Annotated in this window: 49 protein-coding genes, 1 tRNA gene, 1 other RNA gene and 1 pseudogene (1 of these 52 cut by a window edge); 24 read left to right on the top strand and 28 right to left on the bottom strand. The window is 66.4% G+C overall.

The genetic code is table 11. The features are described 5' to 3' along the window. Positions 1-20 precede the first annotated feature (20 nt). From VG561_RS08335 to VG561_RS08325, 3 genes are all read left to right on the top strand, one after another. Positions 21-5,192, top strand: coding sequence for an RHS repeat protein (locus VG561_RS08335; protein WP_423179528.1), 5,172 nt, complete (start codon positions 21-23; stop codon positions 5,190-5,192). 70 nt (positions 5,193-5,262) lie between these two features. Further along, positions 5,263-6,279 carry an RHS repeat-associated core domain-containing protein gene (locus VG561_RS08330; RefSeq protein WP_423179527.1) on the top strand — a complete coding sequence of 339 codons (1,017 nt, stop codon included), beginning with the start codon at positions 5,263-5,265 and terminating at the stop codon, positions 6,277-6,279. Next, entirely contained in the window at positions 6,276-6,782 is a 507-nt protein-coding gene (locus VG561_RS08325) for a hypothetical protein (protein ID WP_041863781.1), read from the top strand. Before VG561_RS08330 ends, VG561_RS08325 begins: the two co-directional genes overlap by 4 nt. Positions 6,783-6,937: 155 nt before the next feature. Here VG561_RS08325 and VG561_RS08320 read toward each other — a convergent pair whose 3' ends face one another. Next, on the bottom strand, positions 6,938-7,621 hold the full coding sequence (locus VG561_RS08320) for a hypothetical protein (protein WP_032956036.1): 684 nt from the start codon (positions 7,619-7,621) through the stop codon (positions 6,938-6,940). A 108-nt stretch (positions 7,622-7,729) separates the two neighbouring features. Between VG561_RS08320 and VG561_RS08315 the strand changes: the two genes are divergently transcribed. The 3 genes and pseudogenes from VG561_RS08315 to VG561_RS08305 all read left to right on the top strand — a co-directional run bounded on the left by VG561_RS08315 (position 7,730) and on the right by VG561_RS08305 (position 10,730). Next, positions 7,730-8,548 carry an SDR family oxidoreductase gene (locus VG561_RS08315; RefSeq protein WP_088375448.1) on the top strand — a complete coding sequence of 273 codons (819 nt, stop codon included), beginning with the start codon at positions 7,730-7,732 and terminating at the stop codon, positions 8,546-8,548. Between the two features lie 93 nt (positions 8,549-8,641). Continuing rightward, complete coding sequence (locus VG561_RS08310; RefSeq protein WP_262093074.1) at positions 8,642-9,634, top strand: YiiG family protein; 993 nt, start codon at positions 8,642-8,644, stop codon at positions 9,632-9,634. 155 nt (positions 9,635-9,789) lie between these two features. After that, positions 9,790-10,730, top strand: a pseudogene (locus VG561_RS08305) (YiiG family protein). Between the two features lie 102 nt (positions 10,731-10,832). Here VG561_RS08305 and VG561_RS08300 read toward each other — a convergent pair. Further along, positions 10,833-11,705 carry an ion transporter gene (locus tag VG561_RS08300; protein ID WP_014648300.1) on the bottom strand — a complete coding sequence of 291 codons (873 nt, stop codon included), beginning with the start codon at positions 11,703-11,705 and terminating at the stop codon, positions 10,833-10,835. Between the two features lie 63 nt (positions 11,706-11,768). Between VG561_RS08300 and VG561_RS08295 the strand changes: the two genes are divergently transcribed. Beyond that, positions 11,769-12,995 carry an acetylornithine transaminase gene (locus tag VG561_RS08295; protein WP_049440495.1) on the top strand — a complete coding sequence of 409 codons (1,227 nt, stop codon included), beginning with the start codon at positions 11,769-11,771 and terminating at the stop codon, positions 12,993-12,995. Between the two features lie 144 nt (positions 12,996-13,139). Here the strand turns inward: VG561_RS08295 and VG561_RS08290 are convergent, their stop codons facing one another. Then, on the bottom strand, positions 13,140-13,742 hold the full coding sequence (locus VG561_RS08290; protein ID WP_014648298.1) for an HAD-IA family hydrolase: 603 nt from the start codon (positions 13,740-13,742) through the stop codon (positions 13,140-13,142). Positions 13,743-13,865: 123 nt separating this feature from the next. Here VG561_RS08290 and azu point away from each other — a divergent pair, with 123 nt between their 5' ends. Continuing rightward, positions 13,866-14,315: an azurin gene (gene azu / locus VG561_RS08285; protein ID WP_032956045.1), complete on the top strand. Its 450-nt coding sequence runs from the start codon at positions 13,866-13,868 to the stop codon at positions 14,313-14,315. A 72-nt stretch (positions 14,316-14,387) separates the two neighbouring features. Here the strand turns inward: azu and hemL are convergent, their stop codons facing one another. Together hemL and thiE are read right to left on the bottom strand one after the other, a co-directional pair. Continuing rightward, positions 14,388-15,677: a glutamate-1-semialdehyde 2,1-aminomutase gene (gene hemL / locus VG561_RS08280; RefSeq protein ID WP_049407023.1), complete on the bottom strand. Its 1,290-nt coding sequence runs from the start codon at positions 15,675-15,677 to the stop codon at positions 14,388-14,390. 16 nt (positions 15,678-15,693) lie between these two features. Beyond that, positions 15,694-16,320, bottom strand: coding sequence for a thiamine phosphate synthase (gene thiE / locus VG561_RS08275; protein WP_346601638.1), 627 nt, complete (start codon positions 16,318-16,320; stop codon positions 15,694-15,696). Positions 16,321-16,354: 34 nt separating this feature from the next. Here thiE and VG561_RS08270 point away from each other — a divergent pair, with 34 nt between their 5' ends. Next, on the top strand, positions 16,355-16,579 hold the full coding sequence (locus tag VG561_RS08270; RefSeq protein WP_346601637.1) for a rubredoxin: 225 nt from the start codon (positions 16,355-16,357) through the stop codon (positions 16,577-16,579). A gap of 40 nt (positions 16,580-16,619) precedes the next feature. On the opposite strand, the gene VG561_RS08265 is transcribed toward VG561_RS08270, so the two are convergent. The 8 genes from VG561_RS08265 to VG561_RS08230 all read right to left on the bottom strand — a co-directional run bounded on the left by VG561_RS08265 (position 16,620) and on the right by VG561_RS08230 (position 20,768). Next, on the bottom strand, positions 16,620-17,465 hold the full coding sequence (locus tag VG561_RS08265) for a SirB1 family protein (protein ID WP_024957828.1): 846 nt from the start codon (positions 17,463-17,465) through the stop codon (positions 16,620-16,622). Positions 17,466-17,623: 158 nt separating this feature from the next. Beyond that, a complete protein-coding gene (locus VG561_RS08260) occupies positions 17,624-18,070 on the bottom strand; it encodes a DUF192 domain-containing protein (RefSeq protein ID WP_014648292.1) in 447 nt (148 codons plus the stop codon). Positions 18,071-18,091: 21 nt separating this feature from the next. Further along, positions 18,092-18,739, bottom strand: coding sequence for a ribose-5-phosphate isomerase RpiA (rpiA, locus tag VG561_RS08255; RefSeq protein WP_014648291.1), 648 nt, complete (start codon positions 18,737-18,739; stop codon positions 18,092-18,094). Positions 18,740-18,761: 22 nt separating this feature from the next. Then, positions 18,762-19,241, bottom strand: coding sequence for an EVE domain-containing protein (locus tag VG561_RS08250; RefSeq protein ID WP_014648290.1), 480 nt, complete (start codon positions 19,239-19,241; stop codon positions 18,762-18,764). Then, positions 19,238-19,831, bottom strand: a complete 594-nt coding sequence (locus VG561_RS08245; protein WP_423179526.1) for a 5-formyltetrahydrofolate cyclo-ligase — start codon at positions 19,829-19,831, stop codon at positions 19,238-19,240. Before VG561_RS08245 ends, VG561_RS08250 begins: the two co-directional genes overlap by 4 nt. A gap of 83 nt (positions 19,832-19,914) precedes the next feature. Beyond that, a non-coding RNA gene (gene ssrS, locus VG561_RS08240) (6S RNA) lies at positions 19,915-20,100 on the bottom strand. 153 nt (positions 20,101-20,253) lie between these two features. After that, positions 20,254-20,550: a cell division protein ZapA gene (locus VG561_RS08235; RefSeq protein ID WP_005410899.1), complete on the bottom strand. Its 297-nt coding sequence runs from the start codon at positions 20,548-20,550 to the stop codon at positions 20,254-20,256. Further along, complete coding sequence (locus VG561_RS08230; RefSeq protein ID WP_005410898.1) at positions 20,547-20,768, bottom strand: TIGR02449 family protein; 222 nt, start codon at positions 20,766-20,768, stop codon at positions 20,547-20,549. Before VG561_RS08230 ends, VG561_RS08235 begins: the two co-directional genes overlap by 4 nt. Positions 20,769-20,922: 154 nt before the next feature. Between VG561_RS08230 and VG561_RS08225 the strand changes: the two genes are divergently transcribed. Together VG561_RS08225 and VG561_RS08220 are read left to right on the top strand one after the other, a co-directional pair. Then, complete coding sequence (locus VG561_RS08225; RefSeq protein ID WP_014648288.1) at positions 20,923-21,471, top strand: YecA family protein; 549 nt, start codon at positions 20,923-20,925, stop codon at positions 21,469-21,471. Positions 21,472-21,476: 5 nt separating this feature from the next. Beyond that, complete coding sequence (locus VG561_RS08220; RefSeq protein WP_087786593.1) at positions 21,477-22,799, top strand: aminopeptidase P N-terminal domain-containing protein; 1,323 nt, start codon at positions 21,477-21,479, stop codon at positions 22,797-22,799. 503 nt (positions 22,800-23,302) lie between these two features. Here the strand turns inward: VG561_RS08220 and pepQ are convergent. From pepQ to rph, 7 genes are all read right to left on the bottom strand, one after another. Beyond that, a complete protein-coding gene (pepQ, locus tag VG561_RS08215) occupies positions 23,303-24,634 on the bottom strand; it encodes a Xaa-Pro dipeptidase (RefSeq protein ID WP_134809242.1) in 1,332 nt (443 codons plus the stop codon). A gap of 75 nt (positions 24,635-24,709) precedes the next feature. Beyond that, on the bottom strand, positions 24,710-25,084 hold the full coding sequence (locus VG561_RS08210) for a PilZ domain-containing protein (protein WP_049440486.1): 375 nt from the start codon (positions 25,082-25,084) through the stop codon (positions 24,710-24,712). Then, entirely contained in the window at positions 25,081-27,360 is a 2,280-nt protein-coding gene (locus VG561_RS08205; RefSeq protein ID WP_423179525.1) for a DUF1631 family protein, read from the bottom strand. The genes VG561_RS08210 and VG561_RS08205 overlap by 4 nt, the downstream gene beginning before the upstream one ends. 201 nt (positions 27,361-27,561) lie before the next feature. Further along, entirely contained in the window at positions 27,562-28,788 is a 1,227-nt protein-coding gene (gene hemW / locus VG561_RS08200; RefSeq protein ID WP_014648283.1) for a radical SAM family heme chaperone HemW, read from the bottom strand. Positions 28,789-28,846: 58 nt separating this feature from the next. Further along, complete coding sequence (gene rdgB, locus VG561_RS08195; protein WP_032956061.1) at positions 28,847-29,443, bottom strand: RdgB/HAM1 family non-canonical purine NTP pyrophosphatase; 597 nt, start codon at positions 29,441-29,443, stop codon at positions 28,847-28,849. Next, positions 29,440-29,829, bottom strand: coding sequence for a VOC family protein (locus VG561_RS08190; RefSeq protein WP_134809244.1), 390 nt, complete (start codon positions 29,827-29,829; stop codon positions 29,440-29,442). The genes rdgB and VG561_RS08190 overlap by 4 nt, the downstream gene beginning before the upstream one ends. Next, complete coding sequence (rph, locus tag VG561_RS08185) at positions 29,826-30,551, bottom strand: ribonuclease PH (protein WP_014648280.1); 726 nt, start codon at positions 30,549-30,551, stop codon at positions 29,826-29,828. The genes VG561_RS08190 and rph overlap by 4 nt, the downstream gene beginning before the upstream one ends. Positions 30,552-30,675: 124 nt before the next feature. On the opposite strand from rph, the gene VG561_RS08180 reads away from it, so the two are divergent. Next, entirely contained in the window at positions 30,676-31,536 is an 861-nt protein-coding gene (locus tag VG561_RS08180) for a YicC/YloC family endoribonuclease (protein WP_005410888.1), read from the top strand. Positions 31,537-31,593: 57 nt separating this feature from the next. Here the strand turns inward: VG561_RS08180 and selD are convergent, their stop codons facing one another. From selD to fdnG, 8 genes are all read right to left on the bottom strand, one after another. Continuing rightward, positions 31,594-32,673 (bottom strand): selenide, water dikinase SelD, encoded by a 1,080-nt coding sequence (gene selD, locus VG561_RS08175; protein WP_197574858.1) that lies wholly within the window; start codon positions 32,671-32,673, stop codon positions 31,594-31,596. Between the two features lie 26 nt (positions 32,674-32,699). Then, a tRNA-Sec gene (locus tag VG561_RS08170) sits at positions 32,700-32,795 on the bottom strand. Positions 32,796-32,819: 24 nt separating this feature from the next. Beyond that, positions 32,820-34,751, bottom strand: coding sequence for a selenocysteine-specific translation elongation factor (gene selB, locus VG561_RS08165; protein ID WP_423179524.1), 1,932 nt, complete (start codon positions 34,749-34,751; stop codon positions 32,820-32,822). Next, the gene (gene selA, locus VG561_RS08160) at positions 34,748-36,172 is read right to left on the bottom strand and encodes an L-seryl-tRNA(Sec) selenium transferase (protein WP_075076008.1); all 1,425 of its coding nucleotides are present in this window, start codon (positions 36,170-36,172) and stop codon (positions 34,748-34,750) included. Before selA ends, selB begins: the two co-directional genes overlap by 4 nt. A 4-nt stretch (positions 36,173-36,176) precedes the next feature. Beyond that, positions 36,177-37,160 (bottom strand): formate dehydrogenase accessory protein FdhE, encoded by a 984-nt coding sequence (gene fdhE, locus VG561_RS08155; protein ID WP_032956068.1) that lies wholly within the window; start codon positions 37,158-37,160, stop codon positions 36,177-36,179. A 227-nt stretch (positions 37,161-37,387) separates the two neighbouring features. Further along, the gene (locus tag VG561_RS08150) at positions 37,388-38,035 is read right to left on the bottom strand and encodes a formate dehydrogenase subunit gamma (protein WP_241887078.1); all 648 of its coding nucleotides are present in this window, start codon (positions 38,033-38,035) and stop codon (positions 37,388-37,390) included. Continuing rightward, positions 38,032-38,949 (bottom strand): formate dehydrogenase subunit beta, encoded by a 918-nt coding sequence (fdxH, locus tag VG561_RS08145; RefSeq protein ID WP_014648273.1) that lies wholly within the window; start codon positions 38,947-38,949, stop codon positions 38,032-38,034. Before fdxH ends, VG561_RS08150 begins: the two co-directional genes overlap by 4 nt. Before the next feature lie 10 nt (positions 38,950-38,959). Beyond that, a complete protein-coding gene (fdnG, locus tag VG561_RS08140) occupies positions 38,960-42,028 on the bottom strand; it encodes a formate dehydrogenase-N subunit alpha (protein WP_152906956.1) in 3,069 nt (1,022 codons plus the stop codon). A gap of 290 nt (positions 42,029-42,318) precedes the next feature. On the opposite strand from fdnG, the gene gmk reads away from it, so the two are divergent. The 12 genes from gmk to VG561_RS08080 all read left to right on the top strand — a co-directional run. Beyond that, positions 42,319-42,984, top strand: a complete 666-nt coding sequence (gene gmk / locus VG561_RS08135; protein ID WP_014648271.1) for a guanylate kinase — start codon at positions 42,319-42,321, stop codon at positions 42,982-42,984. A 110-nt stretch (positions 42,985-43,094) separates the two neighbouring features. After that, complete coding sequence (gene rpoZ, locus VG561_RS08130; protein ID WP_005410877.1) at positions 43,095-43,394, top strand: DNA-directed RNA polymerase subunit omega; 300 nt, start codon at positions 43,095-43,097, stop codon at positions 43,392-43,394. A 106-nt stretch (positions 43,395-43,500) separates the two neighbouring features. Continuing rightward, positions 43,501-45,663 (top strand): RelA/SpoT family protein, encoded by a 2,163-nt coding sequence (locus VG561_RS08125; RefSeq protein ID WP_005418955.1) that lies wholly within the window; start codon positions 43,501-43,503, stop codon positions 45,661-45,663. A gap of 150 nt (positions 45,664-45,813) precedes the next feature. Continuing rightward, complete coding sequence (locus VG561_RS08120) at positions 45,814-46,200, top strand: RidA family protein (protein ID WP_005418954.1); 387 nt, start codon at positions 45,814-45,816, stop codon at positions 46,198-46,200. Between the two features lie 7 nt (positions 46,201-46,207). After that, positions 46,208-48,319 (top strand): ATP-dependent DNA helicase RecG, encoded by a 2,112-nt coding sequence (gene recG / locus VG561_RS08115; RefSeq protein ID WP_046432316.1) that lies wholly within the window; start codon positions 46,208-46,210, stop codon positions 48,317-48,319. A 321-nt stretch (positions 48,320-48,640) separates the two neighbouring features. Continuing rightward, positions 48,641-49,579, top strand: a complete 939-nt coding sequence (locus tag VG561_RS08110; protein WP_134809236.1) for a nucleoside hydrolase — start codon at positions 48,641-48,643, stop codon at positions 49,577-49,579. Positions 49,580-49,667: 88 nt separating this feature from the next. Further along, on the top strand, positions 49,668-49,910 hold the full coding sequence (locus VG561_RS08105) for a type B 50S ribosomal protein L31 (protein ID WP_010484049.1): 243 nt from the start codon (positions 49,668-49,670) through the stop codon (positions 49,908-49,910). Positions 49,911-50,206: 296 nt separating this feature from the next. Further along, positions 50,207-51,484, top strand: coding sequence for a citrate synthase (locus tag VG561_RS08100; RefSeq protein WP_014648268.1), 1,278 nt, complete (start codon positions 50,207-50,209; stop codon positions 51,482-51,484). Positions 51,485-51,900: 416 nt separating this feature from the next. Further along, positions 51,901-52,965: a hypothetical protein gene (locus VG561_RS08095; RefSeq protein WP_164077196.1), complete on the top strand. Its 1,065-nt coding sequence runs from the start codon at positions 51,901-51,903 to the stop codon at positions 52,963-52,965. Positions 52,966-53,414: 449 nt separating this feature from the next. After that, the gene (locus VG561_RS08090) at positions 53,415-53,912 is read left to right on the top strand and encodes a CS1 type fimbrial major subunit (protein ID WP_046432313.1); all 498 of its coding nucleotides are present in this window, start codon (positions 53,415-53,417) and stop codon (positions 53,910-53,912) included. Positions 53,913-53,972: 60 nt separating this feature from the next. Next, positions 53,973-56,702, top strand: a complete 2,730-nt coding sequence (locus VG561_RS08085) for a TcfC E-set like domain-containing protein (protein ID WP_423179523.1) — start codon at positions 53,973-53,975, stop codon at positions 56,700-56,702. Continuing rightward, positions 56,699-57,159 carry the 5' end (the start) of a CfaE/CblD family pilus tip adhesin gene (locus VG561_RS08080; protein WP_423179522.1) on the top strand. Its footprint extends 673 nt past the window's final position, so the window shows 461 of its 1,134 coding nt (coding positions 1-461); its start codon is at positions 56,699-56,701; its stop codon lies beyond the right edge, outside the window. The genes VG561_RS08085 and VG561_RS08080 overlap by 4 nt, the downstream gene beginning before the upstream one ends.

Here is a 57,159-nt window from a genome sequence, read left to right as displayed (position 1 = left end):
GCGGACGCGAGGGGAAAATTGTGAAGCGAGTTGCTGCTTGGCAGTGCCGTGTTGCTACGGCGCTGACGCTGTGCGTGGTCGCAGGTTCGGTCTCGGCAGTCGAGCCCTACCAGGAATACCGCAAGCTCATTGAGTCCGCCCAGAACCTGACGGCGCTGAAGGATGATCTTTTCGGCGAGAGCGTCAGCCTCTACAACGGCAAGACTGAGTTTGCCGTCACCGACGTCAGCCTGCCAGGCAACAACGCCCTGCCGGTGCAGATGCGGCGCCGGTTCAGTGTCGAGATGGACCTGGTCGGGAGTGGCAGCTTCAACGCCAGTCTCGATGGTGTGGGCGGCTGGGAGGTCGACACGCCGTACATCACCGGCATGTTCCCCGGCGCGAGCGCCTGGCTGAACAATCGTTGCAGTGGCGACATGGTGCCTCAGTGGCCCATTTCCTTCCGGCTCAACGAAGTCTGGCAGGGCAACATGATCCATGTCCCGGGTGGTGGTGATCGCACCATGTTGGGGGCCTGGAACAACACGCCGATGCCGACAGACGGCGTTGCACGCAAGTGGAGCACCTCGCATCGCGATGCCATCGACTGTATTCCAATGAAGTCGGGTCTGGCTGGCGAGGGCTATCGGGTCAGGACCACCTCGGGCGAGTCGTACTTCTTCGATACCGCGTTCACGCGCTTTGGCGGCACGCTGGAGCGCTCGGGCGGCGAAGGAGACAGGACCAAGATCGCTCGCACGCGCATCTACCTCATGGCCAGCCGTGTAGAGGACCGGTCGGGCAACTGGGTACAGTACGAGTACAACGGCAACGGTCACCCGACCCGGATCTGGTCCAGCGATGGCCGCGAGATCACGCTGGCCTACAACGGCACGCTTCTGGTGTCGGTGACTGCCGCGGGCCGTACCTGGAACTATGGCTACGGTCAGGTCGAAGGCCAGAACCGCCTCACCGCAGTTACCCAGCCCGATGGAAGCACTTGGTCCTACGCCTACTCCAGCGCGCTGCGCGCCTGGGAGAAGGTGAACTGGGACGGCAACAGCAACGAGACCTGTCAGGAGCAGCCGCCGGAGCGTGACGGTACGCTGGTCATGACCATCAAGCATCCGTCCGGTGCGATGGGTGAGTTCCAGTTTTCGAATGGTCGCCAGTACCGCAGTGGCGTCCATGCCAGCGAGTGCATCCGCCGGATCGCACAGTCGGCGTACTACTACGAAATCGTCACCCCGTTTTTCTACGACGTAGTCTCGCTGAGAGCCAAGAAGATCTGGGGACCGGGCCTGCCGAAGGTGCTGCAGTGGAGCTATGACTATGGCAGCGGCTACGAGCCGCTCTGGGGCGGCGTGGGCGGTGCAGCCATCTACCCCTGCACGACCTGCAAGAAGGAAAAGCAGGTCACGATCTCAAATCCCGACGGAACCCGCACGGCCTACCGCTATGGCTCGCAGTACGCGCTGAATGAAGGGCGGCTGCTGGGTAGCAGCGTCATTGACGCGGCCGGGAATGTGGTCAAGAGCAGCACCTCGGTCTACATGACCGAAGACGAAGTGAAATCACAGCCATTCGCCCCGCTTCACGGGATGATCTACAGTGGCGACGAGCCGAGCACAGCTCAGGTGCGGCCGGTCGTGGCCGAGGCCATCCAGCAGGATGGCGTGACCTACCAGACCAGCATATTGTTGTTCGATGATCTGGCTCGCCCGTTGCGTGTCAATAGCGCCAGTCCTTTGGGCAGCCGCACCGATGCCACTCAGTATGCGGACGACCGAAGTAGATGGATTCTGGGCGCGACTGCGAAGGTCACCAACGAGAATACCGGCGTGGTGGTCGAGCAGACGACGTTCGATGGCCTGATGCGCCCCACGGAAGTGCGTTCGTACGGGTTGTTGAAGCAGGTACTGGGCTACAACCCTGACGGAACCGTGGCCATGGTGGATGACGGTCGTGGCAATCGCACTACGCTTTCCGGCTGGAAGCGCGGCACGCCACAGCAGATCCAGTTTGCCGACGGCGCTGTGCAGTCGGCGGTGGTGGACGACAATGGCTGGGTCAGCAGCGTTACCGATGAGAACGGTGCAACCACCCAGTACGGCTATGACGCAATGGGACGCATGGCCACCATCGACTGGCCGGCGGGCGACAGTGTGGCTTGGGCACGTACGACACAGAGTTTCACCGCCATCAACGGCGACGAGTACGGTATCGGAGCGGGTCATTGGCGGCAGACCGTCGCAACCGGAAACGCGCGGCGCAACGTCTATTTCGATGCCTTCTGGCGTCCGCTGCTGACTGAGGAATATGACGAGTCCTCGCGTGGCGTGACCCAGCGCTACCAGAGGTTTGCCTACGACGAAGCGGGTCGGCAGGTGTTCGCCTCGCACCCTGGCGAGTCTGCTGTGCTGAGTACAGGTACATGGACCGGCTACGACGCGCTGGGGCGACAGACCTCGGTGTCCGTCGACAGCGAGGCCGGTCTGCTGACATCGCTGACCAGTTATCTGGCGGGTGGCGGCTTGAAAGTGGTCGACCCCAAGGGCAATACGACGCTGACCACTTTCCAGGCGTTCGGTGCGCCGTCGACGGAATCCCCGGTGTCGATCATTCACCCGGCGGGCGCGTTCACCGATATCGATCGCGACATCTTCGGCAAGCCGCGCTCGATCGTGCGCCGCAACCAGGACGGCAGCGCCCGGATTGCCCGCAATTATGTGTATGACGGTCATCAGCAGCTCTGCAAGAGTGTGGAGCCGGAGACCGGCGCAACGCTGATGGGTTACGACGCAGCGGGCAATCTTGCCTGGAGCGCAGCTGGCCTGGACCTTTCCAGCACCACGGCATGCGACGCTGATGCTGGACCGGTTGCGGCCCGCAGGATCGTTCGTGGCTACGATGCGCGCAATCGGCTGTCGACACTTGCGTTCCCGGATGGGAATGGCAACCAGGGCTGGACGTATACAAGGGACGGCAAGCCGGCCACGGTGACCACGGCAAACGATGCGGGGACGACGCAGGCGATCAACACCTATACCTACAACAAGCGTGGGTTGTTGACGGCCGAAACCTCCAGTGACAGTACCCTCGGCATCCAGTCGCTGGGATATGCCTACAACGCCAATGGCGCACTTTCAGGCCTGACCTATCCGAGTGGGCGCTTCGTTGACTATGCGCCCAACGCGCTGGGCCAGCCGACCAAGGCGGGAGGCTACGCCTCAGGGGTGACTTACTACGCCAATGGGGGCATGAAGCAATTCACCTATGGCAATGGCATCGTGCACACGATGGCGCAGAACCAGCGCCAGTTGCCTACCCGGGTGGTCGACAGTGCCGGAGCGCTGGACACGACCTATGAGTACGACGCCAATGGCAACGTCGCGCGTATCGTCGACAATCTGGACGGGCAGCGCACGCGCACCATGGCCTACGACGGACTGGATCGTCTGATTCAGGCCACCTCGCCTTCGTTTGGCGGAGATGGCGTGTACCGCTACACCTACGATGCTGTGGACAACCTGCGTTCGGCCGCGCTGACCGGTGTCAAGGATCACGTCTATTGGTACGACACCCATAACCGGCTTACCAACGTACAGAACAGTGGAGGCGCCACCACTCTGGGCTTGAGCTACGACGCACAGGGCAACCTCTCCAGCCGCAACGGCGTCGGCTACAGCTTCGACTTCGGCAATCGCCTGCGCAGTGTGGCCAGCGCGGAGCGATACCGATACGACGCACATGGCCGGCGCATCCTGTCGGCGGGCGCCAATGACGGTGCCACCATTCGATCGCTGTACGGCAACGACGGTGTGCTGCGCCGGCAGGAAAATGCCCGGGAGGGCCGCAATACCGAGTACATCCACCTCAATGGCAGCCTGGTGGCGCAGGCCATCCAGGTCGTCGCGCCGGTTACGCCGGTCCTGACCGCGCCCGCGTTCAGCAACAACGGTGCCTATGCACTGCAGTGGACGGCGGTGTCTTACGCCAGCCGTTATGAACTGCGAGAGCAGGCAGCTGGCGGAGCTTGGGCCACGATCTACAACGGCGCCGAACGTAGCTGGAACACGTCCGCGAAGGCGGAAGGAACGTTTGGCTATGCTGTCCGCGCTTGCCAACAGGACAGCTGCAGTGGCTGGTCGGCGACGGCCAGTGTCGTGGTGCAGCGTCCTCCTGCGGCAAAGGCTGCTGTAAGCGCGCCCGCAACGGCATTCAATGGCAGCTACAGCATTACTTGGACGGAAGCGGCGGGCGCGGCAACCTATCGCCTGCAGGAGCAGGTGGGAGCGGGCGCCTGGCAGACGGTGCAGGAGAGCGCGGCGCGCAGTCTCGCGGTCTCCGGCAAGCCGGCCGGGACGTATGGGTACCGGGTCTTTGGCTGTAACCCAGCGGGCTGTGGTCCTGAATCAGATGTTGCCCGGACCCAGGTGATCTATCCGCCTGCAGCGGCACCTTCGCTCAACGTGCCGGGGCAGAGTCTCGATGGCAACTATACGATTGCGTGGAGCAGCGTCGACGGCGCATTGCGCTATGCACTGGAGGAGAGCTTCAACAATGGTGCATGGGCACAGGTTGCCTCACTGGCCAGCACCAGTCAGGCATTCGGTGGCAAGGGGACCGGCAACTATGCCTACCGCGTCCGGGCCGGCAACGATGCGGGGTGGGGCGTGTACTCGGCGACGAGTGTTGTTTCAGTGATCCGGCCACCGGCACCGCCCAGCCTGAGTGCGCCCGCAGGAACCTCGTCGGGCAGTGTCACGTTGAATTGGACGGGCGTTGCCATGGCGGCCAGCTACCTGCTGGATGAGAGTGTCAATGGCGGAACCTGGACGGCGGTCCAGAACGACGGTTCGACCCAGTCGCAGCGCAATGGTCTGGTGTTCGGCAACTACGCCTATCGCGTAAGGGCATGCAACATCTCTGGCTGCAGTGACTTCTCCAACACGGTGGTCGTCGCTTCCAATCCGCCCCCGGGTACGCCGCAGTTCATTCATTCCATCAAGTCGCAATGGAAGGAAGGGCGCGCCACCAAAATCTCCTGCGAGGTGAAGTGGACCAGCATGCCGGGTGCAACCAACTACGAGATGATGGCCTACGGCGGAAGGCTCGAGTATTCCGGTCCGGAGAGCTCAATCGAAGCTCAGGGCGCGGTCTACTGCGCGGAAGTACAGATTGTGCGCGCCTGCAATGCCAGCGGTTGTTGAGCCTGGTCCAACCCGTATCCGCAGAGCGTTGTGGATTACGGCGACCTGACCAACCCTCTGTGACCTGAAAATGAAGATCAGGAAAATTCTGGTTGGTGTCGCTGTTCTGTTGGGACTGTTGCTGGGCACAGTGAGTGTTTCGGCGCAGGAGATCGTCCAGTATGTGCATACCGACGCGCTGGGTTCCCCGGTTGCCATCTCTGATGCCAACGGCGCGATCGTCGAGCGCACCATTTATGAGCCCTATGGTGCGACCGTAGGTGATGCGAAGGGGGATCGCCCGGGATTCACCGGGCATGTGTCGGACTCGGCGACGGGTCTGACGTACATGCAGCAGCGGTACTACGATCCGTTGGTCGGGATATTCCTATCGACAGATCCGGTCGACGTGGGCTTGGACAACGGAGCCCTATTTAATCGATACATGTATTCGGCACTGAACCCCTATACTTTCGTTGATCCAGATGGCCGCTGCACTGGCTCTAGAATCACGAATAGTGACGGTACTTGTAAGAGTACCGGTGGGAACACGACGGCCACTGGGCCGACATCATCTGACTCCGCGATTCCGAGGGCGCCATCCTCTGGCTCATCTCCGAGCGTGGCATCTGGCGGAGAATCAAACTCCAACTGGCAAGAGATAAAGTCGCGTCTTGGCTTGTCGGGAGATTTGACAAAGAATGGAAACATCTTTGACGTCGGTGCCCTTTTTCATGATATCGCGATACCCGCAATGTACTCGCGGGGCGGCGGAGGGCTGGCTTCTGTTCCTGCTGCAATTCCAATGCTTGCTCGATTCAATTTTGCGGTACGAGCAGAGCATGTATTTAGAAGCGCCGCAGGGCATGTGAATCCCACTACGGTTGCTTCACAAATGAGATTTGTTGGTCTTTTCCAGCGTGTCAGCTCAAACCCGGCGAACCTAAGGGTGGATGCGGTTGCCGCGCGGCTAATGACGCAAGATGCAGCCTCTGCCGGTGTCAGTACGTACACTCAGACGATGAGGGGAGGGGCGCAGGTTTGGGTTCATGTGCGGAATGGTGAGATAGTCAACGCAGGCGTTAATGCCGCCGGAAAGGTAAGATGATGATTGATTCTGATGAATTGACTGATGTGGCGAAAACTCTTGCCTGGTACAAGAGTAATTTCTTCGAGGGCTGTGAAGAGAGCTTTGTTGCGGATTTTATGGTTTTTTGTTGGCAGGCGGTTGATCCCGGTCGCGTTGCTTCGCTGGATTTAGATGATGAAACTGTAGATGCATGCGCCGACATGCTCTCTGAGTTGAAGCTCTTTGTTGATGAGAGATGCGGGGAATGGGGGGCGCCTGCTTTCTGGAGGCGCTATATCGATTGGGCGGACTACGCCGCAGATTTTCCGCTTGATGAGTGCAAGCGGTTTATGCGAGAGACTGTTGGTTATCTTGAGCCTTCATTTTTCGTATTTACGACCACCGGCGGCACTGAGATGAGGTCCGAAGCAATGACGATTTTTGCCGAATACTCGCAGTCCCGCAAGGCGCGGGCTGCCTATGTTCGATCGGTAATTGAAAGTCGGCTGACGACTGACTCCTTCTATCAGCGATCCCGTTGATTCTCTCTGTCGCGAGATGCGAGAAACTGCTGCTGCGGTCGTCGTTCGGCTTTGTGGTCAGGGCAAAGCCGATATGTATGCTTCGCGCGGTCGATGTCGCCGGGCATGGCCCGGTCCACAGAGCATCTCGGCGCTTAACGCTAACGCTTAATGCCTTACGGCGTCGCCGGCACCACCTGCTGGCCAATGAAGTTGCGCTTGGCGTCGAAGTCGTACGCGATCTGCAGCTGGCCCACATCCGGGCAGGCGTGGCAGTCGCGCAGCGGCGTGCGGTACAGCAGGCGGACGCCACCGTTCTCCAGCGGCGTGGCCCCGGCCGACTGCGCCGGTGCGAACGGCGTGGCCTGCGGGTGGTCCTTCAGCAGGGCCTGCACGGCGGGGTCGGCACGCAGGGTGTCGTCCAGCTGCACGGCATCCACATCGATGCGCTTGCCGGTGGCGTCGACCAGGCGGGTGCCCTCGTTGGTGTTGGCGCGGAACGGATACTCGACCGTCGCAATGCCCAGGCCTTCGTTCTCGTGCCAGGCCGTCACGTAGGCCAGCTCGCCCCCGGTGGACAGCTGTTCGGCGGCGGTGATCGCATCGGCGCTGGCGCCGCCGGCGCGCATCGCATCGCGCAGGCAATCACGCGTGGCGGCGTTCTCACCCTGGCGGCAGGCGTTGAGGTCGCCATCCCACACCACGGCCTCGCTCCAGCGCAGCTTGCCGTCGGCGGCGGCCTTCTCTGCGCTGGGCGTGTCACCGGCAGGTGGCTCCTTGCCCGGTTCCGGTGAACGGCCCTGGCAGGCGGTCAGCAGCGCAAGCCCCAGGGCAGGCAGCAACAGGCGGGAACGGCGCATGGCGTGGACCTCGTGCGTTGTCTGGAGGCCCAAGTATCGTCAAGGCCGGGTGAACTCCACGTCGGCGCGGCATACTAGCGGCTCATTGCATACGCTGGAGTGTGGGACGTGGGCAGTCTGCAGGGCAAAACGCTTTTCATCACCGGTGCCTCGCGTGGCATCGGCCTGGCCATCGCACTGCGCGCTGCGCGCGACGGCGCCAACGTGGCCATTGCGGCCAAGTCGTCGGTGCCGAATCCGAAGCTGCCGGGCACCATCCACACCGCGGCCGAAGCGGTGACGGCGGCAGGCGGGCAGGGCCTGGCCCTGAAGTGCGACATCCGCGAGGAAGAGCAGGTGCACGCGGCGGTTGCGGCCACGGTCGATACCTTCGGTGGCATCGACATCCTGGTCAACAATGCCAGCGCGATCTGGCTGCGTGGCACGCTGGATACGCCGATGAAGCGCTTCGACCTGATGCAGCAGGTCAATTCGCGCGGCAGCTTCCTGTGCGCGCAGGCCTGCCTGCCGTACCTGCTGCAGGCGCCGAACCCGCACATCCTCACTCTCGCGCCGCCGCCAAGCCTGGAACCGCAGTGGTGGGGCGCGCATACCGGCTACACGCTGGCGAAGATGGGCATGAGCTTCGTCACGCTCGGCCTGGCCGCGGAATTCGGCCCGCAGGGTGTGGCGGTGAACGCGCTGTGGCCGCGCACGGTGATCGCCACCGATGCGATCAACATGATTCCGGGCGTCGATGCGGCCGGCTGCCGCACGCCGCAGATCATGGCCGATGCTGCGCACGCGGTGCTGGTGCGCGAGGCGGCGGGTTTCCATGGCCAGTTCCTGATCGACGATGACGTGCTGGCACAGGCGGGTATCACCGATCTGTCCGGCTATGCGGTGGATCCATCGCGTCCGTTGTTGCCGGATCTGTTCCTGGAGTGATCGCGCGTCGCCGGCAGAGGCCGAGGGCTGCGACCTTCGGCCTGCTGCGCTAGAATGCGCGGCTGTAATCGTTTTCAACAAGGACGTGAACCCATGTCACGCGCTCTTTCCGTCGCGGCGCTGGCCGCTTCGCTGTCGATTGTCCTGGCTGCCTGCGGCGGCAAGGCACCGGCAACCACTGGCGACGCCGGCCCTTCCAGCACGCCCGACGCCAGCGCGGCGCCGTCCGACGCACAGCAGCAGTTGACCGCCAAGCTCAACGCCTACATCGGCTGCTTCAACACGCTTGATTCGAAGACCCACGGCAGCATCGAGTCCTATACGCGCTGGATCAAGGACGTCGAGGCCGGCCCGAGCGGGCGCGAGACCCAGGTGTACGGTCCGTTCGAGATCAGCGATTACGACATGAAGCAGTGCGATGGCCCCGTGACCGAGGCGATGGCTGCCAAGCCGGCGCTGGCTGAGCTCGATGCCGCTGCTGGCCATTACCAGCAGGCGCTGAAGGCACTGGTGCCGCTCAGCAAGGACGCGCACGACTATTACGATCGCCAGGACTACGAAGACGACCAGTTCGCCAAGGGAAAGCAGCTGCACGCGCCCTTGATGGCCGCCTTCAAGGAGTTCGTGACTGCCAGCGAAACGTTCAACGCCGAGCTGGAGCGCCAGAACGACGCCGCCCAGCGCGAGCAGCTCAAGGTATTGGAACAGGCCGAGGGACGCACGCGCGAGTACTACCGTCTGGCAATGATGCTGGAAGCCAAGGCCATCATGGATCTGATGAGTGAGGATGACTTCGATCAGGCCAAGGCGCGCGAGCGCCTGGATGCGTTCAACCGCATTTCCGACGAAGCGCATGCGAAGGTGGCTGATCAGGAGCCGGGCAAGCTGGACTGGAACAGCTTCGAGCGTGAAGCCGAGAACTTCCGTCGCGAAGGCAAGGAGCGGCTGCAGCGCGTCAGCGAGAAAAAGCCTTACAGCGATTTCGAACGACGCATGCTGGATTCGCCCTCGATGGCGCCGCGTGGCTCCGCCAACAAGCTGATGCAGGAATACAACTCGCTGGTTTTCCAGAGCAACCGCCAGTAGCGAAGCTCAACGTTATTTTTGTCGCGATCGAGCAGGATGATTGCGACATGACGCGCCCCGCAGCCCCGAATGCCAGCACCTTCCCGAGGTGCTGGAGCGCGCGCCCGCGCCATGCATGAAGATGCCTGCAGTTTTCACTGGTGCAAGGAACTGATTTGAACGCATCCACACGCCTGATTCCCGTTCTCCTGCTTGGCGCGCTGGCCGGCTGCAACAACCCGGCGGGGCTGGCGGTCGCCGACCCCGGGCTGGGGAAGGTGAACGCCTACATCGAGTGTTACAACGGCGTCGAACAGCCCATCCGCGAGGGTTTCCAGACCTATACGGGCTGGATGAAGGATCCCGAGGCCGGCCCGACCGGCAAGGAAGCGCAGCCGCGTTCACCCGGCAAGCTGTTGTCGCACCGGGTCGACTATTGCGGCCAGCCGCTGACCGATGCGCTGGCAAAGACCCCTGCCACGCCGCTGGATGCACCAGCGCGACAGTACCAGCGGGCATTCCAGGCACTGAACACCCTGATCGAGCGTGCCGATGGGTACTTCACCCGCGAGGACTATCGTCGCGATGGTGGCGAAGGGATGCGCAGCCAGCATACCCCGCTGATGCAGGCCTATGCTGATTTCTTCAAGGCCAGCGAAGCGATGGATGCTGCGCTGGAAAAGAACGAGAACGATCGCCGCGCCGCCCAGCTGAAGCAGATCGAGGAAAGCGAAGGCCCTCGCTGGCCTATTACCACCTGCGCCTTGTCGGCGATGGCAAGCAGCTGGCGATGGCGTTCCAGAGCGACGCACCGGACGTTGCGGTATTGCGCGGCCAGCTGGCCGACTATCAGGCGCTGGTGACGGAAATCCAGAACAGTGGTGTCGGCAAGGACGACCCGATGTGGGGTCATGTGCAGCGTTCGGCCGACAAGCTGGTGCGTACCGCCGGTCGCGGTGTCGAGCGTCTGGAGCAGGGCAAGCCGATCACCGCCGATGCGTTGGCCGCCGAGCGCAAGGCGTCGGGCAGCTGGCTCACCACCGATCCTGAGGGCGCGCAGTCGACGATCCTGGATGCCTACAACGACCTGGTGACCACCAGCAACCGCATGCGTTGAGGAGGATCCACGCATGGCGTGGAGCTACCGGGGGTAGTGCCGGGTCACGCCCGGCACGCACCCTGCGGGTTTGGTAGTGCCGGCCGCTGGCCGGCATGTGCCTCAATGGCTGAAAGCATCCGGTAGTTCACCCCCGCACTTGCGGCAATGCCGTGCATCCGGCTCGTGGCCTTCCAGCCCGCAGTGCGGGCAGCCACGCGCATCGCGGCGCGCGGCCAGCTCGGCTTCACGCATTGTGCTGGCCAGCTCCGCGGTGTAGATGCCGGTGGGCACGGCGATGATGCTGTAGCCGATCAGGATCAGCACCGACGTGACGAAGCGGCCAAGCACGGTCTGCGGCACGATGTCGCCGAAGCCGACCGTGGCCATGGTCACCACCGCCCAGTACATGCTGGCCGGGATGTTGGTGAAGCCGTGTTCGGGGCCCTCGATCACGTACATCAGCGCGCCGGCGATGATGGTGATGGTGATCACCGTGAACAGGAACACCAGCACCTTGCGCCTGCTGCGCCACAGCGACGTCATCAGCACGCCGCTTTCCTCGATGTAGCGGGTCAGCTTGAGGATGCGGAACACGCGCAGGATGCGCAACGCGCGTACCACCAGCAGGCTCTGCGCGCCAGGAATGAACATCGACAGGTAGGCGGGCAGGATCGACAGCAGGTCGATGATGCCCCAGATGCTCACCGCGTAACGCAGCGGACGCTTGACCACGGCCAGCCGCAGCAGGTACTCGGCGGTGAAGATGATCGTGAAGGCCCATTCCAGGATGTACAGGCCGGTGGACCATTCGGCATGCAGGTGCTGCACGCTGTCGATCATCACCACCAGGATGCTGGCGACGATCGCCACCACCAGGATCAGGTCGAAATTGCGCGAGGGCCGCGAGTCGTGGCGGTAGATGATGTCGAACCACCGGCGGCGCCAGCCGGTCTCGGTGGCGGGGTTCAGCTGGGGGGCAGAAAACGGTCGCATGGGCGCATTGTGCCGCAGGGGTTCCGGCGCGAGAATGGGGATTCCTGAACCCTGCCGACTGCCATGACCGCCGCTACCGATCCGCTGATCTCCCTTTCGCACTATTACCTGCCGGTCTACAAGCCCCGTCAGGTGGTACTGGAGCGAGGCCAGGGCGCCCGCGTGTGGGACAGCCAGGGCCGTGAGTTCATCGACCTGGCCGCCGGCATCGCCGTGTGCGGGCTGGGCCACAACGATCCGGACCTGGTGGCCGCACTGGTCGAGCAGGCCGGCAAGCTCTGGCACACCAGCAACGTGTTCTACAGTGCGCCGCCGCTGCACCTGGCCGAGGAGCTGGTGAAGGCCAGCCGCTTCGCCGAGCGCGTGTTCCTGTGCAACTCCGGCGCCGAAGCCAACGAAGTGGCGATCAAGATGGTCCGCAAGTGGGCCTCCAGCCAGGGCCGCCCGGCCGACAAGCGGGTGATCATCACCTTCCGTGGCAGTTTCCACGGCCGCACCCTGGGCGCGGTGACCGCCACTGCCCAGCCGAAGTACCAGGAAGGCTACGAGCCGCTGCCCGGCGGCTTCCGCTACATCGATTTCAACGATGAAGTACAGCTGGAAACCGCGATGGCCGCCGGCGACGTGGCGGCGGTGATGCTGGAGCCCATCCAGGGCGAGGGCGGCGTGATGCCGGCCAAGTCCGGTTTCCTCAAGCGCGTGCGCGAACTGTGCGACCAGCACAACGCACTGCTGGTGCTGGACGAGATCCAGGCCGGCATGGGCCGCACCGGCACGCTGTTCGCGCACTGGCAGGACGACGTGGTGCCGGACATGGTTACCCTGGCCAAGGCACTCGGTGGCGGCTTCCCGATCGGCGCGATGCTGGCCGGCCCGAAGGTGGCCGAGACCATGCAGTTCGGCGCGCACGGCACCACCTTTGGTGGCAACCCGCTGGCTGCTGCGGTGGCCCGCGTGGCGCTGCGCAAGCTGGCCTCGGCGGAGATCGCCGCCAACGTCAGTCGCCAGTCCAAGGCGCTGCGCGATGGCTTCGCCCGCATCAACGACGAGTTCGGTGTGTTCAGCGACGTGCGTGGTCGTGGCCTGATGCTGGGCGCGGTGCTGAGCAAGGACTTCGCCGGCCAGGCCGGTGCGATCCTCGACCACGCCGCCGAGCAGGGCCTACTGACCCTGCAGGCCGGCCCGGACGTGCTGCGCTTCGTGCCGTCGCTGAACATCACCGACGAAGAAGTGGCCGAAGGCCTGAAGCGCCTGCGCGCGGCGATTGCCGCGTTCATCGCCGCGCGCTGAGGCCATCATGCCGGGGTCGGACCCCTCTCCTGCGGAGAGGGCTCTGACCCCGTTGCTGAGGAATGCCCGTAGAGCCGAGCCCATGCTCGGTTCATCGCGATGCCAGGCCACAGCAGCCGAGCATGGGCTCGGCTCTACAGTGGTTCACGCAATCCGGTAGCGCTTCAACACCTTGCCCAATCCCCGGCCATCGCGCACGGTTTCCGCGTGCAGGCCGGCAGCGCGCGCGCCACGCACATTGGCGAACAGGTCATCGACGAACAGCGTGCGCGAAGGTGCCACGCCCAGCGCTTCCAGCGTGCGCAGAAACACCGCCGGCGCCGGTTTGCGCAGGCCGAAATCCGCACTGCAGAACACGCGCGCCTGCAGGGCAGGAAACAGTTCCGGCAGCAGGGTGGGCAATGCCTGCTGCATCAGCGCGCCGTTGTTGGTCAGCACCGCGATTGGCAGTTGCAGGGCCTGCAATCGTTGCAACACGGCCGCCTGAGGATGGCTGGCGGCCCGTCGCGCCGCGGTCCATGCAGCCACATCGACAGTCGTGCCCAGAAGCTCTCCCAGCTGCGCCAGATAGGCCGGGCCATCCAGCGTGCCATTGTCATGCGCTGCTTCCAGGCCGCTGTCGTACAGCGCGGCCTGTACGGCGTGCGTCGGAACCTGCAGTGTCCGGGCCAGATGCAGCACGCGTTGCCCGCGCTGGTACTGCACCAGCACGCCATCCACATCCAGCAGCAACAGGTCGATCCGCATCGGCTGAGCATGCCATTGCGATGAGTGCGCGGGAAACCCTGGAGCTGGCATGCGACAGACGGTCGCAGACGGCGCCGCAGGGGGCTGCCTAGAATGGCGCTTGAATCCGCAGGAGATGCAATGATGAAGGCTTGGAGGGTGGCAGTGGGACTGGGTGCGCTGATGCTGGCGCCGTCGGCGATGGCGCGGGTGTGTGCGGTGAGCATCGACAGCACCGACCAGATGAGCTTCAGCAGCCGCGAGATCAAGGTTGCCGCTGATTGCACCGCCGTGGACCTGACCCTGCGCCATACCGGCAAGCTGGCGGTCACCGCGATGGGCCACAACTGGGTGCTGACCCGCAGCGCTGATTACCAGCCGGTGGCGATGGCGGGCATGCGCATGACCCTGGCTGACAGCTACCTGCCGAAGGCCGACAAGCGCGTGCTGGCGCACACCAAGGTGATCGGCGGCGGCGAGACCACGCGCGTGCGTTTCTCTACCCAGGGCCTGCAGAAAGGTGGCGACTACACCTTCTTCTGTTCGTTCCCCGGCCACTTCGCGATGATGAAGGGCAAGTTCCTCTTCGGTTAGAAAAAAAGGGGACGGAGGGGATTAAGTCGTTTGTGCACAAACGACTTAATCCCCTCCGTCCCCTTTTTGCGATCAGCCCTTGGTGGCCTTGAACGCCACGCGTGCAGCGGCGAGGGTGGCCTCGATCACCGCATCGTCGTGCGCGCTGGACAGGAAACCGGCTTCGTACGCCGACGGCGCCAGGAACACGCCCTGGTCCAGCATCGCATGGAAGAAGCGGTTGAACGCCGGGATGTCACAGGCAGTGGCCTGCGCATAGGTCTCCACCTTCTCGCTGGTGAAGAACAGCCCGAACATCGCGCCCACGCGGGTGGTGGTCACGGCCACGCCGGCTTCGGCGGCGGCCGCTTCCAGGCCGGCACACAGGCGCGCGGTGCGCTCGGCCAGGTCGGCGTGGAAGCCCGGCTGCTGGATCAGTTCCAGCATCGCCAGGCCGGCGGCCATCGCCACCGGGTTGCCGCTCAGCGTACCTGCCTGGTAGATCGGGCCGGCCGGGGCGATCTGCTGCATCAGCTCGCGGCGGCCGCCGTAGGCCCCGACCGGCATGCCGCCGCCAATGATCTTGCCGAAGGTGGTCAGGTCCGGGGTGATGCCGTAGTGCGCCTGTGCGCCGCCGAGGGCGACGCGGAAGCCGGTCATCACCTCGTCGAAGATCAGCAGCGCGCCATGCTTCGTGCACAGTTCGCGCAGGTGCTGCAGGTAGCCCTCGCGCGGCGGGATGCAGTTGGCGTTGCCGACCACCGGCTCGATGATCAGGCCGGCAATGTCGTCACCCTGCTGCGCGAACAGCGCAGTGGCCGCTTCGAAATCGTTGTAGGGCAGGGTCAGGGTCAGTTCGCTCAGCCCGGCCGGGACGCCCGGCGAGGTCGGCACGCCCAGGGTCAGCATGCCGCTGCCGGCCTTGACCAGGAACGAGTCGCCATGGCCGTGATAGCAGCCTTCGAACTTCACGATGCGGTTGCGGCCGGTCGCACCACGCGCCAGGCGGATCGCCGACAGCGTGGCCTCGGTGCCGGAGTTGACCATGCGCACCATCTCGCACGACGGCACCAGGCGGGTGATGGTCTCGGCCATGGTCACTTCGGCTGCGCACGGCGCGCCGAAGGACAGGCCGTTGTCGATCGCCTTCTTCACCGCCTGGCGCACGGCCGGGTGGTTGTGGCCGACGATCATCGGGCCCCAGGAACCGACGTAGTCGATGTAGCGGTTGCCGTCGACGTCGTACAGGTAGGCGCCGTCGGCGCGCTCGACGAAGAACGGTTCGCCACCGACCGATTTGAACGCGCGTACCGGCGAATTGACGCCGCCCGGCAGCAGTTGCTGGGCGCGGGAGAACAGGGCGTGGGACTGGTCGTGGTTCATGGGGCTTTCCTGGGCGTTACGCGAACTGGGCGAGGTAGGCGCGCTGGGTCGCGACCGGGTCTTCGGCGGCGAACACGCTGCTGACCACGGCGACCAGATCGGCGCCGGCGTCGATGATGGGACCGACATTGTCCGGCGTCAGGCCGCCGATCGCCACCCGCGGCACGCCCAGTGCGGCGCTTTGCCGCAGCAGGTCGGTATGCGCGCGGCTGCTGGTGACCTTGGTCGTGGTCGGGAAGAACGCGCCGAAGGCCACGTAGCTGGCGCCGGCGGCCACGGCCTTCTCTGCATTGGCCAGCTGGTCGTAGCAGGAGGCGCCGATGATGGCCTCGGCACCGAGCAGGGCGCGTGCGCTGGGGATGTCACCGTCGGTGCCGCCCAGGTGCACCCCCGCCGCGCCAACGGCTTTGGCCAGCGCCGGGTCGTCGTTGACGATCAGCGGCACGCCGTGTTCCGCGCACAGCGCCTGCAGGGCGGTGGCCTGCTCCCGCCGCAGCGCGTCACTGGCGGTCTTGTTGCGGTACTGCAGCCAGGTGGTGCCAGCGGCCAGCAGCGGCGCGGTACGGGCCAGCAGGCGTGCGGTATCGGGCTCGTCCGGGGTGATCAGGTAGACGCCGCGGGGCGCCGGGGAAGCAGAAGTCATCGATGGCTACCGGTGAGTGGACCGCGATGGGACAATGGCGGCCCGTGAATCCAGCCCTGATTATCCGATGAGCGATGCCACCCCCACCACCTTGCGCACCTGGATGTGCGTGGTCTGCGGCTTCCTGTACAACGAAGCGGACGGCCTGCCGGAGGAGGGCATCGCGCCGGGGACGCGCTGGGAGGACATTCCGGAGACCTGGACCTGCCCGGACTGCGGGGTCACCAAGGCCGATTTCGAGATGGTCGAGGTCGATTGATGAGGGTAGGTGTGGACTGTTGGTCCACACCCCGGCACCCTCAATGCAGCCGCGGCATCGGTCCGCCGAGGTCGATCAGCTTCTCGCGCAGCCACTGCGCATCACTGGCTTCCGGGTTGCGCTTCAGGTACTGCCCCAGGTCGTGGCGGGCACCGGCCAGGTACTCCAGTTGCAGGTAGGCCAGGCCGCGGTCACGCAGCGCATCGTCCTGCTCCGGGGCGAGCTTCAGCAGGCGGTCGGCACTGCGCGCGGCGCGGTCCCATTCGCCGGCTTCGGCATACACGCCGTGCAGGTTGCGCAGCATGCGCATCAGGATCGCGCGCGCCGGCGCCGGGTCCAGAATCTGCGCCAGCACCTGGTCGTCGGGCATCTGCCCGCCCAGGTGTGACTTGGCGCGTTCGCGCAGTTCGTCCACGTCCAGCGGGCGACCACCATTGAACGGGTCCATCACCAGCACGCCGTCGTCCACCGGCAGGCGCACCAGGAAGTGGCCGGGGAAGGACACGCCGTCGAGCGGAATGCCCAGCCGCCGCGCGACTTCCATCTGCACCAGCGCCAGCGAGATCGGGTTGCCCAGCCGGCGCTCGAATACCTGGTTGAGGTAGCTGTTGCGCGGGTCGTAATACTCGTCGTGGTCGCCGCTGTAGCCCAGCTCGTCGAACAGGTGGCGGTTGATCGCCGCCATCTTCAATGGACTGTTGTCGATGCTCTCCACTTCCGAGCGGAGGTGGTCGACGTGGCTCTGGATCAGCGCATCGTAGGTCGACGGCTGCAGATCGGGGTATTCATCGCGCGCGATCAGCAGCGCGGTCGGCAACAGTGGCAGCGCCTCGTCTTCGAGGTCGGCCAGTGCATCCCAGTCGGGGAGTGTGATCCGGTCCTGCATGGCCACAGACTGGCGTCATTCGCAGGCCGTTTCAAGCGGTGCCGCGTGAAAAATGCAGGGGTCAGATCCCTTTCGCGTGCGAAGGGGATCTGACCCCTGCAGGGTTGCCGGCCAGCGGCCGGCACTACTGCGGGTGCCGGGCGCAGCCCGGCCGTACCTTACTTTTCGATGCCCGGGCCGAATTTCAGCTCCGTGCCGTCCTTCAACTGCAGCTTCTCGGCCTGGCCGGCGTTGAGTTCCAGCACGTAGCGCGCCGGGCCACCGCTGGGGTAGGGCGGGCACATGTCGCCGGCCGAGCACGGCGGTACGTCGCGCTGCTGGCTGACCAGCCTGCGCTGGCTGTCGAAGTACAGGATGTCCAGCGCGATCCTGGTGTTCTTCATCCAGTACGCCTGCATTTCTTCGCGGTCGTGGATGAACAGCATGCCGTGGTCGGCCGCCATCTGGTCGCGGAACATCAGCCCGCGCGCGCGGGTTTCGTCATTGGTGGCCAGCTCCACCTGGTAGCGGGCGCCATCCAGCTCGACCCAATGGCGGGCCGCGTCGGTGGCACAGCCGGCCAGGGCCAGCAGCGGAAGCATCAGCAGCGAACGCAACAGCGACATCGTCAGGATCCTTCGGAAGGGTCAGAGCACGACCGGCGGCTCGCCGCCGACGATCACCACGTCGGCGCGACGGCGCGCGAACAGGCCCACGCAGACCACGCCCGGCAGTTGGTTGAGCTCGCGCTCCAGCTTTTCCGGATCGGTGATCTGCAGGTTGTGGATGTCCAGGATCTGGTTGCCATTGTCGGTGACCACGCCTTCGCGCCAGGTCGGCTGGCCGCCGGTCATGTCGCGGATCTGCCGGGCGACCAGGCTGCGCGCCATCGGGATCACTTCCACCGGCAGCGGGAACCTGCCCAGCACCGGCACCTGCTTGCTCGGGTCGACGATGCAGATGAAGCGCTCGCTGGCCTCGGCGATGATCTTCTCGCGGGTCAGTGCGGCGCCGCCGCCCTTGATCAGGCACTTGTTCGGATCGCACTCATCGGCGCCGTCCACGTACAGCGACAGGTTGCCGCTGTGGTTCAGCTCGATCACTTCGATGCCGTGCTGCTTCAGGCGCGCGGTGCTCTGCTCGGAGCTGGACACGGCGCCCTTGATGCGGTGCTGGATGCGGGCCAGGGCATCGATGAAATAGGCCACGGTGGAACCGGTGCCGACACCGACGATCATGCCGTCTTCGACGTATTCGATGGCTTTCTCGGCGGCCAGGCGCTTGGCTTCGGACATGGGAGAACTCTCAGGCAGGGAATCAGGATTTCTTTTCCAGCGACAGCAGCAGCTTCCACTGCGCGGCGGTCACCGGGAACACCGACAGGCGGTTGCCCTTGGCAACCAGCGGGAAGCCTTCGCCCAGTTCCTCGGCGTGCAGCTTGATCTCGTCCAGCGCGATCACCTGCTTCAGCTTGCGGTCGAAGGCCACGTCCACCAGCATCCAGCGCGGGTTCTCGCGCGTGCTCTTGGGGTCGTAGTAGTCGGATTTTGGATCGAACTGGGTGTCGTCCGGATAGGCGGTGCTGGCCACCGTGGCCAGGCCGACGATGCCCGGCACCTTGGTATTGGAGTGGTAGAACAGGATGCCGTCGCCCACCTGCATGCCATCGCGCATGAAGTTGCGCGCCTGGTAGTTGCGCACCCCGTTCCAGGGTTCGACCTTGACCTTGGCCAGGTCATCGATGGAGAAGGCGTCCGGTTCGGACTTCATCAGCCAGTAGCGCTTGCGGGCGGTCATGCGTTCACGGGGGCAGCGGAGGGGAACAGGGTGCCGTCTTCGGTGCAGATCGCATCCACCGGCACGTCCCACGACGCCACCGGCAAGGACTCGACCTGCTGCACCGCGAACGCAGCACCGACCAGCCAGGGCGGCGCCGGCCGGTCTTGGCGGAAGGCGAAGCTGCGATCATACCAGCCGCCCCCCATGCCCAGCCGCCGGCACTGTGCGTCGAAGCCCACCAGCGGGGCCACCACCAGCGCCATCTGCGCCGGTTCCAGCGTATCGTCCAGCGCTACGTCCGGTTCGGGAATGCCGTAGCGGTTGCTGGTCAGCGCCTGCCCCGGCCGCCACGGCGCGAAGCGCAGCACCTCGCCGGCCAGCACCGGCAGGCAGTAGGTGAGGCCTTCGGGCAGTTGCAGCTGCCAGCGGTGCAGGGCGATTTCGCCATCCAGCGCCCAGTAGCCGGCCACGGCGCCTTCGCGTGGGGTGAACGGCAGGGCGAGCAGGGCATCGGCAAGGGATTCGGCGGCAGCGATGCGCTCACCGGCGGAAAGGTCGCGGCGGCGTTGCCGCAGGTCGTGGCGCAGGGCCTGGCGCGGGTCGGTCATGGCAGCGTGCGGCAAGGATCAGCCGCCATTGTGCCGGAAAGAACAAGGGCGACGCCCGAAGACGCCGCCCTTGCTGGAATATTGCATTCTCCGCAATGTCGATGCATGCGAAACGACCTTGAACCCGGGGGCTCAAGTGGGAACGCTGGAGAACCATCGGGCTTCCCGCTACAAGGCGGACCTGCACTCCCGGCGCTGTCGCGCTCCCGGTGTCGTTCTTAAGGGACAAGGCGAATGTTTGCACATGCCGTCGAGTACCGCAGAGAACGCGTGGCCATTATAGCCAGCGTGCAGGATCTGGATAGGCCGTTCGTCGGCAACAGTCCGTGCCAATTCAGATATGCGAAAAAGGGACGGAGGGGATTAAGACGTTTCCGGCACGGATGGGGCGAATGCGCCTTAATCCCCTCCGTCCCCTTTTTCTAGGGGGTGCCGTCGATCGCGCGGTCCAGACGCCTGTTCAGGTCGGCCAGCGTCTGCTGCAGGGCCACGGCCTGGCGGGCGTTCTCGTCGCGCAGCAGCTGCAGTTCGTGGGCCAGGTTCAGTGCGGCCAGCACGGCGACGCGGTCGACGGCGGCCATGCGGTTGCTGCCGCGGATTTCGCGCATGCGCGCATCGAGCAGGCGCGCGGCGGCCATCAGGCTGTCGCGTTCATCGCCGCCGACACCCACCGTGTATTCACGATCGAGGATGCGGACACTGACCGGTTCGGCGCTCATGTGTGCTGCTCCAGGGATTTGAGCCGGCTGATCATTGCTTCCACCCGCGAGCGTGCCTGCTCGTTCTTGGCCAGCAGCGTGGAACGCTCGGCCACCAGCTGTTCCTGCTGGTGGCGCAGGCTGCGGTTCTCCTCGGCCAGGCGCTGGTTGCGTTCGAGCAACGCTTCCACGCGGGCGGCGAAGTCCTGCAGCTGGGCAAGGGGATCGGCGGGTTCCATGCGGGCACGATAGGCAAGCCGGGCAAGGGCGGTCAAGCGTTGTCGCAGCAAGGCCTGGCGGCCGCAGAGAGGACGCCGCCGGGTTGCTACACTACTGGGTCTCACGGGCGCGCGCGTGCGCGCCCCGGGTTTCCTTCTCCGAACGAGCCGCACGATGACCGAACTTCCCTCCGTCGACGACGTTACCCGCGCCAGCCAGGAACTGGGCCTGGGCGCTACCGCTGCCGAGCTGCACGGTGCGCTGTGTGGCTGGCTGGCCGCCGGTGGCGCCCCCGGCAACGACTGGCCGGCACGGGTGCTGGCCGACGACAACCTGCCGCCGGTGGCCGCCGACAGCGTGCTGGGGCAGCTGCTGCAGGCGACCATCAAGCAGCTGGAAGACCGCGACTTCGCCTTCGAACTGCTGCTGACAGACGGCGACGACGTGTCCGCGCAGGCCGATGCCATGTTCAGCTGGACCCGCTCGTTCCTGGGTGGTTTCGGCCTGGGCAGCGGCGGCCGCCGCCCGACCTTGTCCGAAGAGGGTGAAGAAGCGCTGACCGACATGGCCAGCCTGGCACGCGCCTCCAGCGAGGATTTCGAAGCGGGTGGCGATGATGACGACGAAGCCCTGTCGGAGATCGAGGAGTTCATCCGCGTGGCGGTACTGCTGCTGCACGGTGACGTGGTGCTGGCCTCGCGCCATCGGCAGCGCCTGAACTGATGGACATCAAGCAGCGCACCGGCATCGCGGCCGGCGAATACAAGCGTCGGCGCCGCCAGCTGATGGACATGGCCGGCGAGGACGCGATCCTGGTGCTGCCGGCCGCGGCCGAGAAGGTGCGCAGCCTCGATACCCATTACCCGTTCCGCCAGGACTCGGACTTCCAGTACCTGAGCGGTTTCCCGGAGCCGGAGGCGGTATTGGTGCTGATCCCGGGCCGGCGCCACGGCGAGGCCATCCTGTTCTGCCGCGAACGTGATGCCGAGCGCGAAGCCTGGGACGGCAGCCGTGCCGGCCAGGAAGGCGCGGTGGCGCAGTACGGCATGGACGATGCGTACCCGATCGATGATCTGGACGACATCCTGCCGGGCCTGTTGGAAGGCCGTTCGCGCGTCTACTACCACTTCGGTCGCGACGCCGATTTCGACCTGAAGCTGATCGGCTGGGTCAACCGCGTGCGTTCGCAGGTGCGCCACGGCGCGCAGCCGCCGCATGAATTCCTTGAACTGGGCCATCTGCTGCACGAGCAGCGCCTGTTCAAGTCCGGTGCGGAAGTTGCATTGATGCACCACGCCGCGCAGATCAGCGTGCGTGCGCATCTGGCGGCGATGAAGGCTGCCAGGGCCGGCATCCACGAATACGAGCTGCAGGCCGAGCTGGAACGCGTGTTCCGCGCCAGCGATGCAGTGCCGGCGTATTGCAGCATCGTCGGTGCGGGCCGCAACGGTTGCATCCTGCATTACCGGGACAACAACGCGCGTTCGCGCGACGGCGAGCTGGTGCTGATCGACGCCGGTGCCGAGTACCGTGGCTACGCCAGCGACATCACCCGCACGTTTCCGGTGAATGGCCGCTTCAGCGCCGAGCAGCGTGCACTGCACGACCTGGTCGGCGATGCGCAGGCCGCCGCGCTGGCCCAGGCCAGGCCGGGCGTGCCGTACGAGGCCGGTCACCTGGCCGCGGTGCAGACCCTGACCGAGGGCCTGCTGCGGCTGGGCCTGCTGAAGGGGACGCTGGAAAAGAACCTGTCCGAAGGCCTGTACCAGCGTTTCTACCGGCACAAGACCGGGCACTGGATCGGGCTGGACGTGCACGATGTGGGCGATTACCGCCTGGCGGGCGATTCGCGGCTGCTGGAGCCGGGCATGGCATTCACCATCGAGCCGGGGCTGTACATCGGCGTGGACGATACGACGGTGGAACCGCGCTGGCGCGGCATCGGCATCCGTACCGAGGATGATGTGCTGATCACCGACGACGGTCATCGCGTGCTGACCGAAGGTCTGGCGCGCAGCGCCGACGAGATTGAAGCGGTGATGGCGGGGTAAGGGGTGTTCTGCAGGGCTTGCAGCCCTGCACCCGCAGAGGCAACAGCAAGAGCAACAGCAACAGCAACAGCAATAGCAACAGCGCGCATTCCGTGGGATGGCGGGGCACTGTGGGTGTGCGGGGACGCCGTGAACCCATCCATGGGGGCTTGGTCGCGGCATCCATGCCGCTCACACCCCGCAAACCCACAGTACCCCGCCTTCGACAGGTTCACGCGGCTGTTGGCAACCGCGGTTATTGGCACGCGCGGCTGTTGGTAGGTGTCGACCTTGGTCGACACGGAGCGAGCGCAGCGAGCGACCCGCTTCTGCTTTTCTTTCTTCTTTTTCCGTGGTTGGACGCAGCAGGAAACTGTCAAAGGACGGGCGGCGTGGATTTGCAGGACCGTTGGCGCCATGGATGGCGCCATCGAGCCCCCATGGATGGGTTTACGGCGTGTCCTGCAAACCCACCCCGCCCGGCCAAGCGCGGCCTTTGATATCAGCGCCCAACCACGAGGGGCTCAGCCGTTGGCCGCCGCAAACGCCGGCCGCGTCAGGTTGTCCGCCTCGCCCTCGGTGCACAGCACTTCGTCTTCAATGCGGATGCCACCATACGGACGGAAGAAATCCACGCGGTCCCAGTTGATCGCATCACCATGGCCGGCGTCCTTCACTTCGTTCAACAGCATGTCGATGAAGTACAGGCCCGGTTCAATGGTCACCACCATGCCCGGTTCCAGTACGCGGGTCAGGCGCAGGTACGGGTGGCCCGCCGGGCGCTCGATGCGGCCGCCCTCGTCGCTGGCCGCGAAACCGGCCACGTCGTGCACCTGCAGGCCGATCAGGTGGCCGATGCCATGCGGGAAGAACGCGGCGCTGACGCCGGTCTCCAGCGCGGTCTGCGGCGAGACCTTGATCACGCCGAAGTCCTTCAGCACGCCCATCAGCGAAAGATGTGCGTCCACGTGCAGCTGCTTGTAGTCGAAGCCCGGGCGCACTGCTGCGCACATCTGCTGCTGGGCGGCGTCGACGGCAGCAATCATCGCAGCGAATTCGTCGTGGCCCTGCGCGGCGTAGGTACGGGTGATGTCGCTGGCGTAGCCGTGCGCGCTGGCGCCTGCATCGATCAGGAAGCTGCGCAGCGGCTGCGGCGCCTTGCGGCCCAGCTCGGTGTAATGCAGCACGGCGGCATGTTCATTGAGCGCCACGATGTTGCCGTAGGGCAGCTCGTTGGCATCCTGGCCCACTGCCTGGCAGTACGCCATGTGGATGCTGAATTCGTCGGCGCCGTTGCGGAACGCGGCTTCGGCGGCGCGGTGGCCGCGCACGCCCAGCACCTGCGCCTGGCGCATCAGCGCGATCTCATACGGCGTCTTGCTGCCGCGGTGCCATTCCAGGTAGTTCACCACCGGTGCCGGGTTGTTCGGCACGTACCTGCCCAGCGCGCTCTGCGGCTCGCCGAGGATCGCGCAGCGCGACGGGTCGGCCGGCAGCAGGGCCAGCGCCTCTTCGGGCTTGCGGATGATGTGGATGTCGAAGTGCTCCACCCACCAGCCACTCGGTGCGTCCGGTACCACGTGCCAGTAATCGAAGGGCTGGTGGAAGATCACCGCCGGGCGCTTGCCCGGGGTGAACACGATCCAGCTGTTGGGCACCCGGGTCAGCGGCAGCCAGGCCTTGAACTGCGGATTGACCGCGTACGGGTAGTCGCGATCGTCGAACACCTGGTAGTGCAGGGTGCCGCTGGGCACGACCAGATGGTCGAAGCCGCCGCGGGCCAACGCCTGTTCGGCACGTCGGCACAGCACGGCCAGGTGGTCGGGGTACAGGGCGCCGGGGTCTTGCTGGATCATTGCGGTGGCTCGACACGGAAAACGGCCCTAGATTCTGCCGCATACCGGGAAAAACCGCTGTGCTGGAACCGGCACTCAGGCCGTCGAAACCGGTGCCTCGTCGCTGTCTTCGCCTATCCACTGGCGCAGCAGCTGCCGATGTTCGCGTGACAGGGTGAGGAAGCGGAAACCGGTCCAGCTCTGGCCGGGCACATGCGCCGGCTCGCTCCACAGCAGGTGCACGCCCACGTCAATGGCCTCGTGGCGGCCGTCACTGATCGGCAACGGGAAGCGGAACTGGTACAGCGCGTCCTCGCGCAGCGGGGTGCTGGCCAGCATCAACATGCCAGTCTCGGAGACATTGCCGAGCCGGCCCACCACGCATTCGCGCATCTGGTCGGTGACCGGTACCAGGTCCGAGACCTGGCGACGCGGCGCGCGGCGGGTGTCCTGCGGCGGTTGCACGTTCAAACGGACGCCTCCCTGTAACGGCCGCCGGCCAGCGCACGCAGCGCACCGAGGCTGGCCTGCCATGCGCGATCGACCAGCCGCCCCTTGTCTTCGGTGACCAGCTGCGCACGTCCAGCGCTGAGCTGCCGGGCCAGCGTATCAAGGTCGGTATCGGCGATCTTCTGCCCGCGCGGATTGACGAACAGGGCGTGGCCGGTCAGCAGGCTGTACCAGGACAGGCGCTGGCGGCGCAGGGTGCCGTCACCGTTGTCGATGTCGAACCAGCTGCCAAAGGGCAGGGTCACGAGCTGCTGGTAGGCCGCCTCTTCGGCGCTGCTGCGCGGCGTGCGCGGGGCGTCGGCGCTGCCGCTGGCAGCATGTTCACCCAGTCGTGCACGTGCCTTCAGGCGCGCACTGAGCTCGGTGCGCGAGGTGCTTTCATCCTCGCCTCCTGGCGTGGCCAGGCGGCGTGCAACGGCGGCGGCTTCCTCGGCGTGATAGCCGACCTGCACGAGCGCCGATTCCACCTCGCTGGCCAGCACTGCATCGGTGCCACCGTTGGCATCGACGGCCTGCGCGGTCACCGCGGCGATGCGCTCGGTCTGTAGCAGGCGTTCCTGCCACTGCGGCGAATCTTCGCCATGGCGCAGGCGGGTGAGGGTGAGTGCATCGGCCCAGGCCTGGCGCAGCAGGGTCTGCACGAAGCGCGGCGGCGCCTGTGTGTCGCAGCACTGGTCGATCTGCGCATTGGCCTGGCGACGCGCCAGTTCCAGCCGTTCCTTGCCACGCGCGGCCTCGACGTGGCGGCGCTCGGCCAGTTCGGCGCGATGGGCCGCCGCGCGCTGATGCTGCTGCACGTCTTCGTTGGCGGCGGCGAAGGCCTCGGGCGAGCGTGCATCCTGGCCGAGCAGACCCTGCACGCTCTGCGCCATGCGCTGCAGCAGCTGGGGATCCACGTCATCGTCGCCCAGCCAGTTGGCGCCGACTTCGGCAATCTGGTTGAGCAGTTCGCGTGCAGGGTGTTCATCGCGCACGAAGAAGCCGGGGTCGGCCATCGCCGCACGCGCCAGCGGTACCTGCAGGCGCGCCAGCAGGGCGGCCGGCACCGGGTCGGGGCGCTGCTGTTGCTGCACCTGCTGCATCAGCAGGCGCAGCAGGTCGAGGTTGTCGCGGTCGTGGCTGCCCAGCTGGGCCTGCGCGCCGTGCTCGCTGCGCAGCTGGGCGACCACCGCGGCCTGCAGGTCGGCGACGCCGGTGGCCGCGCTGGACTGGGCCTGCAGCCGCGCGAGGACCGCATCGACGGCCGCACTGGGCACGGCAGCGGTGTCCGCAGGAGGGGCAGTGGCATGGCGGGCCTGCTGCAGCAATTCATGCAGCGCACTGCCGGTGGACGTGGTCACGCCAGCGGTGGCTGCGCCCGGCGTACCCGCGTCGTTGAATGCGTCCTGCACCAGGTTCGACCAGGAACCGGCCGGAGCGGAGCCGTTCCAGCCGGTCAACGGCGCGGCGGAACGCTTGGCAGGCTGGGTTGTGCGGCCGCCGCCCACCGACTGGGTGATGATCCGCCGGGTGCTCGACGAGCGTGCCAGGTACGGGGTGTAGACCAGGCCCGGCAGCACGCCATGCTGGGCCAGCAGCGCATTGGCGCGGTCCAGCACATCGCCCAGGCGTTCCAGCACCTGCCGCTCGAAGCTGCGGTACAGCGCAAGCTGCACCTCCACGCCAAGGGCGTCCTGTTCGGCGATCCGGCGCACCATCGCGCACAGGGCCTGCGGTGCCAGTGGCAGGGTGTCGGCCTCGAACGCCGGCGCCGCCGCGAGCACGCCCAGGCGCTGTCCCAGCAGGTTCAACGTATTGGTTGAACGCAGGGTCTCGCGCCGGATCATTTCGGTCAGCAGCAGGTCGCGATCCACCTCGTGCTCATCGACCAGCGACAGGCCGAGCGTGCCCGGTAGCGGCGGCGGCGAAGCAGGGGCCGCAGCGGCGGTGGACGGCTCGCGCAGGCCCGCCAGCGCTTCGGCCACGGCATCGAGCATGCGGTCGGCGAAATGGCCGGCGAAGGCGTGCAGCTGGCCACGCTGGGCCATCAGGTCCGCCTGCTGCATCGGATTGCGTGCACGGTCGGCGTCGTGCAGCAGCGTCTGCTCCAGCGCTTCGACGGTCAGGATCAGGGGCGCGGCCAGCGTTTGCCGGCACAGGCCGATCAACGCACCCAGCAGTTCACGCACCCGCGATGGCAGGTCGCTGGCGGCCAGGCGTGCTTTGTCGGCAGAGGTGATGGAAAAGACAGCTGACATCGGCGAGCGGTACCCGGATTCCCGCGGATCGATCCTGTGAATCTACCGTGTCGGCCGCAGTCGGCGCTACTTTAGGCTGAACGTGTCTCACGTTCATCGGGCAGGGCCGACGGATGAACGGTAGTGCCTGCCGCTGGCCGGCAGCGCTGTCTTTACCAGAGTGCCGGCCAGCGGCCGGCACTACCCGGTATGGCGGAAGGCTTATTCCTCCAGGAACAGGCTCACCACATCGTTGGTGAACCGGCGGCCCAGCTCGGTCGGCTGCACATGACCCTCCGCCACCTCCAGCCAGCCGCGCTGGACGGCCTCGGCCAACGGAGCGTCCAGCACGCCGCGCGGCAGCCCGGTGCGCGACTCGAAATCGCGAAGGCCGAACCCTTCGTGCAGGCGCAGCAGGTTGAGCATGTACTCGAACGGCAGGCGCTCGGCTGCGATCACATCGTCACCCCCGAAAGAGGCCGGCGTGCCAGCGCTGTCCAGGTAGGCCTGCGGATGCTTCAGCTTCCAGCGGCGCAGCACGTGTTCTTCGGCGCCCGAGCTGATCTTGCCGTGCGCACCGGCACCGATGCCCAGGTAATCGCCGAAACGCCAGTAGTTCAGGTTGTGCGCGCTTTGCCGGCCGGGGCGCGCATAGGCGCTGACCTCGTACTGGCCGAAACCAGCCTGTGCCAGCAATGCCTGGCAGTGTTCCTGCATGTCCCAGGCGTTGTCTTCATCGGGAATGCCCTGCGGCGGCCGCGCGAAGAACACCGTGTTCGGTTCCAGGGTCAGCTGGTAGTGCGAGATGTGCGCCGGTTGCAGTGCAAATGCACGCTCCAGGTCGGCCTCGGCGCCGGCCAGGGTCTGTTCCGGCAGCGCATACATCAGGTCGATGTTGAAATTGTCGTAGCCCGCGTCCTGCGCCATCTTCACCGCGCGCTCGGCTTCGCCACTGTCGTGGATGCGGCCCAGGCGCTTGAGCATGGCGTCGTCGAAACTCTGGATGCCGAAGCTGAGGCGGTTCACGCCGGCCGCGCGGTAGCGGTCGAAACGGCCATGCTCGGCGGTGCCCGGGTTGGTTTCCAGGGTGATTTCGGCGTTGGGGGCAAAGCGCAGGCGCGCGCTGGCCTGCTGCAGGAAGCGGTCGATCGCTTCCGGCGGGAACAGGCTGGGCGTGCCGCCACCGAAGAACACGCTGTGCACCACCCGGCCCCAGACCAGCGGCAGGTCCTGGTCCAGGTCGCGCAGCAGTGCATCGATGTAGGCCTCGAACGGCAACTCGCCCTTGGCCTGGTGCGAATTGAAATCGCAGTACGGGCATTTGCGCACGCACCACGGCAGGTGCACGTACAGCGACAGCGGTGGCGGCACCAGCCGCGGTGCGCTGTCGTGGTCAGCGGAGCAGGCTTCGCCGGGCAGGTGGTTGCAGTGGTCGTGGGCGTGCGGCATGGGCTTCATCGGTAGTGCCGGCCGTTGGCCGGCTTCCCTGGTTCGATCAGGTCGGGCGTCAGTACAGCGTCGCCAGCTGTTGCTTGAGCTGCTGCAGGGCAACGGCACGGTGGCTGATGGCGTTCTTCAGCGCCGGCTCCATTTCCGCGGCGGTCAGGCCGTGGGTGGTGTCCAGGAACACCGGGTTGTAGCCGAAACCATTCGTGCCACGCAGCTCACGGATGATCTGCCCTTCCCAGCGGCCTTCGCAGATCAGCGGCTGCGGGTCGGTGGCGTGGCGCAGCAGCACGATCACCGCATAGAAGCGGGCACTGCGCTGGCCATCGGGAACACCGGCCATCGCGTCCAGCAGCTTGGCGTTGTTGGCAGCGGCGTTGGTCGGGTGGCCGGCATAGCGCGCGCTGTACAGGCCCGGTGCACCACCCAGGGCATCGACGATCAGGCCGGAATCATCGGCCAGCGCCGGCAGGCCGGTCGCTTCGCAGGCGGCGCGTGCCTTCAGCAGCGCGTTCTCGACGAAGGTCAGGCCGGTCTCTTCCACGTCGCCCAGGCCCAGCTCGGCGGCCGAGGTGATCTGCAGCGGCAGGTCGGCGAGGATCTCCTGCATCTCCACCAGCTTGCCAGCGTTGTGGCTGGCCAGTACCAGCTTCTTCATTGACGGGGCTCCAACAGGTCCCAGGTGTTGCCATACAGGTCGCGGAACACCGCGACCGTTGCATAGGGTTCTTCGCGCGGCGATTCCAGGAACTCGACGCCTGCGGCCAGCATCGCCGCGTGGTCGCGGTGGAAGTCGTCGGTGTTGAGGAAGAAGGCGACGCGGCCACCGGTCTGGTTGCCGATGCGGCTGCGCTGCGCCTCGTCGCTGGCACGGGCCAGCAGCAGGGCGGCGGCGCTGCCGTCGGTGGGGCCGACCACCACCCAGCGCTTGTGGCCCTGGTCGATGTCCTCCAACAGTGCGAAGCCGAGCTTGCCGGTGTACCAGGCAATGGCTTCGTCATAGTCGGCAACCACCAGGGTGGTCAGGGCAAGACGACGGTTCATGCCGACAGCGCCGCCTGCTGCGCGGCCAGCAGCTCGGCCACGCCCTTTTCGGCCAGGCCCAGCAGCGCGTCCAGTTCATCGCGACGGAAGGCGTGGCCTTCGGCGGTGCCCTGCAGCTCGATGAAGCCGCCACCGTCGTTCATCACCACGTTCATGTCGGTGTCGCAGTCGCTGTCTTCGGCGTAGTCCAGGTCCAGCACCGGGGTGCCGCGGTACACGCCCACCGATACTGCTGCAACTGCGCCCAGGACCGGGTTGCGCTTGATGTCGCCACGCTTCATCAGCACGTTCACCGCATCGACCAGGGCCACATAGGCGCCGGTGATGGCGGCGGTGCGGGTGCCACCGTCGGCCTGCAGTACGTCGCAGTCGAGGGTGATGGTGCGTTCGCCCAGCGCATTGCGGTCCACGCAGGCACGCAGGCTGCGGCCGATCAGGCGCTGGATCTCCAGCGTGCGGCCGCCCTGCTTGCCACGGGCCGCTTCGCGGTCGCTGCGGGTATGGGTGGCGCGCGGCAGCATGCCGTACTCGGCGGTGACCCAGCCTTCGCCCTTGCCGCGCAGGAAGCCCGGCACGCGGTTCTCGACGCTGGCGGTGCACAGCACGCGGGTTTCACCGAAGCACACCAGCACCGAACCTTCGGCGTGGCGGGTGAAGCCGCGTTGGATGACGACCGGGCGGAGCTGGTCGGGCTGGCGGCCGCTGGGGCGGGAGTCGGACATGGTGCGGGTTCCGTAATGGCGAGGGAGTACGCCGCCATGCCCGCGGCCTTCACGGGGCGGGCAAGGGGGCTCTGGTGAGGGCGCTAGGGTACCATTCCCCCTTTGCACGCACCGGACACATTCCATGATTCGAAGCATGACCGCCTATGCCGGCGGCGAGCGGGTCACCCCGTGGGGCACGCTGGGCTGCGAGCTGCGCTCGGTCAACCACCGCTTCCTGGAGGTCGGCACCCGCCTGCCCGAGGAACTGCGGGCGCTCGAACCGCAGCTGCGCGAGCGTATCGCCGCGCGCCTGAGCCGCGGCAAGCTGGATCTGGTGATGCGCCTGCGCGCGCCGGAGGCGGCTGCCAACCTGCAGGTGGACGAGGCCCTGCTGGGCCAGCTGGGCCGCCTGGCCCACCGCCTGACCTCCGATTTCCCGAACCTGCAGGTCAGCTTCACCGATCTGCTGCAGTTGCCGGGCGTGACCCGCGGCGAGGCCACGGATGCCGCCGCCCTGCAGGTCGAGGCGCTGGCCCTGCTGGACCAGGTGCTGGACGGCTTCGTCGAAGCGCGTGAGCGCGAAGGCGGCAAGCTGGCTGCGGCCATCAGCGAACGCGTGGACGGCATCGAACGCATCGCCACCGAAGTGCGCACCTTGATTCCGGCCATTCGCGACGGCCAGCGCGCCAAGCTGGCCGCCCGTCTGGCTGACCTGCCGCACCCGGTCGACCCGGGCCGTGCGGAGCAGGAGCTGGTCCTGTGGCTGCAGAAGCTGGACGTGGATGAAGAGCTGGACCGGCTCGGCAGCCATATCGTCGAGATCCGTCGCGTGCTCAAGCAGCGCGAGCCGGTCGGCCGCCGCCTGGACTTCCTGCTGCAGGAGTTCAACCGCGAAGCCAATACGCTGGGCTCGAAGTCGGTGGACAGCCGCACGTCCAATGCCGCGGTGGAGCTGAAGGTGCTGATCGACCAGATCCGCGAGCAGGTGCAGAACATCGAATGATGTTGCGTGCAGCGATACAGCAGGGGCGCCTTCGGGCGCCCTTGTCGTTCCAGCGCATCAGCGCACGCTGACGCCCGGCGCCCCTTCACCCAATCGCCCGACCACGGCCGCCTGGCCGAACCCTGCGTCGTGGAAGCAGGCCAGCACCGCATTCACTGCCTCCGGGGCGCAGGACACCAACAGCCCGCCACTGGTCTGCGGATCGGTCAGCAGTGGCTGCCAGTGGCCGGCCAAGCGTTCGGCGAAGCGCACTTCGGCGCCATACGAGGCCCAGTTGCGGGCGGAGGCGCCGGTCACGCAGCCGCGCTGCAGCAGCTCCAGCGCCTGCGGCAGCAGCGGCACCTGTGCACTGTCCACTTCGGCAGCGACGCCGCTGGCGCGGCACACTTCCAGCAGGTGGCCGAGCAGGCCGAAGCCGGTGACGTCGGTCATCGCGTGCACGCCGTCCAGCGCGGCCAGCGGCACGCCCACGCTGTTCAGGCGGGTAGTCGACGCGATCATCTGCCGGTAGCCCTCTGCATCCAGCACTTCTTTCTTCAGCGCCGACGAGTACACGCCCACGCCCAACGGCTTGCCCAGCACCAGCACATCGCCGGCGCGGGCATCGGCATTGCGCTTGAGCCGCTGAGGATCGAGCACGCCGATCGCGGCCAGGCCGTAGATCGGTTCCACCGAATCGATGCTGTGGCCGCCGGCCACCACGATGCCGGCGTCGGCGCAGGCACGCTCGCCGCCCTGCAGGATGCCGCGGATGGTTTCCTGCGGCAGGGTGTTGATCGGCATGCCGACGATGGCCAGCGCGAACAGCGGCCGCGCGCCCATCGCGTACAGGTCCGACAACGCGTTGGTGGCGGCGATGCGGCCGAAGTCGAACGGGTCGTCGACAATGGGCATGAAGAAATCGGTGGTGGCCACGATTGCCTGGCGATCATCGAGGCGGTACACCGCGGCGTCGTCGCTGGTCTCGCGGCCCACCAGCAGTTCGGCCGGTGCGGGAAGTGCTGGAACGCCGCGCAGCAGTTCGCTCAGCACGCCCGGCGCGATCTTGCAGCCGCAGCCGCCGCCATGCGCGAGAGAGGTCAGTCGTTGCGGGGCATCGGCCGTTGATGGGGCGGGTGACTGCGCGTGCGTGGCCATGCCGACATCTCCTGCGGAAACACGAATGGCGGAAGGCAGCAGGAGTCGAACCTACCAGGGAACGATCGACGCCCCCTACTGGGTTTGAAGCCCAGCCACATGCCCGGATGCGCATGCCTTCCGAAAGTACGGCGGTACCGGTGGGCTCAGTCGCGGGCTGCGTTCCACTGCAGGTCGCCGCGCGGCCGATGCTGGTCACCGACGCGTCGAGTGTAGCCAACGCGATTGAAGAACTCCAAGATCTGGATGCTGCGTTTGCGGCCCAGGCCGATGGCATCGCGGAAGGCCGCCGCATCCACCGCGCCGCTGGCCTGTGACAGCTGCGCGACCATCGCGGCGAGTTCCGCAATGCGCGCGGGTGCATAAAACAGGTCCGGCACCACCTGGAACAGTTCGCCACGTGCGGCGGCGCGGCGCAGGACGGCGCGGACATCGTCTTCGGTCAGTCCGAAGTCGGCGGCCAGAGTACGCACCCACGGCGGATCGAAGCCACCGGCGTGCAGTTGCGGCAGCACGCGTTCCAGCAGCAGGCGCTCGCGTTCCGGTGGCGCATGGTCATGGCCGGGCAGGCGCCACCAGGCGCCCACGCGCTGCAGTGCGCCGTCAGCGAGTAGGTCCTGCAGCAGAGCATTCCAGAGGCTGCCTGCAAGTGAGGGCAGGGTGCTGCGCTGCAGGCGCCCGCTGTCGACACCGGGTTCGTCCGGGCGTCGCTCATGCCAGCTATGCAGCGATGTGATCACCTGCTCGCGCAGCACCTCCCAGTGCGAGGCAAGGATGACCACCGTGTCCTCGCGGGTGATGATGCGCTGTGCGTCTGGAGGAAGATCGATCCGGTCGGCCGCGCGCCGGCAGTAGCGTTGCAGCGCGGCCATGGCAATGCCGAAGGGCGCCTGCTGCAACAGCGGGCCGATTCCCGCACCTGTGGCCAGCTGCTCCAGTGCGCCCAGCCAGGCGAGCCGTGCCGGGCTGCGCCGGCGCCGCTGTGGCGGGTCCGGGTCGAGCACGACGCCACCGCCCAGCGTGTGGGTCGCGGCGGAATCGCGGGCGATGAAGCGTTCACCACACATCGCACAGACCGGTGCATCGAACACCAGCTGCACCAACTGCCCATCACCTTGGTCACGGTCCTCCAGCAGCACCACATGGGCCTGCCGGTGCATCGTGCCCCAGTGGATGTGCAGGGGTGCCCAGTCGCGCAGTGGTGCTGCCCGTGCGGACAAGCGCAGGCGCACATCGACGCGGGTGGTGGCCAGCAGCGCGCGCGGGTCGGCAATCCAGTCGCCACGATGAATCTCGTCGCGGGCGATGGCGGCCAGGTTCAACGCGCAGCGCTGTCCGGCCATGGCGTGGTCACTGGCCTGGTTCTGCGCGTGGATGCTGCGTATGCGCACTTCAGTGGCGGCCGGCATCAGCTGCAGATGCTCGCCCACCGCGGTGACACCGCCATGTACCGCGCCGGTCGCCAATGTGCCGTGGCCGGCCAGCGAGAACACGCGGTCCACCGGCATGCGGAACAGCTCGCTGCGCAGCGCGGCCTGGCGCGCGTTGGCATCGCCGGCGGCCCATGCGTGCAGGTGGGCGCGCAAGGCGTTGATGCCTGCGTCATCGGGGGACGTGCTGTTGCAGGCGAACACGGGGGAACCCTGCAGCGGCGTTCCGGCCAGCAAAGTGGCAATCTCGATCTCGACCCGGGCGATGCGCGCGGCGTCCACGCGGTCGATCTTGGTCAGCGCCACCGCGCCGCGATCCACGCCCAGCAGCTGCAGGATCGCCAGATGCTCGCGGGTCTGCGGCATCACGCCGTCGTCGGCGGCGACGACCAGCAGGGCGACATCGATACCGGTGGCGCCGGCCACCATCGTGTGGACGAAGCGCTCATGACCCGGCACATCGACGAAACCCAGCATCGCGGCGGGGCCTGTGCCGTTCGCGCTTTCCACCGGGACATAGGCATAGCCCAGTTCAATGGAGATGCCGCGCGTGCGTTCTTCCTGCAGGCGATCGGTTTCGATGCCGGTCAGTGCCCGCACCAGGCGCGTCTTGCCATGGTCGATATGCCCGGCGGTGCCGACGATCATGGTTGCAGCGTGCTCCATTGGGCGAGGAAGTCCGCTTCGTCGGCCGGTTCCAGGCAACGCAGGTCCAGCCACAATGCGTCCTCGCCGATGCGGCCCAGCACCGGTCGCGGCAGCTGGCGCAGGCGCTTGGCCAGGCGGTCCAGGCCGCCACGTTGCGCAGTGGTGATGCGCAGGCCGGCACTGCCGAGCTGCGCCTGTGGCTGCGCACCACTGCCGATCTGGCTGTGCATCCGTGCCTGTTCAAGCATGTAGCCGGTCGGCAGCGCCGAGCGCAGCGGTGGCAGCAGGCGCTGGGCCTGCGCATCCATGTCCTGCTGCGTGCGCGAGAGCGTACGCAGTGTCGGCAGCCGTTGCGCCAGCAGCTCCGGCTCGCGGTACAGCGCCAGTACCGCCTCCAGCGCGGCCAGGCCCATCTTGTCCATGCGCAGCGCACGCTTGAGCGGGTTGCGGTTGATCCGCGCGATCAGGTCGGCGCGGCCGGCGATGATGCCGGCCTGCGGCCCACCCAGCAGCTTGTCGCCACTGAACGAGACCAGGTCGGCACCGGCCGCCAGTGTTTCCTGCACGGTCGGCTCGTGTGGCAGGCCGAAGGCCGCCAGGTCGCACAGGCTGCCGCTGCCCAGGTCCACCACCAACGGCAGGCCATGGTCGTGCGCGATCGCTGCCATCGCCGCGGTGTCGACCTTGGCGGTGAAGCCGGTGATCGCGTAGTTGCTGGCGTGCACCTCCATCAGCAGTGCGGTGCGCGGGCCGATGGCATGGGCGAAGTCGGCCGGGTGGGTGCGGTTGGTGGTGCCCACTTCCAGCAGCCGCGCGCCGGCACTGCGCATCACATCGGGAATGCGGAAGGCACCGCCGATTTCCACCAGTTCGCCGCGCGACACCACCACCTCGCGGCGGTTGGCCAGGCTGTTGAGCAGCAGCAGGACCGCCGCCGCATTGTTGTTGACCACGGTGGCGGCTTCGGCGCCGGTCAGCTCGCAGACCAGCGCCTGCACCCGTGCATCGCGGTCGCCGCGGCGGCCGCGGGTGATGTCGAATTCCAGGTCAACCGGTGCGGCCATCGCGCGGGTGACGGCCTGCACCGCGGACTCGGGCAGCAGGGCGCGACCCAGGTTGGTATGCAGCACGGTGCCGGTCAGGTTGAACATCGGCTGCAGGTTCAGCCGTGCATCGGCGATGAGTGCGGCATCAAGCGCCGCGACCAGTGCCGGGCCTTCAATGGCCTGATGCAACTGCTCGGCCGAGAGCTGCGTGGCACTGATGCGCTCACGCAGCGCCTGCAGATGTACGCGCAGCAACTGGGTGATGCGGCTGCGGCCGTGGCCCTCGATCAGTGTTGCCAAGGCAGGCAGGCGCAGCAACCGGTCCAGCGAGGGCAGCGCGGAAGCCGATGCCGGGGTGGGGGGCGTGGCTGTCATCGCCTCACTCGCCGTCGGATTGCCACAGCAGCGGATTCTGGCTGGCGCGTGCATAGCCTTCCTCGCCCAGCAGCAGGTCCAGCGCCAGCGTGCCAAGGTCATCAGCCACCGGTTCCAGCGACGGATCTTTTTCCAGATACAGGATCTTGCGGTAGCTGTGGCAGTGGTCGCAGGTTTCTGCACGTACCGCGCTCTCGCGCACCGCCTGGCCGGTATCGCCGTCGGCATCAGCCAGGGCGCGATAGGCGATGTCCTTGCCAGCGGCGCCACACTGGCTGCACTGCACGCGCACGTAGTGCCACTGGCAGGCGCACAACGAGCACGACAGGTAGCGGTAGGAGGCATAGGGCGGGCGGGCCTGCACCATGCTGGTCACCGGCAGGGTGCCGCACAGCGGGCACAGCCCTGGCGCATCGGCCAGCGGCTTCAGGTCGCTGGGGCGGAAGCTGGCCGCCAGTACTGCCCAATACACCTGCAACGCATTCATCACCAGCAGCGCAGCGACCGCGTCGACCGGGGGCGCGTCAGCGCGTTCCAGCACGGCGTGGGCCTGCGCATCCAGCCAGGTGTCGTCGGCGGCGGCGACGCGCAGCAATTCCTGCCGTGTTTCCGCCGGTAGCCCCGCTTCGTCGGCGCAGTGCCGGCACAGCGTGCGCAGCCAGTCGCGCCAGCGCCCGTCCAGATGAAGTGTGTTGGCGGGCCGCAACGGCATGCCGGCACTGGCGGCCGCGCTGGACTGCTGCGCGCGCGCGTGGTCCTGCAGCGCCTCGCGTTGCTGGGGTGTCAATTCCTCCAGCAGCGCCTGCTGTGCATCGGCCAATGCCGCCAGCAGCTGCAGGTAACCGCCGATGGCGCTGTGCGCGGCCAGGCTGCGCAGGCGCGCCGCGCGTGTGGCGAACAGCGACCCGGTATCAGGCAGGATGATGCGCGGCACGTCGCGCGAGGCGAGCGTCTCGATCTCACCGGGTTCAAGGATGCGTTGCGCCATGCAGGGCCAGCCAGAAGAACCAGCCTCCATCCTCGCCGTTGTCAGCGCTGGCGTCCAGCGCACTGTAGGCCATTTGAAATGGGGCCAGATCCGTTTTCCATAGGAAAACGGATCTGACCCCATCGGTTGCTGCCGTGTTCATCGTGTCGACCAAGGTCGACACCTACCAAAAGCACCGGGGAACTGTCGAAGGCGCCTCTGCAGGTGCAGGGCCGCAGGCCCTGCCGTTACCCCTCTTCCCGACGTCCGCGCAGGATGTCCCGGAACCACTGCCGGTGGTGCTTGTACGCCCACCCATAGGTCACCTTGCCCTGGGTCATCGCCCGCACCGAGCCCTTGATCCAGAGCGCCGCATAGATGTGCACCACGATCGCGCACACCAGCACCCAACCGAACAACGCATGGGCCAGCACCGAGAAGCGGATCAGCCCGATCGGGAAGAGATGGCTGAAGTATTGCCGCCAGATCACGAAGCCGGTCAGCAGCAGTGCCGACAGGCAACCAATGATCGCCCAGAACAGGAGCTTCTGGCCGGCATTGAAGCGGCCCACCGGCGGCAGCCTCTCATCCTCGTTGCGCAGCACATCGCGCATGCCGCGCATCCATGCGCGATCGTCGGCCGTCGGCAGATTGTCGCGCCACATGCGGAACGCCAGAAACGCAAAGCCGACCACCATGACCAGCCCGATGAATGGATGCAGGATGCGCGTCCACGGGCCGCCACCGAACAGCTGGGTCAGCGGAAACAGCGCGGGATGGAACAGTGCCAGCCCGGACAGCGCCGTCAGCACGAAGCAGATCGCCACGATCCAGTGATTGATGCGGGTCGGCGCGCGGTAGCGGATGATCTGCCGCGGGTGCGGGGCGTACTTCATGGCCGCTGCTCCTCTTCGATCTTCTTCGCCTCGTGTTCGGCTTCCTCTTCTTCCTCGTCATTGACCGTGTTGCGGCCGATGCCGATGTAATGCAGGAAGCCGGCGAAGGCGGTGGCGGCGATCGCCAGCACGCCCAGCGGCTTGGCCACGCCCTTCCAGACTTCCACCATCGGGCTGATCCGCGGGTCCTTGGGCAGGTCGGCGTACAGCTCCGGCTTGTCCACATGCTGCAGCACGTACATCACGTGGGTGCCACCCACGCCCTGCGGGTCGTACAGGCCGGCGTTCCCGTAGCCGCGCGATTTCAGGTCTTCCACGCGGCCGGCCGCGTGCTCGGTCATCGCCTGCTTGCTGCCGAAGGTGATCGCCCCGGTCGGGCAGGTCTTCACGCAGGCCGGTTCCTGGCCCACCGCCACCCGGTCCGAACACAGCGTGCACTTGTAGGCCTTGTGGTCCTTCTTGGAAATGCGCGGCACGTCGAACGGGCAACCGGTCACGCAGTAGCCGCAGCCGATGCAGTTCTCTTCCTGGAAGTCGACGATGCCGTTGGCGTACTGGATGATCGCGCCCGGCGACGGGCAGGCCTTCAGGCAGCCCGGGTCGCTGCAGTGCATGCAGCCCTCCTTGCGGATCAGCCACTCCAGCTTGCCCTTCTCGTCCTCGTACTCGCGGAACTTCATCACCGTCCACGACTGGTCGCTCAGGTCGGGCGGGTTGTCATAGCTGCCAACGCAGCTGCCGACCTCGTCGCGCAGGTCGTTCCATTCCATGCAGGCGACCTGGCAGGCCTTGCAGCCGATGCATTTGCTCACATCGATCAGCTTGGCGACCTGGCCGGTGTGCGCACCGCGCGCTTCCGGCGAGGGCGTGGTGGTGGCCGAGCGGCGGATGATGTCCAGCGATTGCAGTGACATGGCGTGTCTCCTACACCTTCTCGACCTTGACCAGGATGCACTTCGATTCGGGCGTCTGCGAGTTGCCGTCACCGATGGCGTTGGTCAGCGTATTGGCGATGTATCCAGGCTTGGCCGCACCGAGGAAGCCCCAGTGGATCGGCACGCCCACCTGGTGCACGGTCCGGCCATCGATCTGCAGGGCCTTGATGCGCTTGGTCACCATCGCCACCGCTTCGATGTGGCCACGCTTGGAACTGACCCGCACGCGGCTGCCGTTGCTGATGCCCAGCTCGTCGGCCAAGGCCGCGCCGATCTCGACGAACTGCTCGGGCTGGATGATGGCGTTCAACTTGCCGTGCTTGGTCCAGAAGTGGAAGTGCTCGGTCAGGCGGTAGGTGGTGGCCACATGCGGGAACTCGTCCGGCGAACCGATCTGTGCGCGATCGCTGGCGAATACGCGGGCGGCCGGGTTGTTCAGCGTCAGTGCCTGGCCGGGGCTGAGCGGATTGCTGCGCAGTGGCGTGTCGAATGGCTCGTAGTGCTCCGGGAACGGCCCTTCGGCCATGCCGGCCTTGGCGAAGAAGCGGGCGATGCCTTCCGGGTTCATGATGAACGGGCCCATCCCGCCGGCGGGATCTTCGTCGGCCTTGAAGTCCGGTACGTCCACGCTGCCCCAGTTCTTGCCGTTCCAGGCCAGCAGCGTGCGGCGCGGGTCGAACGGCTGGCCGGCCACGTCGCACGACGCGCGGTTGTACATCACGCGGCGATTGGCCGGCCACGCCCAGGCCCAGCCCAGCGTGTTGCCGATGCCGGTGGGGTCGCTGTTGTCACGCCGCGCCATCATGTTGCCGGTCGGGCCCCAGGCACCGATGTAGATCCAGCAGCCCGACGCGGTGCTGCCATCGTCGCGCAGGTCGCCGAATGCGGCCAACTGCTCGCCGGCCTTGCGCACCAGCCTGGTCGGATCCTTCGGATCGAACACGTCGGCCAGCGCCTTGCCGTTGTATTCCATCGCCAGCTCTTCCGGCGTCGGCAGCTCCGGGTTGGAATACTTCCAGGCCAGGTCGCGCACCGGCTCCCACCACGCACCGCCGTCCTTCTCGTACATCGCCTTGATGCGATGGAACAGCTCGGACATGATCTCGATGTCGCTGCGCGCTTCACCCGGCGGATTGGCGCCCTTCCAGTGCCACTGCAGCCAGCGCGAGGAGTTCACCACCGCGCCGTTCTCCTCGGCGAAGGACGTGGTAGGCAGGCGGAATACTTCGGTCTGGATCGTGCTCGGGTCGACGTCGTTCAACGCGCCGTGGTTCTGCCAGAAGGCGATGGTCTCGGTTTCCAGCGGGTCCATGCTGACCATGAACTTCAGCTTGGAGAACGCGCTGATCAGCTTGCCCTTGTTAGGCGCCGAGGCCAGCGGGTTGAAACCCTGGCAGATGTAGCCGTGGATCTTGCCCTCGTTCATCAGCTCGTACGCCTGCAGCATGTCGTACGGCTTGTCGAGCTTGGGCAGGTAATCGAAGCACCAGTTGTTGTCGGCGGTGGCGGCATCGCCCCACCACGATTTCATCAGGCTGACGTGGAACTTCGGATAGTTCTGCCAGAACGACATCTGGTTGGCGCGCAGCGGCTTCTGCGTGCGCTTGGCGATGTAGGCGTCGTAGTCCTGTTCGTCCTGCCTCGGCAGCGTCAGGTAGCCGGGCAGCAGGTCGGACATCAGGCCGATGTCGGTCAGGCCCTGGATGTTGGAATGCCCGCGCAGCGCGTTCATGCCGCCACCGGCCACGCCGATGTTGCCCAGCAGCAGCTGCACCATGGTGCCGGCACGCACGTTCTGTGCGCCGATCGAGTGCTGCGTCCATCCCAGCGCGTACAGGATGGTCATCGCCTTGTCCTTGCCGGCGGTGGACGCGATCATGTCCCAGATCTGGCGGATGCTGTCGGCCGGCGTGCCGCAGATGCGCTCGACCATCTCCACGGTGTAGCGCGCGTAGTGTTGTTTCAGCAGGTTGTAGACGCAGCGCGGGTCCTTCAGCGTCGGGTCGCTGCGTACGTAGCCGTCGTCACCGTAGGCGTAGTCCCAGCTGGAACGGTCGTAGCTGCGCTTCTCTTCGTTGTAACCCGAATACAGGCCGTCCTTGAAGGCGAATTCGTCCTTCACCAGGAACGGCATGTCGGTGTAGTTCAGCACGTACTCGTGCTGGATGCGGTCCTCGGTCAGCAGGTAGTTGATCAGGCCGCCCAGGAACACGATATCGGTACCGGTGCGGATCGGCGCGTACACGTCGGCCACCGCGGCCGAGCGGTTGAAGCGCGGATCGACCACGATCAGCCGGGCCTTGTTGTGGGCCTTGGCCTCGGTCACCCATTTGAATCCGCACGGGTGTGCCTCGGCGGCATTGCCACCCATGATCAGGATCAGGTCGGCATTCTTGATGTCGACCCAGTGGTTCGTCATCGCACCACGGCCTAGCGTCGGGGCAAGACCTGCCACCGTCGGGCCGTGTCAGACACGTGCCTGGTTGTCGAATGCCAGCATGCCAAGGGAGCGGACGACCTTGTGGGTCAGCACCGCGGTTTCATTGCTGGTGGCCGAGGCCGCCAGCATGCCGGTGGTCAGCCAGCGGTTGACCGTCTGCCCGGCTTCGTTCTTCTGCACGAAGTTGGCATCGCGGTCTTCCTTCATCAGCCGCGCGATGCGGTCCAGCGCATCGTCCCAGCTCAGCCGCTTCCACTCGTTGGAGCCCGGTGCCCGGTACTCGGGGTAGAGCAGGCGCGACTTGCTGTGGATGATGTCGGCCAGGCCGGCGCCCTTCGGGCACAGCGTGCCGCGGTTGACCGGATGGTCCGGGTCACCCTCGATATGGAAGATGCTCGGCTCGGCGTTCTTGGCGCCGTCGCCGAGGCTGTACATCAGGATGCCGCAGGCCACCGAACAGTAGGTACAGGTGTTGCGGGTCTCGGTCGCGCGGGTCAGCTTGTACTGCCTGACCTCCGCGAGCGCGATGCCGGGCGCGAAGCCCATCAATGCCAGGCTGGAGCCGACCAGGGTTGTCCCGGTCACTTTCAGGAACTGGCGGCGGCTCATCGATGGCATGCCGTTCTCCTGGGATGGCGGGGAGGCACGGGCCTCCGGGCTGTCGTTGGGTACGGCCCGGTTATAGCACAGGCCCCCGCACGCCCATGTGGCACAAGGCCCGGCGCCGGCGGGGCGGGCGCGCAACGGGGCCGCTCTGGTAAAGTTGCGTGCCCGCCCCCCGGGGAAGCGTCTGCCGGGCCTGGTTCCAGGATGTTCCGCGCAGCCCCCGCCGTCCTGGCGCGATCCTCCGCGCCGGATCTGGAACACCGAGGAAAAATTTTGCGAAATCAACCAGTTGGGTTCCGCGCATGAGCGCCCCGTCGAAGCCGTCGGACGCCGTTGCGCGCGGCACGCTGTACATCGTTGCCGCCCCGTCCGGCGCCGGCAAGAGCAGCATCGTCAATGCCACCCTGGCGCGTGACCCGCAGATCGCGCTGTCGATCTCCTTCACCTCGCGCGCGATGCGCCCGGGGGAAGTGAACGGCCAGCACTACCATTTCGTCTCTGCGGAAAGGTTCGAGGAAATGATCGCCGCCGGCGACTTCTTCGAGCATGCGTGGGTGCACGGCGACTGGAAGGGCACGGCCCGGCAGTCGGTGGAGCCGCAGCTGGCCGCCGGCCAGGACGTGCTGCTGGAAATCGACTGGCAGGGCGCGCAGCAGGTGCGCCAGCTGGTGCCGGGCACGGTCACCGTGTTCATCCTGCCGCCGTCCAGGCAGGCCCTGCAGGATCGCATGCGCAAGCGCGGCCAGGACAGCGAGGCGGTCATCGCCCAGCGCCTGGGCGCGGCGCGCGATGAAATGCTGCACTTCAACGAGTTCGACTACGTCATCGTCAACGAGGTGTTCGACACCGCCGTGGACGAGTTGTGCGCCATCTTCACCGCCAGCCGCCTGCGCCGGGAGGCCCAGAAGGTCCGCCACGCCGGCCTGATCCAGGCCCTGCTGACTCCCGATCCGGGCGCAACTGACTGATTCCAAAAGAATCGGGTAGGGGTTGGCTTGATTTTGTCCAGCCCCTGCCAGTACACTCCGTCCCCTTTCCCTCATTCGACTGAGCGGCCGACCGGTCGCCGGGAGCCCGTATGGCCCGCATCACCGTAGAAGATTGCCTGGAAGTCGTTAACAACCGTTTCGAACTGGTCATGATGGCATCCAAGCGTGCCCGCCAGCTCGCCAACGGCGTGCAGGCCACGCTGGACAACAGCGAGACCGAGGACAAGCCGACCGTGCTGGCGCTGCGCGAAATCGCCGCCCGCAAGATCGACAACGCGCTGATCGACGAAGTCGAGAAGGCCGAGCGTGAGCGCGCCGAGCGCGAAGCGCTGGAGTGGGCTGCCGCCGAAGTGGTCGCTGACGAAGACATGTCCAAGAACGACGATTGATCGCATCGATCAACGTAATCGTTGGATACACCGAACAGCCCGCCCCGTGCGGGCTGTTTCGCATTCAGGATTTGCCGTAAACGTCGCGCTGGAATAGGCTGCGGGCATGAACCCAGGCCCCACTGCCAAGGTCGCCGCAGCCCCCACTGCCGCCGTACCCGACTACGTCCTCCAGCTTGAACGCGCCGCCCATTACCTGCCGCCGGAACAGCTGCCGCTGTTGCGCCGTGCCTGGGAAGTCGGAGCCTCCGCGCACGCTGGGCAGACGCGCAAGTCGGGTGAGCCCTATATCACCCACCCGGTGGCGGTGGCCCAGGTGCTGGCCGAGCTCGGCCTGGACGTGGAAGCGCTGATCGCCGCGATCCTGCACGACACCATCGAAGACACGCCGCTGACCCGCGAGGCGCTGGCCGCCGAGTTCGGCGAAGCCGTGGCCGAACTGGTCGACGGCGTTACCAAGCTGGACAAGCTGAAGTTCCGCGACCGCCAGGAGGCGGCCGCCGAGAGCTTCCGCAAGATGCTGCTGGCGATGTCGCGCGACCTGCGCGTGATCATGATCAAGCTGGCCGACCGCCTGCACAACATGCGTACGCTGGGTGCGCAGAGCCGCGAAGCGCGCGGCCGCATCGCCCGCGAGACGCTGGAGATCTACGCGCCCATCGCCCAGCGCCTGGGCATGAGCCTGGTCAAGAGCGAGCTGCAGAACCTCGGTTTCAAGGCGCTGTACCCGTGGCGCCACGCCATCATCGAGAAGCACATCCGCAGCCAGCCGGTGGTGCGTCGCGAGGCGATGGCGCAGGTGGAAGTGCAGCTGTCGCAGCGCCTGGCCAAGGAGGGGATCGAGCATCGGCTGATCAGCCGCATCAAGACCCCGTGGAGCATCTACAACAAGATGCGCGACGAGAACAAATCCTTCGACCAGGTGATGGATGTGTTCGGCTTCCGCCTGGTCGTGCGCAGCGTGCCCAGCTGCTACCACGCGCTGGGTTCGGTGCATGCCACCTTCAAGCCGCTGGATGGCCGTTTCCGCGACTTCATCGCCATTCCCAAGGCCAACGGTTACCAGTCGCTGCACACGGTGCTGTTCGGGCCGTATGGCTCGCCGATCGAAGTGCAGATCCGTACCGAGGAAATGGACCTGATCGCCGAACGCGGCGTGGCCGCGCACTGGACCTACAAGTTCGGCGGCGATTCGCCCAACAGCGCACAGAGCCGTGCCCACGCGTGGATCGTCGAGCTGATCGACTCGCAGCGTGCCGCCGGTTCCTCGCTGGAGTTCCTGGACAACGTCAAGGTCGACCTGTTCCCGGACGAGGTCTACCTGTTCACCCCGAAGGGCAAGATCCTGGCCCTGCCGCGCAATTCCACCGCGCTCGATTTCGCCTACGCCGTGCATACCGACGTCGGCAACATGGCGGTGGCCTCGCGCGTGGACAAGAAACTGGTGCCGTTGCGCACCAAGCTGGTGTCGGGGCAGTCGGTGGAGATCATCACCGCACGCTCGGCCACGCCGAAACCGCAGTGGCTGGAATTCGTGGTTACCAGCAAGGCGCGCACCGCCATCCGCCACCAGCTCAAGCAGCTGGAGCACGAGGATGCCGTGCAGCTGGGCCACCGCATGCTCGACCGTGCGCTGGAAGCGATGGATTCGTCGCTGGAGCGGCTGCCGAAGGGGCGCCTGGATGCGTTCCTGGCCGAACACCGCTTCCCGCGCCTGGAAGCCCTGCTGGCCGAGGTCGCACTGGGCAACTGGATGCCGACCCAGGCCGCGCAGGCGCTGATGGCCTACGCCGAACTGCGTGGCGGCCCGCATTCGCGCCACCACTCGCAGGAAAAGATCCTGATCAACGGCAGCGAGCGTGGCGTGGTCACCTTCGCCGGCTGCTGCCAGCCGATTCCCGGCGACGAGATCATGGGCTACCACACCGCCGGCAAGGGCATCGTGGTGCACCGCATGGACTGCCCGAACCTGGCCGAGCTGCGCAAGTCGCCCGAGCGCTGGGTGCCGATCGGCTGGGACACCACCGTCTCCGGCGACTACGACACCTCGCTGGTGGTGGAAGTGGAGAACGGCACCGGCGTGCTGGCACAGCTGGCCGCTGCCATCGCGCAGAGCCACTCCAACATCGAGCGCGTGGACTACCTGGATCGCGATTTCAACGCCGCCGTGCTGGCGTTCAACATCCAGGTGCGCGACCGCAACCACCTGGCCGAAGTGATGCGCCGCCTGCGCCGCCTGTCGGTCGTGCAGTCGGTACGCCGCCAGTAGGTCCACGCCATGCGTGGATGACGTTCCGCGCACACGACGTACGGGGTCGGATCCGTTTGCCGGCGGGCAACGGGTGCCCACCCCCAGCCGATGCCGCGCCCACCCGGTACAATCACCGCTCTGTTTTCCCCCAAAGCACCGGAGCGACCCATGTCCCGCCAGATCATCAACACCGAAAAGGCCCCCGCCGCCATCGGCCCGTACTCGCAGGCCGTGCGCGCCGGCAACACCGTGTACTTCTCCGGCCAGATCCCGCTTGACCCGGCCACCGGCGACATCGTCGGCGCTGGCGACGTCGAAGCGCAGGCCCGTCGCGCCTTCGACAACCTCAAGGCCGTGGCCGAAGCCGCCGGCGGCTCGCTGGACAAGGTCGTGCGTCTGGGCCTGTACCTGACCGACCTGGGCGAGTTCGCCAAGGTCAACGCGGTCATGCAGGACTACTTCCAGGCCCCGTACCCGGCCCGTTCCACCATCGAAGTCTCCGGCCTGCCGAAGGGCGCCAGCTTCGAGGTCGACGCGGTGATGGTCATCGACTGACCACCACGTGGCACGCAAGGCGGCGGTCACCCCGGTCCTGTCACCGTCCGGCGAAGCATCCCTGGCGATGCTCGCCGGCGTCGGTCCGGCCGTGGCCGCCAAACTGCAGGCGCGTGGCCTGGCCACCCTGCAGGATCTCTGGCTTCACCTGCCCCTGCGCTATGAAGACCGGACCCGGCTGACCCGCATCGAAGACCTGCGCAACGGCGTGCCGGCGCAGGTGGAAGGGCGGGTGGTCGCGGTCGAGCGCGGCATGCGCTATCGACCGATGCTGAAGGTCGCGGTGGAGGACGAAGGGCAGGGCACCCTGGTGCTGCGCTTCTTCCATTTCCGCCAGCAGCAGGTCGGCCAGTTCGCGGTCGGCAACCGGCTGCGCTGCTTCGGCACGCCCAAGCCCGGCCACCTCGGCCTGGAAATCGTCCATCCCAGCTACCAGGTGCTGGGCCGCAACGATGATCCCGAACTCGGCGACCGCCTCGACCCGGTGTATCCCACCGTCGAAGGCGTGGGCCCGATGACGATGCGCAAGCTGATCGGCCAGGCCCTGGATCGCCTGCCCGAGGAGAGCACGCTGGAACTGCTGCCCAGCGGTTGGCTCGATGGCCTGGGCCTGCCGTCGCTGCGCAGCGCGCTGCTGACCGTGCACCGGCCACCGCCGGATGCCGACCTCGCCGCGCTGGCCGCCGGCACCCACCCGGCGCAGCGCCGCCTGGCGATGGAAGAACTGCTGGCCCACCACCTCAGCCTGCGTCGCCAGCGCATTGCCTTGCAGGCACACCATGCGCCGCCGCTGGCTGGTCCTGGCAAGCTGGCCAAGGCGCTGCTGAAGCAGCTGCCGTTCGCGCTCACCGGCGCGCAGGCGCGCGTGTTCAAGCAGATCCGTGAAGACCTCGCGCGCCCCAGCCCGATGCTGCGGCTGGTGCAGGGCGACGTCGGTTCCGGCAAGACCGTGGTGGCCGCACTGGCGGCGATGCTGGCGGTGGAGCAGGGCAAGCAGGTCGCATTGGCAGCGCCCACCGAACTGCTGGCCGAACAGCATCTCAACAACCTGCGCGGCTGGCTGGAGCCGCTCGGTGTGCGTATCGCCTGGCTGGCCGGCAAGGTCACCGGCAAGGCGCGCGCCAAGGTGATGGAGCAGGTCGCCAGTGGCGAAGCGCAGGTGGTGGTCGGTACCCACGCGCTGATGCAGGAGGCGGTGGTGTTCCAGGATCTGGCCTTGGCCATCGTCGACGAACAGCACCGCTTCGGCGTGCACCAGCGCTTGGCGCTGCGCGACAAGGGCGCGGGCGGCAACAGCGTGCCGCACCAGCTGGTGATGACCGCCACGCCGATTCCGCGCACGCTGGCGATGTCCGAGTACGCGGACCTGGATGTGTCGGCCATCGATGAACTGCCACCGGGACGCACGCCGGTGCAGACCGTCGCCCTCAACAATGACCGTCGCCCGGAACTGATCGAGCGCATCGCGCTGGCCTGCGAGGAAGGGCGGCAGGTGTACTGGGTGTGCACGCTCATCGAGGAAAGCGAAGAACTGGATGCCACCCCGGCGCAGGCCACCTACGAATCGCTGCAGGCACTGCTGCCCGGCGTTCGCGTGGGGCTGGTGCACGGACGCCTGAAAGCCGCCGAAAAGCTGGCGACGATGGTGGCGTTCAAGACCGGCGAGATCGACCTGCTGGTCGCGACCACGGTCATCGAAGTGGGCGTGGACGTACCCAATGCTTCGTTGATGGTGATCGAGAACGCCGAACGCCTCGGCCTGGCCCAGCTGCACCAGCTGCGCGGCCGCGTGGGGCGTGGTTCGGCGGTATCGCGCTGCGTGCTGCTGTACCAGGCTCCGCTTTCGCAGATGGCGCGCGAGCGTCTGCAGACCATGCGCGAAACCAACGATGGTTTCGTCATCGCCGAGAAGGATCTGGAACTGCGCGGCCCCGGCGAACTGCTGGGCACCCGCCAGACCGGCCTGGCCGGTTTCCGCATTGCAGACCTGGCCCGCGATGCCGGCCTGCTGCCCGGCGTGCATGACCTGGCCGAGCGGCTGCTGGCCCAGCAGCCCGCGTTGGCCGATCGCGTGGTGCAGCGCTGGATCGGCACCGCCGTGCGCTACGCCTCGGCGTAAGTGGCGGGGTCAGGCCCCTTTGCACAGCAAAGGGCTCTGACCCCATCCCCGGGACGCTCATCCCCGCATGGCGTGGATCTACTGTAGAGCCGAACCCATGCTCGGCTGCCGTTCGCGCTGCGCGCGTGAGTCGAGCATGGCTCGACTCTACAGAGAGCTCTTCCCTGCCATCCGCGGGAAACCCGTTTTCGGCGTTGCTGTTGAAGTTGTCGGCCAGCGGCCGGCACTACCGCGGGTGCAGGTCGCAGCCCTGCCGCCCCCCATACTTGCAACGGTCATCATCCCGGTCCACACTTCGTTGCCGATCTGAAGACGGCAACGATGACCCACAAGATCCCCCTGTTGATCGACACCGACCCCGGTGTGGACGACGCCCTGGCCCTGCTGATGGCCTTTGCCGATGAACGGCATGACGTGGTCGCCCTGACCATCGCCGCCGGCAATGTCGGCCTGCAGTACACCGTCCGCAACGCCCTCAAGCTCTGCGACATCGTCGGCCGCACCGACGTGCCGGTGTTTGCCGGCAGCCCGGATCCGCTGCTGCATCCTTCCGTAGACGCTGCCCACGTGCATGGCCGTGATGGCTATGGCGACGTGGACCTGCCGCCGCCGAGCCGCCAGGCCGAAGCCGAGCATGCTGCGCTGGCCATCCTGCGCCTGTCGCACGCGCATGCCGGCGAACTGATGCTGGTGATGCTTGGCCCGCTGACCAACCTCGCGCTGGCACTGAAGCTGGACCCGACCCTGCCCCAGCGCATCAAGCGCATCGTGGTGATGGGCGGCGCGGTCACCTGCCACGGCAACATCACCCCGGCGGCCGAATTCAACATCGCCTTCGATCCGGAAGCGGCGCATGTGGTGTTCACCTCGTTCAAGCACCTGCTGGTGTCGGACTGGGAGGCCACCGTCGCCCACGGCCTGCCGCTGGAAGAAGCCGAGAAATGGCTGCAGGCCGATTCCGATCGCGCCCGCTTCTACGAGCTGATTTCGCGCAAGACCCGGGGCCTGTCCGAAGACAGCAAGGGCGGCCGCTGGTACACCGCCGACGCGGTTGCCATGGCCTGGGCACTGAACCCGGAAGGGCAGCTGCGGGTCGAGTCGCGTCCGCTGAACGTGGAGCTGAATGGCACGTTCAGCCGCGGCGCCACCATCGTCGACTGGAACCGCCAGACCGGCCAGCCGGACAACTGCGATCTGCTGATGGCCTACGACCAGCAGCGTTTCGAGACCCTGGTACGCCAGGCCCTGGGCGCGAACTGAAGCCGATTGACCGGCACCGGTTGCCCCGGGCGGCAACCGGTGCTTATAATGCCGCTCTTGACCACCAGCCCATTTACGGTGTGAGCCCATGAAGGCCGATATCCATCCGAACTACCGCGACGTCGTCTTCCATGACGTCACCTCCGATTTCAAGATCCTGACCCGCTCGACCATGGCGACGAAGGAAACCATCAAGTGGGAAGACGGCAACGACTACCCGCTGGTGAAGGTTGAAATTTCCTCGGCTTCGCACCCGTTCTACACGGGCAAGCACAAGGTCATCGACACCTCGGGCCGTATCGACAAGTTCCAGAAGCGCTACGCGCGCTGATCTGTCGATCCAGCTTCGAACCGACGGCCGCGCTCTGCGCGGCCGTTTGTTTTTCCCCAACGCCTACCCAACGGGCGTTTGGATGGACAGAACACTGCGTTCGTGTGACAACGCTTTTGCCGATCCGGGCCGCTTGCTGGCCGGGTTCTGGCCGCCTGCCGTCTACGACTTCTGTCTAGCGCCGGGCAAATGCTGCTGTGCGATAATGGCATGATCCCCGGCACAGGCCGAGGACGTCATTCACGTGCCTGACCAATGCGCTTGGGCAGGCGCCTTCCCATGAAGGAGCGCACACAGTGTCCGATCTTGATCAGGTCACGCTCAACGCCGGCGATAAGTCCGTCGTTCTGCCCGTCATCAAACCCACCCTTGGCAACGACTGCGTCGACATCGCGAAGCTGACCAAGGAAACGGGGTTCTTCACCTACGATTCCGGCTTCACCGCGACGGCCAGCTGCAAGTCCGCCATCACTTACATCGACGGCGACAAGGGCGTGCTGCTGTATCGCGGCTACCCGATCGAGCAGCTGTCGGAAAAGTCGAGCTACGTCGAAGTGGCCTACCTGCTGATCAACGGCGAGCGCCCGAGCGCCGAGCAGCTGAAGGCCTTCACCGATGAGCTGACTGCCGAAGCCAATGTCGACGACTCGATCAACACCCTGATCGGCAGCTTCGCCAAGGACGCCCACCCGATGGCCATCCTGGCTGCTGCGATCGCGCAGCTGTCGGCCATCTACCACGACGCGCTGGACCTGTCCGACGCCGAACAGCGCCGCCAGGCCGCCGTGCGCCTGATCGCCAAGGTGCCGACCCTGTCGGCGCTGATCTACCGCCATGGCAAGGGCCTGCCGGCCAACAAGCCGGACACGTCGCTGGACTACGTCAGCCGCTTCCTGAAGCAGACCTTCGAGTCGGCTGACGGCCAGTACGATCTGAACCCGGATGTGGTCAAGGCGCTGGACCTGCTGTTCATCCTGCACGCCGACCACGAGCAGAACGCCTCGACCTCGACCGTGCGCCTGGTCGGTTCGACCGGTGCCAACCCGTACGCGTCGGTCGCCGCGGGTGTCACCGCGCTGTGGGGTCCGGCCCACGGCGGTGCCAACGAAGCCGTGCTGAAGATGCTGGAAGAGATCGGCAGCGCCGACAACGTCGAGTCCGCCGTGGTCAAGGCCAAGGACAAGACCTCCGGCTTCCGCCTGATGGGCTTCGGCCACCGCGTCTACAAGAATTTCGATCCGCGCGCCAAGGTCATCGGCGAGATGACCAGCAAGGTGCTCAAGCAGCTGGGCGTGCAGGATCCGCTGCTGGACGTGGCCGTGAAGCTGGAACAGGCCGCGCTGCAGGACGAGTACTTCGTCGCGCGCAAGCTGTACCCGAACGTCGATTTCTACAGCGGCATCATCTACAAGGCGCTGCAGATCCCGACCGAAATGTTCACCGTCATGTTCGCCCTGGGCCGTACCTCCGGCTGGGTCTCGCATTGGCTTGAACAGCAGGTCGATCCGGAAATGAAGATCGGCCGTCCGCGCCAGGTCTACACCGGCAGCGATGTGCGCGACTACCAGGGCTGATCGCCCCGCGTAGGTTGTGCCGAGAACGCCCCGCATGCGCGGGGCGTTTTTTTTTTCTGCCGCCCTGGTGGGTGCCAACTTGGGTTGGCACGCTTTCGACATTCGCGGAAAACCATCCACGCATGGCGTGGATCCACTTGTTCCCAACCTTGGTTGGCACGCTCCCCCATCCACGCGTGGCATGGATTTACCGCGTCCCCGCCTTTGGTAGGTGCCAACCTTGGTTGGCACGCTCCCCCATCCACGCGTGGCATGGAGTTACCGCGTTCCCGCCTTGGTAGGTGCCAACCTTGGTTGGCACGCTCTTCAACGCGCCAAGACCGCGTGATCCAGGGGTCTCATCAGCTTCACAAGCGCTCGCGCAGCCTCAGGACGCCAGCTGCATTCGCAGCACCTGAAATGGAGCGTCCATCCCGATGAGTACCCGATTCGACCCACCCGAGCGCGGCCCGCTCGGCGCTGACGTCGCCGCTGTCGTCACTGCCCCCATCGTTCCGCCCGCCAGCGAAAGCGCGGTGTCGTGGGGAGCCATCTTCGCTGGCGCCGCCGCCGCCGCTGCGCTCTCTCTCATCCTGCTGATCCTCGGCGTGGGCCTGGGGTTGTCGTCGGTGTCGCCCTGGTCGTTCGAAGGCGTCAGCAAGGAAACCTTCGGCTGGTCCAGCATCGCCTGGCTCACCTTCACCGCGCTGGCCGCTTCCGGCCTGGGTGGCTATCTGGCGGGTCGCCTGCGCACCAAGTGGACGCAGATCCACGGCGACGAAACCTACTTCCGCGACACCGCGCACGGCTTCGTGTCGTGGGCGGTGGCCACGCTGCTGACCGCGGGCCTGCTGACGTCGGCCATCGGTGGCGTGCTGGGTGCGGGCGCAAAGGTGGCCGGCGCCACTGCCGGTGCCGCTGCGTCCACCGTCGGCGTGGCTGCAGCCGGTGCCAGCGGCGCTGTGGCGGCTGCACCGGAAGGCGACCTCGACTATTGGGTGGATGCGCTGTTCCGCAGCACGACCCACGCAGGGCCGGCCGATCCCGCAGCGCCGCCGCCGGGCACACCGATGGACCCGGATGCCGCGCCACCGCCGGCAGCGGGCGCCGGTCCGCGCGACGCGCGCATGGCCCCGCCGCCGCGACCGGCGCCGGGCAACGGTCCGATCGGCGATCGCCGCGAAGTGCGTGCCGAAGTGAACCGCATCATCGTCAACAGCCTGCAGGGGGAAGGCTTGGATCCGGCCGATACCCAGTACCTGTCACAGCTGATCGCGCGCGATACCGGGATGAGCCCGGCTGAAGCGCAGGCCCGCGTGACCGATGTGCAGACGCGCATGCGTGCAGCGCTGGAGAAGGCCAGGAATACCGCCAAGCAGGCTGCCGACGATGCGCGGAAGGCGACCGCCTACGCCGCATTGTGGCTCTTCATCACCCTGCTGATCGGCGCGTTCTTCGCCAGCCTCAGCGCCACCTGGGGCGGCCGCCGCCGCGACCTGTAATCCACCCTTCCATGCAAGGAGACCTGCCATGAAGATGATTCTGCTCTGGTTGCTGGGCGTGCCGATTCCGCTGCTGATCCTGTACGCGATCTTCTTCTGATCGCGCACCACCGCGCCGTGTCATCAGGCCGCCGAAAGGCGGCCTGATGCCATCCCGCAGGCGTGGATGCCCCACTATAGAGTCGAGCAATGCTCGACTCTACAAAGGCAAAGCAATGAGGTTTGTTGCATTGAGCCGATGAGGAAAATTGCATAACCCTCAAACATTGAACACCTTCAAAAATTCTCCTTAACGTTCAACGATTTAGGAATGCTTGAATGGCCTGCATGGCAATGGATTTCTAACATTCTCTCCGTCGCCCGCACCCATCCCCGCGGGCGGCGCTTCCCTCCCTTTTCTCCTTGGGGAGGGGAGCTTTCAAATTCCCCCTTGTCCGAGAGAGACAACCATGCACGCCATTATCAAGAAGGCCGCGCTCGCTGCAGCGCTGGCTACTGCTTCGCTGTCCGCGCACGCGCTGGAAACCAAGATCACCGTCTACGCCGACGTCGACCCGACCCTGGCGCTGCTGCGCGACGATGGCACCCCGCTGCCGGACACCGTGCAGCTGACCCACGATCCGCTGCGTGGCCTGCTGCCGTCGACGCAGCAGGTGCGCATCCATTCCAATGACGAAACCGCGGACATCGAGGTGCGCCTCGGCCACGATCCGGTGCTGCTCAATGGCGCCACGCGCGTGCCGCTGGCCGTCAGCCTGAACACCGACGCGCTGACCACTGCGGTCACCGAGTTCAAGGCGGCTGACCTGTTCAACGGCGCCAGCTCGACGCCGGGTGCCTCCATCTCGATGCCCCTGACCATCGCCCAGGCGGGTGCCGGTGGCCCGCTTACGGTCAACGGCCGCTACGAAGGCATGGTCTACATCGTCATGAACCAGAAGCCCTGATCCACGGCTTCCCGCGCCGGCCCGCACTCCGGGCCGGCCGCTACTCCAGCGGTACCCCCCATGACCCCACATGCCCCCGCCGTTACACGGTTGGCGGTCGCGCTCGCCCTGGCACTGGCTGCTCCCTCGGTAGCGGCCCACGGCGTCCCCGCCGGCTTCGAGGATCTGGTCGAAGGCCAGACCGAACAACTCGACATCCAGCTGTTCGGCCGCTCGGCCGGGCTGTCGCCGGTACGCGTGACCCTGGAACACGTGCAGCTGGAAGACCCCGCGCGTGTGCTGCAGGCGCTGGACCTGCCTGCCGAAGCACAGGCCGCGTTGCTGCCGGCGCTGTCGCAACCGTTGCCGCGCAACAGCCACCTGGCCTGCCGCTTTGGTGGCGCCACGGCGGGGTGCGGCTATCTGGACCCGCCCGAAGAGCCCACCGCGGCGCGCGCGCTGTACGACGAAGGCGAGGGCGCCGTGCGCCTGTTCGTGGCGCGGCAGTGGATTCCCGGTGAACCGGCCGCCGAGCGTTACCACACGGTCACGGCCAATGCCGAGAACGCCTTCCTGCACCAGCAGACACTCAACGTCAGCGGCGGCCGCGACTACCAGGCGCTGTCCGCGCGCGGTGTGGGCACGCTGGGCCTGTTTGATCGCGGCCACCTGTCCGCCGACTGGTACTACACCCAGCAGCGCTACCGCAGCCGTGGCAGCGACGACGACTTCCAGTTCGACAACGTCTATTACCGCCATGACCTGGGCCAGGCGCATTACCTGCAGGCCGGGCGCATGGACCGCCGCAACCTGTCCAGCCCGCAGGGCGGCACTTTCAGTTTCAGCATGCTGCCGCTGGACCGTTTCCAGGGCGCACGCGTGGGCACCACCCAGGCCTATGTGGACACCGACGCGGCCGTGCAGGCCACGCCGCTGACCGTGCTGCTGGCGCGCGATGCGCGCGTCGATGTGTTCGACGGCGAGCGCCTGCTGCAGACCTTCTACCTGCAGGCGGGCATCAACCAGCTCGACACCCGCAATTTCCCGTTCGGCAACTACCTGGTGCGCATGCGCATCTACGAAGATGGTGTACTGGTGCGCACCGAGGAGGCGCCGTTCGACAAGGGCGGCGACTGGACCAACAGCCAGTGGCAGTGGTTCGTGCAGGGCGGCCGTCGCAACGAGCGCCGTAGCGACCGTTTCGATGGAGAAAGCGTGGCAATGGCCGGCGTGCGCGTGCCGCTGGGCCGCGATGCCGCACTTACCGCGGGTGCCGCCAACCTCGGCGGCCACAGCTACGGCGAGCTGCGCCTGGACCTGCGCCGCGTGCTGGCCACCCAGGAAATGCGCGCCTCGCTCAGCGGCATGCGTGGAAGCGATGGCAGCAATGGTCAGCAGCACCAGCTGTCATACCGGCGCAAGGCATCGTGGAATCTCTACCAGCAGCGCATGCGCGGCAAGGCCTGCCAGTTCGAGGCCGATGCACGCGACCAGCTGGGCTGCACCAACTCACTCAGCGGCTCGGTATCGCTGCCGCTGGCCGGCGGCAACGTCTACGTGGGCTACACCCGGCGCCAGACCTGGCGCACCGGCTGGCATCGGCCTGAATTCGAGCAGGACCCGTTGTTCGGGCTGGAGCCATGGCTGCCGCCCGGCCCGCTGGAGCCGCGCCGCGAGCCGGTGCTCAGCCGCACCTGGCAGGCCAGTTTCAGCCGCAGCCACCGCTGGCAGGACTTCAGCGTGTCCACGCGCGTGGGGCTATGGCAGCAGCGCAGCACCGACAGCGTGCGCGGCAGCAACGAGCGTGACCGTGGCATCTACTTCAACCTGAGCCTGACCCGCCTGCAGCGCAACCATGACAGCAGTGGCCAGCGCCGCTATGCGGTGGACGTGCGCCAGCCGCAGCATCAGCGCCCGGCCATCGACTACAGCGTGGGCCAGAGCCTGCGCCAGGACCGGGACACGCACTATCGGGAGCTGAACGCCGAACTGCGCGCCAACAACAACGATCGCTACAGCGCATCACTGAGTGGCCAGCTGCAGAACGGCATCGGCAACACCACCGCCAGCATCGCGCACTATCAGCAGCGCGGGCGTGGCGAGACCAGCTACAGCGGCAGCCACAGCTCCGGCTTCGCACTGGGCCGTCGTGGCTTCTACTGGAGCGGTGCCAACGGTGCCGAGGCCGGCCTGGCCGTGCAGGTGGACGGTTTCGACGACGCCGACCTGCATGGCGTGGCCGCGGAATTGCAGGTGGGTGGGCTGCGCCGACAGCGTCTGCAGATCGGCGAGCGCCGGCTGCTGCCGCTGCAGGCCTATCAGTCGCAGCGCGCCGAAGTGCAGGACGCCAGCACGCTGGACAGCATCGCCGCGATCCGCGTGACCGGCGTGGGCGGTGCACGGCCGATGTTCCTCACCCCCGGCAAGCTGATGCGCATGCCCGTGCCGATCGAAGTGACTTACACCTTCATTGGCAATGCCAAGGACCTTGCGGGGTCGCCGCTGGGCGGCGCCCGCATCCTCAACGCGCCGGTGCCCGGCACCAGCGCCAACGGCAGCTTCGTTGCCGATTTCCCGCGTCGCGAAACAACGCTGTACCTGCTGCAGGACGACCGCCTGCTGCACTGCCCGCTGCAGGTGCGCGAGCGCCGCCAGGTGGTGCTGCTGGTCGGCGCCGTGCACTGCGAGCCGCTGGCCGTGGCCCAGTTGCCCCCCGAGATCCGCCAGCAGGCCCGCGTGACCCGCCTGCTGCAGGAACGCGCGTTGATTGCCGCCACGCCCCAGACCGCTGCTGCAGGAGGGACGCCATGAGCCGGCGTTGGATGTGTGTGTTGATGCTGGTGTGTGCGCTGGTGCTGGTGATGCCGCGGGCGTGGGCGCAGTGGCCGCCGGAGACGCATCCGACTGACCAGAGCCGGGACATCGTGATGAGCTGGGATCGCTCGGCGGTGCCGGGTGATGTGGAGCTGTGGGCGCCGCGGACGGTGCTGGGGTTCAGTCACGACCTGGCGTTCAAGTATGGGCAGATCCATGTGGTTTGTGGATCTGCTTCTGATAGTGAGTTTGGGAGGTGCCCGACGGAAAGTGAGCTGAGCGTGTCAGGGGGAACAACAGAGATAGCGTTGCGTCTCGTTGAGCTGAGGACTGGCCTGCGTACGGAGATTCGCGCGGTAGGGAGCCTGCAGCGGGTTATGTCAGGTGTTCGCTGCAATATCGATTACTGGGATAGTCAGAAGCGTATTCTGAATGAAGCATTCTGGTACCAATG

Source organism: Stenotrophomonas sp. CASM110 (assembly GCF_049384345.1).
Lineage (GTDB): Bacteria > Pseudomonadota > Gammaproteobacteria > Xanthomonadales > Xanthomonadaceae > Stenotrophomonas > Stenotrophomonas muris.
This window is presented reverse-complemented; position numbering and strand designations above follow the sequence as displayed.

Bases quoted from the DNA above. Each gene is read 5' to 3' on its own strand.
- VG561_RS08190 (WP_134809244.1), bottom strand. From the start codon at position 29,829: ATGAACCGTCGTCTTGCCCTGACCACCCTGGTGGTTGCCGACTATGAC.
- VG561_RS08325 (WP_041863781.1), top strand. From the start codon at position 6,276: ATGATGATTGATTCTGATGAATTGACTGATGTGGCGAAAACTCTTGCC.
- VG561_RS08320 (WP_032956036.1), bottom strand. From the start codon at position 7,621: ATGCGCCGTTCCCGCCTGTTGCTGCCTGCCCTGGGGCTTGCGCTGCTG.
- VG561_RS08150 (WP_241887078.1), bottom strand. From the start codon at position 38,035: ATGAAGTACGCCCCGCACCCGCGGCAGATCATCCGCTACCGCGCGCCG.
- rph (WP_014648280.1), bottom strand. From the start codon at position 30,551: ATGTCCGACTCCCGCCCCAGCGGCCGCCAGCCCGACCAGCTCCGCCCG.
- thiE (WP_346601638.1), bottom strand. From the start codon at position 16,320: ATGACTTCTGCTTCCCCGGCGCCCCGCGGCGTCTACCTGATCACCCCG.
- VG561_RS08295 (WP_049440495.1), top strand. From the start codon at position 11,769: ATGACCGCCGCTACCGATCCGCTGATCTCCCTTTCGCACTATTACCTG.
- gmk (WP_014648271.1), top strand. From the start codon at position 42,319: ATGAGCGCCCCGTCGAAGCCGTCGGACGCCGTTGCGCGCGGCACGCTG.
- VG561_RS08330 (WP_423179527.1), top strand. From the start codon at position 5,263: ATGAAGATCAGGAAAATTCTGGTTGGTGTCGCTGTTCTGTTGGGACTG.
- VG561_RS08245 (WP_423179526.1), bottom strand. From the start codon at position 19,831: ATGACCGACCCGCGCCAGGCCCTGCGCCACGACCTGCGGCAACGCCGC.
- VG561_RS08270 (WP_346601637.1), top strand. From the start codon at position 16,355: ATGGCGGCCCGTGAATCCAGCCCTGATTATCCGATGAGCGATGCCACC.
- VG561_RS08095 (WP_164077196.1), top strand. From the start codon at position 51,901: ATGAGTACCCGATTCGACCCACCCGAGCGCGGCCCGCTCGGCGCTGAC.
- VG561_RS08090 (WP_046432313.1), top strand. From the start codon at position 53,415: ATGCACGCCATTATCAAGAAGGCCGCGCTCGCTGCAGCGCTGGCTACT.
- fdxH (WP_014648273.1), bottom strand. From the start codon at position 38,949: ATGTCACTGCAATCGCTGGACATCATCCGCCGCTCGGCCACCACCACG.
- rpoZ (WP_005410877.1), top strand. From the start codon at position 43,095: ATGGCCCGCATCACCGTAGAAGATTGCCTGGAAGTCGTTAACAACCGT.
- VG561_RS08290 (WP_014648298.1), bottom strand. From the start codon at position 13,742: ATGCGGATCGACCTGTTGCTGCTGGATGTGGATGGCGTGCTGGTGCAG.
- VG561_RS08125 (WP_005418955.1), top strand. From the start codon at position 43,501: ATGAACCCAGGCCCCACTGCCAAGGTCGCCGCAGCCCCCACTGCCGCC.
- VG561_RS08205 (WP_423179525.1), bottom strand. From the start codon at position 27,360: ATGTCAGCTGTCTTTTCCATCACCTCTGCCGACAAAGCACGCCTGGCC.
- VG561_RS08105 (WP_010484049.1), top strand. From the start codon at position 49,668: ATGAAGGCCGATATCCATCCGAACTACCGCGACGTCGTCTTCCATGAC.
- VG561_RS08180 (WP_005410888.1), top strand. From the start codon at position 30,676: ATGATTCGAAGCATGACCGCCTATGCCGGCGGCGAGCGGGTCACCCCG.
- VG561_RS08310 (WP_262093074.1), top strand. From the start codon at position 8,642: ATGTCACGCGCTCTTTCCGTCGCGGCGCTGGCCGCTTCGCTGTCGATT.
- VG561_RS08225 (WP_014648288.1), top strand. From the start codon at position 20,923: ATGACCGAACTTCCCTCCGTCGACGACGTTACCCGCGCCAGCCAGGAA.
- VG561_RS08230 (WP_005410898.1), bottom strand. From the start codon at position 20,768: ATGGAACCCGCCGATCCCCTTGCCCAGCTGCAGGACTTCGCCGCCCGC.
- VG561_RS08235 (WP_005410899.1), bottom strand. From the start codon at position 20,550: ATGAGCGCCGAACCGGTCAGTGTCCGCATCCTCGATCGTGAATACACG.
- fdhE (WP_032956068.1), bottom strand. From the start codon at position 37,160: ATGGCGCAACGCATCCTTGAACCCGGTGAGATCGAGACGCTCGCCTCG.
- VG561_RS08120 (WP_005418954.1), top strand. From the start codon at position 45,814: ATGTCCCGCCAGATCATCAACACCGAAAAGGCCCCCGCCGCCATCGGC.
- selD (WP_197574858.1), bottom strand. From the start codon at position 32,673: ATGGCCACGCACGCGCAGTCACCCGCCCCATCAACGGCCGATGCCCCG.
- VG561_RS08300 (WP_014648300.1), bottom strand. From the start codon at position 11,705: ATGCGACCGTTTTCTGCCCCCCAGCTGAACCCCGCCACCGAGACCGGC.
- VG561_RS08265 (WP_024957828.1), bottom strand. From the start codon at position 17,465: ATGCAGGACCGGATCACACTCCCCGACTGGGATGCACTGGCCGACCTC.
- selA (WP_075076008.1), bottom strand. From the start codon at position 36,172: ATGACAGCCACGCCCCCCACCCCGGCATCGGCTTCCGCGCTGCCCTCG.
- VG561_RS08250 (WP_014648290.1), bottom strand. From the start codon at position 19,241: ATGACCGCCCGCAAGCGCTACTGGCTGATGAAGTCCGAACCGGACGCC.
- rpiA (WP_014648291.1), bottom strand. From the start codon at position 18,739: ATGTCCGAAGCCAAGCGCCTGGCCGCCGAGAAAGCCATCGAATACGTC.
- azu (WP_032956045.1), top strand. From the start codon at position 13,866: ATGAAGGCTTGGAGGGTGGCAGTGGGACTGGGTGCGCTGATGCTGGCG.
- pepQ (WP_134809242.1), bottom strand. From the start codon at position 24,634: ATGATCCAGCAAGACCCCGGCGCCCTGTACCCCGACCACCTGGCCGTG.
- hemL (WP_049407023.1), bottom strand. From the start codon at position 15,677: ATGAACCACGACCAGTCCCACGCCCTGTTCTCCCGCGCCCAGCAACTG.
- VG561_RS08085 (WP_423179523.1), top strand. From the start codon at position 53,973: ATGACCCCACATGCCCCCGCCGTTACACGGTTGGCGGTCGCGCTCGCC.
- hemW (WP_014648283.1), bottom strand. From the start codon at position 28,788: ATGCCGCACGCCCACGACCACTGCAACCACCTGCCCGGCGAAGCCTGC.
- VG561_RS08260 (WP_014648292.1), bottom strand. From the start codon at position 18,070: ATGTCGCTGTTGCGTTCGCTGCTGATGCTTCCGCTGCTGGCCCTGGCC.
- rdgB (WP_032956061.1), bottom strand. From the start codon at position 29,443: ATGAAGAAGCTGGTACTGGCCAGCCACAACGCTGGCAAGCTGGTGGAG.
- VG561_RS08110 (WP_134809236.1), top strand. From the start codon at position 48,641: ATGACCCACAAGATCCCCCTGTTGATCGACACCGACCCCGGTGTGGAC.
- selB (WP_423179524.1), bottom strand. From the start codon at position 34,751: ATGATCGTCGGCACCGCCGGGCATATCGACCATGGCAAGACGCGCCTG.